Raw genomic sequence first — 56,525 nt, 5'->3', positions numbered from 1 at the left:
CCATCCAGCGGGCCGGGCGGCCGGTGACGAAGAAGACCTCGATGCCCGCCTCCTCGGCGGCGGCGAGGGCCGCGACCGTACGGTCCGACACGGACTTGTCGTCGCGCAGCAGGGTGCCGTCCAGGTCGGTCGCGATGAGCCGCGGTGCGGTGGGCACGGGGCGGATGGCCGGGGCGGGGTCCGTAGCAGAGGTCACCTGGCCATTGTTCCGTACGCAAGCGCACGGGCGTGCGAGGTGGCGCACAGATGAGAGCGCTCGGCGGTGCGCCTGGGGCACGAGGGGGCGTACGGACGCCACGCACCGGAGCTCGGCGTTCAGCCGCGGCCCCAGGCCCGACCGGCCGTAAACGGCGCCGCCGTCCGCGCCGCGCAGTCGATGTCACACCCGCTCGATCTCTCGTAGGGTCGAGCCATGCGATTGAGCACTGTGATTCTCCCGGTACGCCGCTGGCACGACGGCGGTCGCGACGAGTGGCTGCGCGCCGAGGAACTGGGGTTCCACACCGCGTACACCTATGACCATCTGTCCTGGCGGACATTCCGCGACGGCCCGTGGTTCGGGGCGGTCCCCACGCTCACGGCCGCCGCTGCCGCCACCACCCGGCTGCGTCTCGGCACCCTCGTCACCTCGCCGAACTTCCGGCACCCGGTGACCCTGGCCAAGGACCTGATCACGCTCGACGACGTGTCGAACGGCCGGATCACCCTCGGGATCGGCGCCGGCGGCAACGGGTTCGACGCCACCGCGCTGGGCCAGGAGGCGTGGACGCCGCGTCAACGGGCCGACCGGTTCGGCGAGTTCGTTCCGCTGCTCGACCGGCTGCTCACCGAGGACTCGGTGACGTACGACGGCACCTTCTACTCGGCGGTGGAGGCACGCAATCTGCCCGGCTGTGTGCAGCGGCCGAGGATCCCCTTCGCGGTGGCGGCGACCGGCCCGCGCGGGCTGCGGCTCGCGGCGAGGCACGGGCAGGCCTGGGTGACGACGGGCGACCCGAAGCTGTTCGAGTCCGGCACCCCCGAGGAGTCCGTGGAGGCGATCCGGGGACAGATCAAGAAGCTGGGCGCGGCCTGCGAGGAGACGGGACGCGATGTGGGTGAGCTGGACAAGATCCTGCTCACCGGCTTCACCCCGCAGCCCGGCCGCCCGCTGGAGTCCCTCGACGCGTTCGTGGACTTCGCGGGCCGTCACTTCGAGCTCGGCTTCACCGAGATCGTGCTGCACGCGCCGATCCCGGACTCGGACTTCGCGGCCGACCCGAAGGTCTTCGAGCAGATCGCGACGGAGGGGCTCGCTCAGCTCGGTCGTTAGCCCTTGCGGCCGCGGACGCGCGCGCTCATCCAGGGGGTGAGCGCGCCGAGCAGCACCAGTTCCTTGTAGGTCTCGTCGCCGGGCAGCGGCACGACCAGCCACCAGCCCGGCGGGAAGAAACGGCCCCTGACGTGGGCGATTCCGCCGTAGACGGAGCGCAGGAAGACGGGCACGTCGTCGCGCGGAACGTCGTCGAACACCACGCCGTCGACGGTGATCTGGGCGTCGTCCTCCGGATAGACCCGCACCGATACGGAGGGCGTCCCGCCGAGTTCGACGTACGCCTCGTGCGGCAGTGAGCCGTCCGGGTCCACCACCGCGAACACCCCGGCGGAGCTGCGGCGGGAGGTCCGGTCGGCGCCGATGTCGTCGGTGACCTCGACATCGAGGCGGTACTCGTCGGCGATCGCGCGGATCGCGGTGACCACGGACTCGGTGCTGTGCAGGTGGGGTCGGCGCATGGGACCGATCATGCCAAGCGCGCCGCTCAGGCGGGCAGCCGCAAGTACTCCGGCGGCACGGACCGCGTGAGCCAGACCCCGTTGGCGCTGATGTGGAAGACATGGCCGGCGTGGTGCATCGCCCCGGCGTCGACGCTGAGGACCACGGGACGGCCGCGCCGGGCACCGACCCTGGCGGCGGTCTCCCGGTCGGGCGAGAGGTGCACGTGGTGGCGGTCCATGGGGCGCAGCCCCTCGGCGCGGATGGCGTCCATCGTGCGGGCCACGGTGCCGTGGTAGAGGTACGCGGGCGGTTCGGCGGGCGGCAGGCCGAGGTCGACGGCCACGGTGTGGCCCTGGCTGGCGCGGATCCGGCCGCCCTCCACGGCGAAGCGCCGCTTGTCGTTGGTGGCGACCACATGGTCCAGCTCGGCACGGGTGATGGGGAAGCGGTGCCCGGCCGCGGCGTGCAGCAGTACGTCGATGTCCACCCAGCCGTTCGGGTCGAGGGCGAGACCGATCCGCTCGGGCTGGTGGCGCAGGTGCTTCGAGAGGTACTTGGACACCTTGACGGCGCGTCGGTCGTCCGGGAGCGGCCGGGCGCTCCCGGACGACCGCTTCTGCGGGATGTCTGTCATGTCGTCAGGGTGCCGGGCCGGAGGGGGCTGCGGCACCCCTGTTTTCCCGGCGGTGCGACCGGTCAGGGTGTCAGCTGCCCCGCCGCCCACCGGGCCCACTCCTCGTGCATCTCGCTGAGCCGCTTGCCGTACTCCATGGCGAGGCGGCCGTGCACCGAGAGCGGATCGTCGCCCCAGTCGATGGCCGCCTCCGCCTCCTTGAGCCCGGCGAGCTGGTGGGCCGAGCGCTCGGCCTCGCTGAGCAGATAGGTACGCGCTTCGAGCCGCGTGAGCTCGCCGAGGAAGAAGACCCGGAGCAGGGAGTCGCTGCGGCGGGCGCGGACCGGCTCGACCTCGGTGAGCCAGTGGTGCAGCTCGGCTCTGCCAGCGGCGGTGATCGCATACTCCTTGCGGCCCCGCGGCCCCTCGGCGGACACCTCGACCAGACCGCCGTCGGCGAGTTTCCCCAGTTCTCCGTATACCTGGCTCTGCGTCGCCGACCAGACGTGGGCCAGCGAGGTCTCGAACCGTTTCATCAGGTCGTAGCCGCTGGCCGGACGGTCGGCGAGCAGACCCAGGACTGCGTGGCGAAGGCTCATGACGACCACTCTACATTCCACCCTTGACACGTCAAAGGAGGAACCTCTACATTCGACATGTCGAAGTTGGAATGTGGAGCTGAGCGGAACGCTCGGAACAGAGGGGACTCCCATGAACTACCTGCGCGGATTCATCCCGTGGATCGTCTTCGCCGCCGTCGGCAGTGCGCACTGGCAGTGGGGCGCGCTCGCCGCCCTCGTCACGGGTGCCTACCTCTTCGCCATGGACCGCAAGCGCGGAGTGAGCGCCGACTCCCTGATCCTGGAGCAGTCCACGATCGCCTTCTTCGCAGTGCTGAGCGTCATAGCGTTCGCCGCTCCCGACAGCGGTCTGCGTGCCTACGGCGGCGCGCTGGCCACGGGCTGGCTGGCGCTGACCGCCTGGGCCACGCTGGCCGTCCGCAAGCCCTTCACCACCGGGATCGCCAAGCGGCAGGCGCCGCGCGAGGTGTGGACGAACCCGGTGTTCCTCCGGATCAACGTGGTGCTCACCTCCGTCTGGGCCCTCGCCTTCACCCTGACCGCGGCCGCTCTCGCCGTCATCGACGCCGAGTCGCTGAGCACGACCGCCGCGATAGCCGTGCAGGTCGCGGGCTTCGCCGTCCCGGCCGTCATCACCGCCCAGTACCCCGAGCGTGCCCGCCGCGCCGCCGTCCAGAAGGGCGCCTGACGATGACCACCACGCCCAGCACCTCCACCACACCCGACACCCCCGCCACACCCCGCGCCGCCTCCACCGGGACCGGCACGCCCATCGCGTCGAAGCCGTCCGCCCCGCACCTCGCGGGCAACTTCGCCCCCGTCGCCGAAGAGCTGACCACTCACGAGCTGACGGTGACCGGATCCATACCGCCGGAGCTGACCGGCTGGTACGTCCGCAACGGGCCCAACCCGCAGGACGCCGCCTCCGCCCACTGGTTCTTCGGGGACGGCATGGTCCATGGCGTCCGGCTCGAAGGAGGCAAGGCCCGCTCCTACCGCAACCGCTGGGTGCGCACCTCGACCTTCACCGACGGGGCCCGGGTCCACGACCGGCAGGGAAACACCGACCTGACCGCAGGGGCCGCCAACACCCACGTGGTGCGGCACGCCGGGCGCACACTGGCCCTGGTCGAGTCGTCCTTCCCTTACGAACTGGACTGCCGCCCGGGACGTGAGCTGGAGACGCTGGGGTCCTACGACTTCGACGGCCGGCTCAGCACCGCGATGACTGCGCATCCCAAGACCTGCCCGGTCACCGGTGAGCTGCACTTCTTCGGGTACGGGATGCTCGACCGGCCGTTCCTCACCTATCACCGCGTCGACGCCCAGGGCGAGTTGGCCGTCAGCCGGCCCGTGGAGGTGCCGGCGGCCACGATGATGCACGACTTCCATCTCACCGCCTCCCATGTGGTGTTCATGGACCTGCCGGCCGTCTTCGACCTGGAGACGGCGATGCGGCCGGGCGGGGGGCTCCCCTACCGCTGGGACGCGGAGTACGGGGCACGGCTCGGCGTGCTGCGCAGGGACGACCCGTACGGCGAGGTGCGCTGGCTCACGGTCGATCCCTGCTACGTCTTCCACGCGCTGAACGCGTACGACGAGCCTGGGGAGGGCGCCGGGCGCGGGCCGCGGATCGTGCTGCACGTCGTGCGGTACGAGCGGCTGGGGGCGAGCGGGCCCAGCCTGTGGAAGTGGACCCTGGACCTGGCGACGGGCACGGTGCGGGAGGACCAGCTCGACGACCAGGCGTGCGAGTTCCCTCGGATCGACGACCGGCTTGCCGGGCTCGAGTCCCGGTTCGGACATGTCACGGTGGCCCAGACGCCGTCCTCGGGGCCGATATCGGGGGCGCTGCTCCGGTACGACCTGCGGACGGGAGCCGTGGCCCGGCACGAGTTCGGGGCCGGCCGGGTCCCGGCGGAGGCGGCCTTCGCTCCGGCGGACGACCGGCCGGGCGGGCCGGGGTGGCTGCTCAGCTATGTGTATGACGCGGCCAGGGACGCCAGCGATCTCGTCATCCTGGACGCGGATGATCTTGCCGCTCCGCCCGTGGCGACCGTTCATCTTCCGCAGCGCGTGCCGTTCGGATTCCACGGCAACTGGCTTGCCGATCAGTGAGTGAGGTGACGCCAATCACCTTATTGAGGAGAGCAGTTGTGTTTGATCCACAGTGAAGTCGCGTTATCCACAGGCAAATTGACAGCGTTGTGGACAAGTAGCGCCCGACAAAAGGAGTTTGGTGAACATGGTCTATTTATGGGGCATTTGAGAGCTATTGGGCTAATCGCTGTCCCGAGTTGGGCGTGACAGGGCATCCAAGGTGCGTGCCTGGACCTCACGTTCGGCGGCGGCGGTGATGAACGCGGAGACGTTCTCCGGGCCCACCAGGGCCTGAACGGCCCGGATCGTGTCCGGGGGAAGGGGCACCGGGCCGGGGTCCGGAGCGGCGGGGGCGGCGGTCGGGGCTCCCAGGTGTTGCTGGAGGTGGCGGGTGGCGAACAGGCGCATCGCGCGGGCCAGTTCGGCATCGACCGTCTGCTGGGCCAGGGGGCGCAGACGGCGCACCAGATCGGCTGCCTCGGCGGCCTCCGTGTCCGTCGGAGGGCGGTGGCCGAGATAGCGGGCGAAGACGTGTTCCGTCGTGAAGTCGAGGAAGCGGGCCGCGATGTGTTCGACCTGTCCGCGCAGCTCGCGCAGGTGCCCCGAGATGGCGTCGAGCGGCACGCCGGCCGCGTGCAACTCGGCTGCCACCGCGAGCTCTTGGGGACTGGGGACGAGGAACTCGGCGTCGTTGTCCGGGACGCGTTCCAGGATGCCGAGTTCCACCGCCTCGGCGACGGCCCCGTCGTCGGGGTTGCCGCCGAAGGTCTCGTCGAGATCGGCGCGGGAGATCCGGGCGGCCTCCTCGTCCGTCCAGGGGCCGTTGACCTCGGCGACCAGACCGAGCACGCCGCCGAGCCCCCGCCCGGCGTCCCAGGCCTCCAGGAGTTCCTTGATGGAGGCCAGGGTGTAGCCCCGGTCCAGGAGGTCGGCGATCTGGTGCAGCCGGGCCAGATGGGTGTCGCCGTACACATTGGAACGGCCGCGCCGCTCGGGCCGGGGCAGCAGGCCCCGGTCCTGGTAGGCGCGGATGGTGCGGACCGTGGCACCGCTGGCGTGCGCCAGGTCCTCGATCCGGTACTCGGCCGGTGCCGCCGTCGGCGCCACCTGCTGAAGTGCTGACTGCCCGGACAAACCCACTCCCTCTAACCCAGGGCGGCGCGGCCCACCGCACCCGCCGCCGCGCGGGCCGCCGGCGAGGTCGCGAGGTATTCGACGGCCTTGCGCAGGGAGCCCTCCTGCGAGGGATGGTACGACCGGCGGAAGTAGCGGGGTATGGCCGAGCCCAGCTCCTTCCAGGTGGGCAGCAGGCCGCGGCGTACGGCCCGGTTGTGCTCGCGCAGCGAGTAGCGCAGCCGGCCGGCGAGCTGGGGATCGTGCCGGATCAGATAGGAGGCGCCCCACGCCCACAGCCACAGCAGCACCGGCGCGACGACGGCCATGCCCTCGACCCGGCGGGCATAGCGGGGCAGGCCCGAGCCGCCGCAGTGCTGGTACATGTCGAAGGCGACAGCCCGGTGCTCGACCTCCTCCGCGCCGTGCCAGCGCAGCAGATCCAGCATGATCGCGTCGGACTCGGCCCGGTCCAGGCCGTCGGCGTGCAGCACCCAGTTGCCCAGGACCGCCGTGAACTGCTCGATCGCGGCGATCAGCGAAAGCCGGAAGCGCAGCCACTCCTGGGTCGGTATCGGCGCCCCGAACGGCGGGGTCTCGCCGAGGAGCTTCTCGAAGAGGAAGTCGACGTGCCGGGTGTAGGGCTCGGTGTTCAGGCGCTGGTGCGCCAAGTGGTCCAGTACATGGGCGTGTTGGACGCTGTGGGTGGCCTCCTGGCCCATGAACCCCTTGACGTCCTTGAGCAGCACCGGATCGTCGACCAGCGGCAGCGCCTCCTTGAACACCTTCACGAACCAGCGCTCGCCCGCCGGAAGCAGCAGGTGCAGCACGTTGATGACATGCGTGGCGGTGGGCTCGTCCGGTATCCAGTGCAGCGGCGTCTCGTCCCAGTCGAACGAGACGCGCCGCGGGGATATCCGGTAGTGCTCCGCGCTCTTCGTGCCGTCCCGGCGCTCCGTGCTCACAGCGGCGGCTCCAATCGGGCGATCGCGCGCAGGGTCCTCGGCGCGAAACGGGACATGAGGTGGGCGCCGCGGGCCTCGGGGGTGACCGGCACCACCGCCCGGTTCTTCACCACGGCACGCAGGATCGCCGAAGCGACCTTCTCCGGCGGGAAGTTGCGGAGCCCGTACAGCCGCGAGGTCTTCTTCTGGAGGCGCTTCTCCTCCGTCGCGTCGGCCCCGGCGAAGCGCGTGGTCGAGGTGATGTTGGTGTTGACGAGACCGGGACAGATCGCCGAGACCCCGATGCCCTGGCCGGCCAGTTCGGCGCGCAGGCACTCGCTGAGCATCAGCACCGCGGCCTTCGACGTGCTGTAGGCGGGCAGTGCCCGGGAGGGCTGGTAGGCGGCCGCCGACGCGGTGTTGACGATGTGGCCGCCCTGGCCGCGCTCGGCCATCTGCTTGCCGAAGATGCGGCAGCCGTGGATGACGCCCCACAGATTGACGTCGAGGACCTTCTTCCAGTCCTCCGCCGTGGTGTCGAAGAAGGAGCCGGACAGGCCGATGCCCGCGTTGTTGACCAGGACGTCGACGACGCCGTACTCGGTGGCCACCTTCTCGGCGAGCTTCTCCATCGCCTGCTCGTCGCTGACGTCCACCACCTCGCCCCAGGCCTCGGGAGCGCCGATGAGCCGGGCCATCTCCGCGGTCCTCATGGCCCCCTCGGCGTCCCGGTCCACGGCGACGATCCGCGCCCCGGCCTCGGCGAACGCGAAGGCCGTGGCCCGGCCGATGCCGCTGGCCGCGCCCGTCACCAGGACCAGCTGGCCGCCGAACCGGTCGGCGTAGGGACCCGTGGCGACGGCCTCCTTGGCCGGGATGCCGTCCTCGTTGGCGCGCACGAACTCGCCGATCCAGGCGGCCACTTGATCGGGCCTGGTGCGCGGCACCCAGTGCTTGGCCGGGAGCGTCCGGCGGACCAACTGGGGCGCCCAGTGCTCCAGTTCGGCGTACAGCTTCGGTGAGAGGAACACGTCGTCGAGCGGCGTGATCAGCTGCACGGGCACATGGGCGTAGGCGTCGGGGCGGGGGCGGCGCAGCCGGGCGCGGACGTTGTCCCGGTAGAGCCAGGCGCCGTGCGACGCGTCCTGCGGGAGGGAGGCGGTGGGGTAGCCGCCGCCCGAGGGCACGTTCTCCAGGCGCTCCAGCATCTTGGGCCACCGCTTGCCGAGCGGCCCGCGCCAGGCCAGCTCCGGCAGGACGGGTGTGTGCAGCATGTACACGTACCAGGACTTGGCGCCCTGGCCGAAGAGCTGGGCCACCTTGCGCGGGGTCGGGCGGCTCATCCGGCTCTTGATCCAGTGGCCGAAGTGGTCGAGCGAAGGGCCCGACATGGAGGTGAAGGAGGCTATGCGGCCCTCCGTGCGCTCCACCGTCGCGAACTCCCAGCCCTGGACCGAGCCCCAGTCGTGGCCGACCAGGTGCACCGGCCGGTCCGGACTCACCGCGTCCGCGACCGCGAGGAAGTCGTCCGTCAGCTTCTCCAGCGTGAAGCCGCCGCGCAGCGGGGCCGGCGCCGTGGAGCGGCCGTGCCCGCGCACGTCGTACAGGACCACGTGGAAGCGGTCGGCAAGGCGCTCGGCGACCTCGGACCACACCTCCTTGCTGTCCGGATAGCCGTGCACCAGCAGCACGGTGGGCTGAGAGGCGTCCCCCAGCTCGGCCACGCACAGCTCCACGCCGCCGGTGCGCACCCAGCGCTCGCGGGCTCCCTCGATGTTCACGCTCGTCACGCTCACGCCGCCTTCTCCTCGGCCCAGCGCCGCACATGCGGCAGGTCGTCGTCCAGCCAGAACGCGCTCTGCTCGGGATCCTGGGAGTCGGTGACGACCAGGATCTCCTCGAACTTCGCGCCCGTACCCCGGAATCCGAGGTGCGGCTCGACCGCCCAGAGCCCCGGCTGGGGCGGGTGGTCGGAGAACTTGTACGGGGACCAGAGCGGCGACCAGCCGTCCCGGTGGCCGTGCAGCGCGTCGCCGGCCAGCCCCTTCAGCGCCTGGGTGCCGAACCCGAAGACGTTCGGCGACCAGCGGCGCTCCTTCACCCGGTCGATCTTGTGGGCGATCACGCCGAACGGATAGGCCCGGTGCCGGTTGGCATAGCCCTGGCGGACCATGAGCCGCTCCACGTCCTCGTAGATCTCGCGCAGCGGCCGCTTCTCGCGCACCTCGCGCAGGATGAGGGCGCGGTGCGCCTCCAGGTCGGCGAGCAGCCGGTTGTGCACCGGGTTGAGGCCGAGGCAGCCCGAATAGCCGATGTCCGCGGTGTAGCCCCGGTAGACCGGGGCCATGTCGAGGATGAACGGCATCCCCGCCTCCAGGCGCCGGCTGGTGGGGAAGAACTGCAGCGGTATGCGGAAGTTCGCGAACGCGGTGCGGTCGCCGAACCAGGCGAACGGCAGGTGGAACCAGTCCCGCACGCCCCGCTCGCGCAGCCAGTCCCGCTGCATCCGCGCGGCCTCCCGCTCGGTCACCCCCGGCTTGAGCTGGGCGGCCACCGCCTCCGCGCACTCGTACGCCAGGCTCTGCACTTCCCTGAACCCGCGCAGCCGCGCGTCGGGTTCAGCCTTCACTGCCGATGGCATCCGTCCACCCCTGTCGCCCTACGCGTGCGTAACTTGACACTGATGAATGTGACAATGCCCGGCGGCTGCGTCAAGGGCCCTGCGTCAGCCTGTGGACAACGGGCCGGTTGTGGACAACCGCGTCCCCCGTGACAGCGACCCCATCAGCCTCACGTACGGGTTCCCCTACGGGTCCGTACCTCTGGAGTCGGACATCGATCCAGCCGTCTGGGCTGACGATCCGTGTGTCCTGCGCCACTACCGTCGATGACGTGACTGTGATCGCGACCGAAAGCCTGAGCAAGCGGTTCCCCAGGGTGACCGCGCTTGACCGGCTCTCGTTGGACATCGGCCCCGGCGTGACCGGGCTGGTGGGCGCCAACGGAGCCGGCAAGTCCACGTTGATCAAGATCCTTCTTGGTCTCTCGCCCGCCACGGAGGGCACCGCCGCCGTGCTCGGCCTCGACGTGGCCACCAGCGGCAGCGCCATCCGCGAGCGGGTGGGCTACATGCCGGAGCACGACTGCCTGCCACCCGACGTCTCGGCCACCGAGTTCGTCGTGCACATGGCGCGCATGTCGGGCCTGCCGGCCACCGCCGCCCGTGAGCGCACCGCCGACACGCTGCGCCACGTGGGGCTCTACGAGGAGCGCTACCGGCCCATCGGCGGCTACTCGACCGGCATGAAGCAGCGGGTCAAGCTCGCCCAAGCCCTCGTCCACGACCCGCAGTTGGTGCTCCTCGACGAGCCGACCAACGGCCTCGACCCGGTCGGCCGCGACGAGATGCTCGGCCTGATCCGCCGCATCCACACCGACTTCGGCATCTCGGTCCTGGTCACCTCGCACCTGCTGGGCGAGCTGGAGCGCACCTGTGACCACGTAGTGGTCATCGACGGCGGCCAGTTGCTGCGGTCCAGCTCCACCAGCGACTTCACCCAGACCACCACCACCCTGGCCGTCGAGGTCACCGACTCCGACACCCACACCGACGGCACGGAGGCGGTGCGCAAGGCGCTCACCGCGGCGGGCCTCACCCTCCACGCCGGGGTGGAGGACGGACTGCCGGGCGCCGGCCACATCCTCCTCATCGAGGCCACCGGCGAGGACACCTACGACACGGTTCGCGACACCGTGGCCGGCCTCGGCCTCGGCCTCGTACGGATGGAACAGCGCCGTCACCACATCTCCGAGGTCTTCCAGACCCCGGAACGGGAGCCGGTCTCCGAACGCGCCGCCGCGTGGGCAGCCACCGCGGCAGGCGCCGAGCAGAAGGGAGCCGGCCGCGATGGCAACTGACAGCGCCCAGACCCAGATCCACAACATCGGCTACCGCGACTACGACGGCCCCCGGCTCGGCCGGGCCTACGCCCGCCGCTCGCTCTTCTCGCAGTCGCTGCGCGGCGCGTACGGGCTCGGCCGCAGCGCCAAGTCCAAGGTGCTGCCGATGCTCCTGTTCGCGGTGATGTGCGTGCCGGCGGCCATCATGATCGCGGTCGCCGTCGCCACCAAGGCCAGCGACCTTCCGGTGTCGTACACGCGGTACGCGATCCTGCTGCAGGCCGTCATCGGCCTCTTCATCGCGGCCCAGGCGCCCCAGACCGTCTCGCGCGACCTGCGGTTCAAGACGGTGCCGCTGTACTTCTCGCGGCCGATCGAGCGCCTCGACTACGTCCTGGCCAAGTTCGCGGCCATGGCATCGGCCCTCTTCATCATCACCGGCGCGCCGCTGGTGATCCTGTACGTCGGCTCCCTGCTCGCCAAACTCGACTTCGCGGACCAGACCAAGGGGTTCGCCCAGGGGCTGGTCTCGGTGGCACTGCTCTCGCTCCTCTTCGCCGGCCTCGGCCTGGTCATCGCCGCGCTGACGCCGCGCCGAGGCTTCGGAGTGGCTGCCGTGATCGCCGTCCTCACCGTCTCCTACGCGGCCGTCTCCGCGGTCCAGGCCATCGCCTTCAACCAGGGCTCCCCCGGCGCGGTCCCGTGGCTCGGCCTGTTCTCCCCCATCACGCTCATCGACGGCGTACAGACCGCGTTCCTCGGTGCCAGCTCCAGCTTCCCCGGCCACCACGGCCCGGGATCGGGAACCGGAGCGGTCTACCTGCTCGTCGTCCTCGCGCTCATCTACGGCTCGTACGCCGTGCTGATGCGCCGCTACCGGAAGGTCGGGCTGTGACCACCATCCACATCGACCACACCTCGCGCTGGTTCGGCAACGTGGTGGCGGTCAACGACGTCACCATGACGGTCGGCCCCGGCGTCACCGGACTGCTCGGCCCCAACGGCGCGGGCAAGTCCACCCTCATCAACATGATGGGCGGCTTCCTCGCCCCCTCCACGGGCACCGTGAAGCTCGACGGCGACCAGATCTGGCGCAACGAGTCCGTCTACAAGAAGATCGGCATCGTCCCCGAGCGCGAAGCCATGTACGACTTCCTGACGGGCCGCGAATTCGTCGTCGCCAACGCCGAGTTGCACGGGCTCGGCGCCCGTGAGGCCGGCCAGGCGCTGGCCACGGTCGAGATGGAGTACGCCCAGGACCGCAAGATCCAGACCTATAGCAAGGGCATGCGCCAGCGCGTCAAGATGGCGTCCGCCCTCGTCCACAATCCGTCGGTGCTGCTGCTCGACGAGCCGTTCAACGGCATGGACCCGCGCCAGCGCATGCAGCTGATGGACCTGCTGCGGCGGATGGGAGCCGAGGGCCGCACGGTCCTGTTCTCCTCCCACATCCTCGAAGAGGTCGAGCAGCTCGCCTCGCACATCGAGGTCATCGTCGCCGGACGGCACGCGGCCAGCGGCGACTTCCGCAAGATCCGCCGCCTCATGACGGACCGCCCGCACCGCTATCTGATCCGCTCCAGCGACGACCGCGCACTGGCCGCCGCCCTGATCGCCGACCCCTCGACCGCCGGGATCGAGGTGGACCACAAGGAGGGCGCGCTGCTCGTCCAGGCCGTCGACTTCGGCCGGTTCACCACGCTGCTCCCGCAGGTCGCCAAGGCGCACGGCATCCGCCTGCTGACGGTCTCGCCCTCCGACGAGTCCCTCGAATCCGTCTTCTCCTACCTCGTAGCGGCCTGAGCGCCTCCAGAAAGGAGCGGTGACGTTCTCATGTACAACCCGACCGTCGCCCGGCTCACCTACCGGGCCCTGCTCGGCCGCCGCCGGGCCGCCATTCTCTTCGTCCTGCCCGCCCTGCTCATCGTGATCTCCGTGGCCGTCCGCTCCCTCAGCGGGGCCGACGACCAGGTCACCGCCGATCTCCTCGGCAGTTTCGCGCTGGCCACGATGGTGCCGCTGATCGGTGTCATCGCCGGTACGGGCGCCATCGGTCCGGAGATCGACGACGGTTCCATCGTCTATCTGCTCGCCAAGCCGGTGAAGCGGTCGACGATCATCTTCACCAAGCTGATCGTCGCGATCGCCGTCACGATGGCGTTCTCCGCCATCCCGACGCTCATCGCCGGGTTCATCCTGAACGGCAACGGCCAGCAGATCGCCATCGCCTACACCGTGGCCGCGCTCGTCGCGTCCATCGCCTACGCCGCGGTCTTCCTGCTGCTCGGCACCGTCACCCGGCACGCCGTGGTCTTCGGCCTGGTCTACGCCCTGGTCTGGGAGTCGCTGTTCGGCAGCCTGGTGCCGGGTGCGCGCACCCTGAGCGTGCAGCAGTGGTCGCTCGCCCTCGCCCAGCGCATCGGCGAGAACGGAGTGATCTCCTCCGACGTGGGCCTGCCACTCGCCGTGATCCTGCTGGTGGGCGTGACCGCCGTGGCCACCTGGTACGCGGGCCAGAAGCTGCGCACCCTCAAGCTGGCCGGGGAGGAGTGACGGGGGTTTCCCCGGCCAAGAACGGTGCCCGACGACACAACTGGTCGTCGGGCACCGCCTGTTGACCGACGAGCCGGAGCCGCCCCCGGCTCAGCCGGACCGGCCTCAAACGGTCCGGTCCCGCGCCGCGAAGAGCCCCACCGCCAGGGCCGCCGCGCACACGCCGAGAACGAGGCCGATCGGGACCGTCCAGCCGCCCGTGGCCTGGTGGACCGCGCCCGCGGCGAGGGGGCCGACGGCGGCCAGCAGATAACCGACGGTCTGGGCCATGCCGGAGAGACGGGCCGCCGTCTGGGCGTCGCCCGAGCGCAGCACGATCATCGTGAGGGCCAGGCCCACCGCGCCGCCCTGCCCGACGCCGAGGACCCCCGCCCACAGCCACGCGCCGCTCACCGGGGCGATCATCAGGCCCGCGTACCCGGCCGCGACCAGCGAGGTGACCAGGACGATCAGGGGACGCTGGCTGCGCATCCGGCCGGCCAGGAGCGGTACGGCGAAGGCGCCCGCCACCTGGATCAGGTTGTTGAACGCGAAGATCACGCCCGCCGTGGAGCGGCTCATCCCGTGGTCCGTGAAGATCGTCGGCATCCAGGCGATCAGCACGTACGACCAGAGCGACTGGAGCCCCATGAAGAGGGTGACCTGCCAGGCCAGGGCCGAACGCCACACGCTCTTCCCGGCGGACCCGGAAGCGGCCGGGGTGCTCGCGACCCGCACCTCATGACCCGTACGGCCGCGGGCGATCAGGACCTGCGGCAGCCACGCGACCGCCGCGAGGACCGCGAGCAGGGACCACACCGCGAGGGAGGCCTCCCAGCTGCCGCCGAACGCCTTCTCCAGCGGCACCGATGACGCGGCCACCAGCGTCGCGCCCGCGATCATCGCGCCGGTGTAGACCGACGTCATCGACGCGGCCCGGTCCGGGAAGTCCCGCTTGATCAGGCCGGGCATCAGCACGTTGAGCAGGGCTATCGCCGTGCCGACGAGTACGCCACCGCCGTACAGCGCCACCGCCGATGGCGCCACCCGCACCAGGATGCCGACGGCCAGGAGCAGCAGGGCGAACAGCAGGACCGGCTCGCTCCCGAAGCGGCGGGCCAGCCACGGCGCCACCAGCGCGCCTAGACCGAGGAAGAGCACGGGTACCGAGGTCACCAGGCTGCTCGCCGTGGAGGACAGGCCGAACGACTGGCTGATGTCGCTCACCAGCGGCGACACACTGGCCAGCGCCGCCCGCATGTTCACCGACGCCAGCACGATCCCGATCAGCAGCACCACCGGATGCGCGAGCAGCGCCCGCCGCGCGGCGGCGCCCTGGGGCGAGGGCCGTACGTCGGCCTCGGCGTCGGGCAACAGCAGGTGATCGGTATCCGGGCGTGACAAAACAGGCACCTTTCTCGGTGTCGGACGGTGTCGGACGGTGGTGGCCGGCGGTTCTTGGCGGGCCGCCGCGCTGGCCTCGGCCGCTGGCGTTTTGGCGGTCGGCGGTCGGCCGGCGGCGGTTAGCGGCTGATGGTCAGCGGTTGGTGGTCAGATTTCAGATTTCGGCTGTGGGGCCGAACGGTCCGCCGGGGTTCGGCCGCCGGATTTCGCCCGCGCCGCCACCGCCCGGACCGCCTCCAGTGGCTTGCGGAGCAGTTCGCGCACCGCCCGCTCCGCGGCCGCCGGGTCGCCGCTCTCGATCGCCTCGACAAGGCCTTCGTGGGTGTCGAGGTCGATCGGGGGCATCTCCTGGTCGCGCAGCGAGGTGATCAGGCTTTCGTGCACCTGCACCGAGAAGAACCGGTAGACCTCGATGAACGCCGGGTTGTGGGTGGCCTGCACCACGCCCAGGTGGAACGCCATGTCGGCGTCGGCGGCGCGGTCGCCGTGTGCGCGCAGGGTCTCCAGGGCGCCCCGCAGCGCCACCATGTCGGCGGTGTCCCGGCGTTCGGCGGCGAGCCGGGCGGCCTCGGCCTCCAAAGCGACGCGGAGTTCGAGTACGTCAAGGGCGTCGGCGGCGCGGATTCCCTGGAGGACGGCGGAGGGGTCGGCCGTCGAGCGTACGAAGGTGCCGTTGCCCTGGCGGGATTCCAGCAGCCCGGCGTGCACGAGGACGCGTACCGCCTCGCGGACCGTGTTGCGGCCGACGGCCAGCTGCTCGGCGAGCTCGTGCTCGGTCGGAATGCGGTCGTCGACCGCCCACTCGCCATTGGTCAGCTGGGCCTTCAGCTGATCGACCACGGTGTCCACCAGGGACTGCCGTCCCGCCGTTCGAAGAGCCACGTCAGTCCACTCCATTCACCCGGTTGCCCAGTCATCCTACAACTGCGTCGGAACGGCTTTCCATGTGGTGCACAGGGTTCCGGGCCATCATCTAAGGATGACGACCCTGCTCCACCGTGGCGGCGAGCGCTCGCGGCCGGTCCGCTCCTGGGTGCGTTCCACGCCAGGGACGCACATCTGGCTGCTGGTCATCGCCATCACCAGCCTCGTCATCCAGCTCTCCACACAGGGCCTGGAACGCTTTCTGCTGCACCGCAACAGCAGCAACATCCATGAGCTGACCCGGCACCCCGTGCAGTCCCTGTTCACCAGCGCGTTCTGGATCGAGAACCCGTCCTCGGTCGTCCTGTACCTGGTGCTGTTCGAGGTCGTCCACGGCACGGTGGAGCGCTGGCTCGGCACGCTGCGCTGGCTGTGCACGGTCGTCGTCGGACATGTGGTGGCGACCCTGATCAGCCAGGAGTACGTCCTGTGGTCGATCCAGAACCAGCATCTGCCCAAGCGGCTCGCGCACGCCATGTCCCATGTCGTGGACATCGGGGTCAGTTACGGGCTCGCCGCGTCGGCGGGCATCCTCGTCTACCGGCTGCCCCACCCCTGGCGCTGGCTCTACCTCGTGGGGGTGCTCGGCTTCTTCGGCATCCCGCTCGCGAGCGGCGGTACGTACACCGACCTCGGCCATGTGACCGCGCTGTTCATCGGCTTCGCCTGCTGGCCGCTCACCCGAGGGGTGCCCGTCCCTAATTCGGTGGCGCCCAACGACCGTGCCGGGCACAGTAGTTGAGGCAACCGCACACGGCAGACGCGGACCCGCCGCACGGGGGATCGAGCACGGCGGGGCCGCGCGGGGCAGGCATCGGAGCAGCACCGACGGCTCCGAAGGGCCGCCCGTGCGCGGTTGCCCGGGGCGGCCGCTTCGAGCGCGCGTCAGCGCGAGGCCGCCCCTCCCACATGGGTAAGGGGCGCCCGCAATGGCGGACGCCCCTTACCCATGCCCAGCGTGCCTGTGGCCGGCCGATCAGTACCGACCCGTACCGGCCGGCACTGATCCCTACCGACGAGCGCTGACCCGTACCGGCCAGAGCTGATCCGTGCCGACCCGTACCGGTCAGCTCTGTGCGAGGAGCTGCTCCAGGACCACGGCGATCCCGTCGTCGTCGTTGGAGGCGGTGATCTCGTGGGCCACGGCCTTCAGCTCGTCGTGGGCGTTGGCCATCGCCACCCCGTGCTGGGCCCAACCGAACATCGGGATGTCGTTGGGCATGTCCCCGAACGCGATCGTGTCCGCCGCCTTGCGGCCGAGCCGGCGTGCGGCCAGCGAGAGGCCGGTCGCCTTGCTGAGGCCGAGCGGGAGCAGTTCCACGACGCCGGCGCCTGCCATGACCACGTCCACCAGGCTGCCGACGACCTGGCGGGTGATCTTCGCCAGAGCGTCGTCGTCGTACCCGGGGTGCTGGATGTAGACCTTGTTCAGGGGCGCCGACCACAGCTCGGTGAGGTCCTCGAAGGAGCGGACCGGGAGCGGGCCCTCCTGGACCTGGTAGCCGGGGCCGACCAGGACGTCGCCGTCGATGCCGTCGCGGCTCGCGGCGAGCGCGAGCGGCCCGATCTCGGCCTCGATCTTGGACAGGGCGAGCCCGGCGAGCTGGCGGTCCAGGGTGACCGAGGTCAGCAGCCGGTGTTCGCCGGCGTGGTAGACCTGCGCGCCCTGGCCGCAGACGGCGAGCCCGTCGTACCCGAGGTCGTCGAGGATGTGACGGGTCCAGGGGACCGCCCGGCCGGTCACCACGATGTGTGCGGCGCCGGCCTCGGTGGCGGCGGCCAGCGCGTCACGGGTGCGCTGCGAGACCGACCCGTCGGAGCGCAGCAGCGTCCCGTCGAGGTCGGTCGCGATCAGCTTGTACGGGAACGGGCGCCCCACGGCGGTGCTGACTTGGAGATCGGCTCCAGGCTGCATCTACTTCGGCTCCAGGACGGTGCGGCCGCCCAGGTAGGGGCGGAGCACGGCCGGGACGCGCACGGTGCCGTCGGCCTGCTGGTGGTTCTCCAGGATCGCCACGATGGTGCGCGGGACCGCGCAGAGCGTGCCGTTCAGGGTGGACAGCGGGGTGACCTTGCTCTTGCCGTCGCTGTTGTCGCGCATGCGCACCGACAGGCGGCGGGCCTGGAAGCCGTCGCAGTTCGAGGCCGAGGTCAGCTCGCGGTACTTGCCCTGGGTGGGGATCCAGGCCTCGCAGTCGAACTTGCGCGAGGCGGAGGAGCCGAGGTCACCGGTGGCGACGTCGATGACCTGGAAGGGCAGTTCGAGGGCGGTCAGCCACTGCTTCTCCCAGTCGAGGAGCCGCTTGTGCTCGTTCTCGGCGTCGTCCGGGTGGACGTAGGAGAACATCTCGACCTTGTCGAACTGGTGCACCCGGAAGATGCCCCGGGTGTCCTTGCCGTACGTTCCGGCCTCGCGGCGGAAGCACGGCGAGAAGCCGGCGTAGCGCAGCGGCAGCTTGTCCGCGTCGATGATCTCGTCCATGTGGTACGCCGCGAGCGGGACCTCGGAGGTGCCGACCAGGTAGTAGTCGTCCTTCTCCAGGTGGTACACGTTCTCGGCGGCCTGGCCGAGGAAGCCGGTGCCTTCCATGGCGCGCGGGCGGACCAGGGCCGGCGTCAGCATCGGGATGAACCCGGCCTCGGTGGCCTGGGCGATCGCGGCGTTGACGAGGGCGAGCTCCAGGAGCGCGCCGACACCGGTCAGGTAGTAGAAGCGCGAGCCGGACACCTTGGCGCCGCGCTCGACGTCGATGGCGCCGAGCGACTCGCCGAGCTCCAGGTGGTCCTTGGGCTCGAAGCCCTCGGCGCCGAAGTCGCGGATGGTGCCGTGCGTCTCCAGGACGACGAAGTCCTCTTCGCCGCCGACCGGCACGTCCGTGTGGACGATGTTGCCGAGCTGGAGGAGCAGGTGCTTGGCCCGCTCGTCGGCGTCGTTCTGCGCGGCCTCGGCGGCCTTGACGTCGCTCTTGAGCTGCTCGGCCTTCTTCAGGAGGTCGGCGCGCTCGTCCGGCGTGGCCTTGGGGATGAGCTTGCCGAGCGACTTCTGCTCGGAGCGCAGCTCGTCGAAGCGGAGGCCCGAGGACCTGCGCAGCTCGTCGGCGGAGAGCAGGGCGTCGACGAGGGCGACGTCCTCTCCACGGGCGCGCTGGGAGGCGCGAACACGGTCGGGGTCCTCACGGAGCAGGCGAAGGTCAATCACCCCTCCAGGCTACCGGTGCGCACTCCCCGCACCCCACCGGTATATCCCGTGTGCCCACGACGCGCGTGTCGCTTTGTCCGTATTGACCGAATTAGGAAACCTGGCCGTGGAATTCGCGGACCGGTCGCCGACGGGCGTCAAGAAAATCGGCGCTATTCCCCGGAAAGGGGCGCTTCCCGGACCGTCGTTGACCGACTCCCTTGCCATGCACCGGACTTGTCCACAGAAGTGCACAGCGCCGGAAACTTATCCACAGGCTGTGTGGAGCGTCTGTGGACTGCGGAAGAGATCGTTCCGAAAGCCGCATGCGCGACCCAGGATTCCCCTCCCAAACCCGTTCCACACACTCATTCGGGTGGGAATTGCTCGCTCTAAAGAGTCGATCAATGGAATTGAGGTGACAGAGGATGTCCTGGCGCCCTGTGGACTGATGTGTCGTCACTAGAGGGATTTGTCGACTGTGTCCGGTTGTGTTGTCGACTTACCCACAGGTCGAGAAGCAGGCCTGTGGATAACTTTGTGGACAATGAAAATCAGCAGGTAGGACCGGTTGTCGAGGCGTGCGGGGGCTGGGGACGACCGGCCCCGCGAGGCCCCCGCGAGGCCTCCCGAACGGGCTCGGGCGCGCCCGGCCTGAACGGCCCTACGCCCGCCCGTCCTGGCAGCGGGCCAGCCACTCCGCCGCTTCGACGAACTCCGCGTCCGAGGTGCCCGCCCGCAGCGCCCGTACGTCGTCGAGCGTCACCTCGGCCCTCGGGTACGAGCCGAGGAAGCGCACCTCGGGGCAGATCCGCCGCAGCCCCATCAGCGCCTCGCCCACCCGGCGCTCCGAGATGTGGCCCTCGGCGTCGATGGCGAAGCAGTAGTTGCCGATGCCCTGGCCGGTCGGCCGGGACTGGAGCAGCATCAGGTTGACCCCGCGCACCGAGAACTCCTGGAGCAGTTCGAGCAGGGCACCGGGGTGGTCGTCGCGCTGCCACAGGACGACCGAGGTCTTGTCGGCGCCGGTCGGGGCGGCCGGGCGGGCCGGGCGGCCGACGAGCACGAAGCGGGTCTGGGCGTTGACCGCGTCGTGGATGTCGGTGATCAGCGGTTCCAGACCGTACGTCGCCGCCGCGAACTCGCCCGCGAACGCCGCGTCGTAGCGGCCCTCCTGGACCAGTCGGGCGCCGTCCGCGTTGGAGGCGGAGGACTCCCAGAGGGCCTCGGGCAGGTTCGCCTTCAGCCAGTTGCGGACCTGGGGCTGGGCGGCCGGGTGCGCGGTGACGGTCTTGATGTCGGCAAGGCCCGTGCCCGGGCGTACGAGCAGCGCGAACTTGATGGAGAGCAGCACCTCGCGGTAGATCATCAGCGGCTCGCCCGAGACCAGCTCGTCCAGGGTGGTGGTGATGCCGCCCTCCACCGAGTTCTCGATCGGGACCAGGGCCGCGGCCGCGTCCCCGCCGCGCACCGCGTCCAGGGCGGCCGGCACGGACACCATCGGGACGAGTTCGCGGGTCGCGGCCTCGGGGAGCGTGCGCAGGGCGGCCTCGGTGAACGTGCCCTCGGGACCCAGATAGGTGTATCGCGTGGCGGACATGCACGTCACACTAATGGCCCGAAGTCACCGGCACCCACCGCTCCGTGCGAACGTCCCACCGGGCGGGCCCGCCCGCAGGACCGCCCGGCCGCGGCGGCCCGGGCTCATGACTCCAGAAGCCGCTGGCCCACGTACTCGTCGGCCCGCGGGCCGCCCGGCACCGCGAAGAGGCCGCTCGCCTCGTGCCGCAGGAACGCGGAGAGCGCGTCCCCCCGGTCGAGCTTGCGCTGCACCGGCACGAAGCCCTTGAGCGGGTCGGCCTGCCAGGCGACGAAGAGCAGTCCCGCGTCCGGGGTGCCGTCCGCTGCGATGCCGTCGTGGAAGGAGAACGCGCGCCGCAGCATGGCGGCACCGCCGTTCTGTTCGGGGGCGGCGATGCGGGCGTGGGCGTTCAGCGCGATGACCGGCTTGCCGTCCGGACCGAACTGGTCGAGCCGCATCTTCGTCGTCTCGGTACCGCCCGAAAGAGGTGCGCCGTTCGACTTCTTGCGGCCGATCACCTGCTCCTGTTCGGTCAGCGGCAGCTTCTCCCAGGGGTCCAGGAGCATCCGGATCCGGCGGACGACGGCGTACGAGCCGCCCGCCATCCACGCCGGCTGGACGGTGTCCGGTACGAAGACGCGCTGCTCGAAGTCGGCGTCGGCGGGCTTGGGGTTGTTGGTGCCGTCGAGCTGGCCCATCAGATTGCGGGCGGTCATGGGCTTCGCGGTGGCGCCCGGGGTGCGGTTGAAGCCGTTCATCTGCCAGCGCACCCTGGCCGCCGCACCGGCATCCTGCTGGATCGCGCGCAGCGCGTGGAAGGCGACCAGTGCGTCGTCGGCGCCGATCTGCACCCACAGGTCGCCGCCCGAGCGCTTCGCGTCGAGCTGGTCCGAGGAGAAGTCGGGCAGCGGGTCCAGCTGTACGGGCCGCCGGTCGGTCAGCTGCGTACGGTCGAAGAAGCTGTGGCCGAAGCCGAAGGTGACGGTCAGCGAGGACGGGCCCGCGTCCAGGGCGACGCCCGTGTCGGCGCCGCCTGCCGGCTCGCCCGCCATCAGGGCCTTGGCCGTGGCCGACCAGCGCCGCATCAGGGCGGCAGCCTCCTTGCGTCCGGCGCCGGGGGCCAGGTCGAAGGCGATCAGGTGGCCGGTGGACTGAAGCGGAGTGGTGATCCCCGCTTGATGTTTCCCGTGAAACATCACCTCCGTGGAACCGACCGACGCCAACGGGTCGGTGTCGTCCGGGCCTTCGACGGCCGCGTAGGCGGCGGCCCCGCCCGCCGCGCCGATCGCCAGACCGGCCGCGCCGACCGCGCCCACGGTGCCGAGGAGCTTGCGCCGGGAGATGTCGAGGGCGGGCTCGGCGGAGGCGGCCGGAGTCCGCGCTGTGGTCCCGGCGGTCCCGGCGTTCCCGGCGTTCTTGGTCTCGCTCATATCAGTTCAACGTCTCGCTCATGTCAGTCGACTCAGCCGATCTTGACGTTCTTGTCCACGGTGGTCTCGTCGATCTCGGAGGTGCGTACGGTCACCGAGATCTGCCAGTCGCCCGCCATCGGGATCTGTACGCCGCTCGCGCTCCAGTGTCCGGCGGTGATGCGGTCGGGCACGACGGGCAGCGGGCCCACCGACTTCGCGGCCAGCGTGAAGGCGACCTTCACCTCGGGGACGTCCTTGGGCTTGCCCGCCGGGTCCTGGAGGTAGACGTGCAGGTCGTTGGCGCCGGTGCGGCCCGGGTCGAGGGTGAGCTCGATGGTGCCCTTGCCGTTCTGGCCGCCGGTGTCGAACGGCAGCCGGATGTCGACGGGCCGGTCCGCGACGGCGACCTGGGACCCGGCTTTCGCCCGGTCCACGGCCTGCTGGGTGCGGGCGGGCTCGGTGGAGGTGAGGACCGTGGTGACGGCGAGCAGCACCACGGCGATGCCCGCCTCGGCGAGGACCGTGCGGCGCAGCCCGGTCCGCTCCGGGTCGGCATCGCGGATCCGCTTCTCGCGGGCGGTGCTCATCGCGGCCTGCTGGCGCGCGAGTTGAGCGGCCCGCTTGGCGTCCTTGCCGTCGTCCGGCACGGTGACGGGCTCGGTGACGGGCTCGGGCTCGCTCGCGCGCTGCTCGACGATGGAGGCGGCCTCGGCCTCCGGGGCGGTGTGCTCGGACAGGCGCGCGGTCCAGCGCCGCGAGACGGAGGCGGTGGCGACCAGGACGGCCACCAGGCCGACCTTGACGAGCAGCAGTTGACCGTAGGTGGTGTCGACGAGGGCCGACCAGGTGCCGACCTGCCGCCAGGACTGGTAGACGCCGGTCGCGGCGAGGACGGCCACGCTCCAGAACGCGATGCGCGAGAAGCGGAGTACGGCCGCGCGCTCGATGCCCGGGGCGCGGAAGAGGACGACGAGCAGGGTGGTGAGCCCGCCGAGCCAGGTCGCCACGGCCAGCAGGTGCAGTACGTCGACGGGCATGGCGATGCCGGGCTGAAGGCCCGTCGAGGCGTGCTCGGCGAGCGCCCAGGTCGCCGCGAGTCCGGCGGCGACCACGGTGCCGCCGATGGCCAGGCCGAAGCTGAGGTCCTTCTTCTCGGCCTCGTCATCGCGCTTGGCGTACGCGCCGAACAGGACGGAGACGAACAGCGCGGCGGCGCCGAGCAGCAGCAGCCGCGAGATGAGCGCCGCGCCCGGCTTGGTCTCCAGGACGGCCCGCAGCCCGTTGAGGTCGAAGGCGTCGGAGAGTTTCCCGGAGCCGGTGTAGGGGGTGCGCAGGAGCAGCATCGCGAGGGTGGCCGCGGTCATGGTGAGCCAGCCGCCGACGACGACGCGCTGCACCGGGCCGACCGTGGCGCCGCGCCGCCAGCAGGCGAGCACGAAGGCGGCGCCGCCGGTCAGCAGGACGAAGCCGGCGTACGCCGCGTAGCGCGCGATGCCGTAGAGGGCGCCGACGAGGCCGCCGCCCACTTCCTGGCTGGGGACGACCGCGGCGGTCGCGGAGGGGGCGCCGATGGAGAAGGTGAAGGCGCCGGAGACGGGGTGGCTGTCGGCGGAGATCGCCTGCCAGGCCACCGTGTAGGTGCCGTTGGGGATGCCGGTGCGCAGCCGGACGCCGTACTTGACGATGTCCCCGCTGCACAGGTTGACGAGTTCGGCGGTGTCGGAGCGCTTGCCCGTGGGGTCGAGGACCCGGATGGAGTTGGCGTCCAGGGCGACGCCCTCGGAGAAGGTGAGGGCGACCTGGGCGGGAGCGGTCGCGACCACCGCCCCCTCCTTCGGGTCGCTGCCGGTCAGTGCGGCATGCGCGGACGCGGGCACGGCGCCCGCGAAGAGCGCGCCGAGCAGCGCCACCATGACGAGCAGCAGCCGGATCGGGCCGCGGCTCGCGGTGGTTCGAAGGGGTGGGGCGGTGGCCGTCATGTCAGTCCCTCAAGTCCCTCTGGATGCCTCAGTGGTGCTTCGGGTTGTAGGTCGCTTCCTTCACCGGAAGGTCGACCTTGACCGGGTCGGCCTTCTCGAAGTGCAGCTCGACGGTGACCTTCTCGCCCTGCTTCGGCTTCTGCTTGAGACCCATGAACATGATGTGGCTTCCGCCGCGCTCCAGGTCCAGCTCGCCGCCTGCGGGGATGTCGAAGGACTTCACCTCCTGCATCTTCTGGTTCTTCGTCTCGTGGATCGTGATGTTGTCCGACAGGTCGCTGGTGACCTTGGTGAGCTTGTCGGCGGTCTTGCTGTCGTTCTTGACGACGAGGAAGCCGCCGGCCATGTCACTGGTCGGCACCGGCATGAACGCGTCGCTGACCTGGAGCTTCGGCTTGGCGTCGGCGCTGTCGGAACAGCCCGCGAGGGCCAGTCCCGCAGACAGGGCTATGACGGCGGCGACGGCGGGGCGGACGATGTGGGTGGTGCGGCGGTTCACGGGTTCTCCCCCTTGATGATCTTCGGCAGGTCCTTGCTGTAGTCGGCGACGGTGGCGTCCTCGCCGTACAGGACGTAGCCCTGGTCGGTCTTGGGGGAGAAGGCGATGACCTGGGCGCCGTGCATCGAGACGACCTTGCCGTCCTTGTCCTTGGTGGCCGGGTCGATGCCGATGCCGATCGAGCGGGCGCCCTTCTGGATGGTGGCGAAGTCGCCGGTCAGGCCGATGAAGGACGGGTCCTGGCCCTTGAGCCACTTGCCGAGCGAGGCGGGGGTGTCCCGGTCGGGGTCGGTCGTCACGAAGACGACCTGGAGCTTGTCCTGGTCGGCCTTGGGCAGCGCCTTCTTGGCGACGGCGATGTTGCCCATGGTGAGCGGGCAGACGTCGGGGCAGTTGGTGTAGCCGAAGTAGATGAGCGTCGGCTTGCCCTTGGTCTCGGCGCGGAAGTCGAACTTCTTGCCGTTGGTGTCGGTGAGGACGAAGTCGGGCTTGGTGAACGGCCGGTCGAGCAGCGTCGCGGCCTGGGTCTTCGCCGAGGCGGAGACATCGGCGACAGGGCTGTCCGAGCCGCTGTCGCCGCTGCCGCCGCACGCGGTCAGGGTGAGCGCCGCCGCCGCAGCCAGAGCTGCGGCGGTCAGCGCGGTCTTGGTGCGCATGGGGTGATTTTCCGGTCTTTTCCGGTCGAAGGTGTGCAGGGTGCGGATTACGCGGAGCGGCGGCGTCCGGCGAACACGCCGAAGGCCACTCCGGCGATGCCGACGACGATGCCCACGACGGCGAGCACCCGGGCGGTGGTGTCGGTGTCCGAGGACGACGAGGACGAGGCCTGGGCCTTCTGACCGGCGGCGCTCTTGTCGGCGGCGGGCGCCGCGTCGTCGTCGTCACCGCCGGCCGCGGCGGCCGTCAGCTTCAGGGTGGGGGCCGGGTTCGCGGGCTCCGCCGCGCCCTTCTTGGCCTCCTCGATCCAGCGCACGACCTCGTTGTTGTCGTACGTCTGCAGCGCCTTGAAGACGAGCTGGTCGGTGTCGGTGGGCAGCGAGCCGATGGACAGCGGGAACTTCTGGAACTGGCCGGACTCGATCGTCCCGCCGCTCCAGGTCACCTTGGTGACGGCCTCGTTGATCTGCTTGCCGTGCACGGTCAGCGGCTTGTCCAGCTTGGACTTGGTGACCTCGACGTTCCAGCCCGGCACCGGCTGCGGCATGACGGACGCCAGCGGGTGGTCGGCCGGGAAGTTGACCTCGACCTTCACCGTCTTGGCGTTGTCGCGCTCGTTGGGCACCTTGAAGTCGACGACGGCGTAACCGCCCTTGGCGGCCGCCCCCTCGGGCTGCACGGTGACGTGGGCGAAGGCCGTTCCCGAGAGCAGCAGGACGGACCCGGCGGCGAGGGAACCGACGACGGCGATACGGGTGCGCGAACGGGCAGCGTTCATGGCAGAGACACTCCAGTGAGCAGGAAGGGTGGGGACGTCCACCGCGCACGGGTGCACGGGGACCCGCGACACCACTCCTGCGGTACGTGAGGGGAGTGGGCCGCGTTCAGGCTGCGAGGGCGTACGCCGGGGGCGGGCCGCGCCTGATCACCGAGTGCTGAAGTGCCGCCCCGGGCAGGGGAAGCGGCTCGCGGAGGTCACCGGGGGAGACGCGCGGGCGCTGCCCGGCGGCCGCGAGGAGCCCGGCGCACAGGGCTGCCACGAAGGACAGCGCGCGGCGCAGGGAGCGTACGGAGGAGGCCTCGGCCGCGGCCGTGACGGACTCGGCGGCCAGGCGCACCGCCCCGAACAGGGCGACCTCGCCGCGCCGCAGCAGCCATCCGGTGGCGAGCGCCGCCAGCAGGTGGCAGAGCAGCATGGGCAGCGTCGGCAGGAGCGAGGCGGCGAGCGAGGCCGAGCCGGTACCGGCGCCCGTGGGGCCCGGCATCATCCCGGCCATGTGGGCCATGCCGGGCATCGCGGCGTGGCTCGGCGCCGTGACCCGGGCGGGGTCGAGGCCCGCGTCCGTGACGATGCGCTGCGCGTCCGCCGCGGTGAGCGGGGCCGCGCCGGCGCCGCAGATCAGCTTGGCGGCGAACCGGACCAGCGGGAGGTCCCCGGTGGATCCGGTGCCGGAGGCGGCGGCCGTGTGCTGGCCGACGCCGAAGAGCGTGTGGAGGCCGAGCTGTCCGGCCGCGAGGGCGCCCGCGATGGGCGCGAGCGAGCGCTCGCGTCCGGCGAGCGGTGCCACGACCGCGAACACCCCGAGGAAACCGGCGAGCAGCGTCCACCACGGGACGCTCGCACAGGCCGCCATGACGTGCCCCATCGCGGACAGCACGACGCAGACCGCGGCGAACACCGCGGCCCGGAGCAGCCGGAGACCGGCGCCTGCTGGGGCGTGGGGGGTAGACATGGCGGGGCCATCATCGCACTGCGCTTACCCGCTCCATACGGCAGGTCCGGAAGGTCGTCTTTGATACGGGGCGGGGGTTCCGGTACGGCGGAGGGGAGGCTTCCGGGGTGCTTTACACCGGCGCGAGGGGCGCGTACATCCGCCGAATGGGCGCCATCACGTCAAGAGGTGGCTTACCCAGGGGTAGTTGCGGCAATACTGCGCCCGTAGAGAGAAGGGCTATGTCGAGCCGCAGCCAGGAGGCTGGAGCATGAGCATCTGGTGGTCTCTCCACTTGCGGCGCGAGGCTGCGAGCGTTCCGCTCGCCCGTCGTCTTCTGCTCGGCACGATGGAGACCGCCGGGGTCGATCCCGACATCTCCTACGACCTGTCGGTCGCCCTCAGCGAGGCGTGCGCCAACGCGGTCGAGCACGGTGGGGATCCGGTGTCGGGCGGCGCGTCGGCGGACTACCGGGTCACCGCCTACCTCGACGGCGAGAAGTGCCGCATCGAGGTCGCCGACTCGGGGCCGGGCTTTCCCGTCCGTCGCGGCCGGCGCCCCGCGCTGCCGGCCAGGGCCGGCGCCCTGGCCGAACACGGCAGGGGCCTCGGCCTGATCGAGCAGCTCGCCGACCATGTGCACTTCAGAAACCGGCCGGGCCGGGGCGCGGTGGTCAGCTTCGACAAGATCCTGAAATGGCGCGAGGGCGCGCTGCTCAAGGTGTCCTGAGCGGCGCGCCCCCGGCGCGGACGAGCGGACCAGCGGTGCACCTCAGTGGTGCGCCGGCCGGCCAACAGGCAAGCGATCAGGCCTGCTTGACCTGGGCCATCCACGCCTCGACCTCGTCAGCGCGGCGCGGCAGCGCGGCGGACAGGTTCTTGTTGCCGTCCTCGGTGACCAGGATGTCGTCCTCGATCCGGACGCCGATGCCCCGGTACTCCTCGGGCACGGTCAGGTCGTCGGCCTGGAAGTAGAGACCGGGCTCGACCGTGAGGCACATGCCGGGCTCCAGGTCGCCGCCGACGTACGTCTCGGTGCGCGCGGCCGCGCAGTCGTGGACGTCCATGCCGAGCATGTGACCGGTGCCGTGCAGGGTCCAGCGGCGCTGCAGGCCGAGCTCCAGGACCTTGTCGACGTCCAGGTCGCCGAGCAGACCCCACGAGACGAGCTTCTCGGCGAGCACGCGCTGGGCGGCGTCGTGGAAGTCGCGGTAGGCGGCGCCCGGCCGGACGGCCGCGATGCCGGCCTCCTGGGCCTCGTACACCGCGTCGTAGATCTTGCGCTGGAGCGGCGAGAACGTGCCGTTGATCGGCAGGGTGCGGGTGATGTCGGCGGTGTAGAGCTCGTTGGTCTCCACGCCGGCGTCCAGGAGCAGCAGGTCGCCGGAGCGGACCTCGCCGTTGTTGCGCACCCAGTGCAGGGTGGTGGCGTGCGGTCCCGCGGCGCAGATCGAGCCGTAGCCGATGTCGTTGCCCTCGACGCGGGCGCGCAGGAAGAACGTGCCCTCGATGTAGCGCTCGCTGGTCGCCTCGGCCTTGTCGAGCACCTTGACGACGTCCTCGAAGCCGCGGGCGGTCGAGTCGCACGCCTTCTGCAGCTCCGCGATCTCGAACGCGTCCTTCACCAGGCGCGCCTCGGAGAGGTACACGCGCAGCTCTTCGTCGCGCTCGGCAGTGACCTTGTCGGTGAGCGCGGCCTCGATGGCCGCGTCGTGGCCCCGCACGTTGCGGACCGGACCGCTTGCCTCCGCGAGGGCGCCGGCCAGCTCGCGGACGTCCTTGGCGGGCAGCCCGAGCAGCTGCTCGGCCTCGGCCAGGGAGTGGCGGCGGCCGACCCACAGCTCGCCGGTGCCCGACAGCCAGAACTCGCCGTTCTCGCGGTTGGAGCGGGGCAGCAGGTAGAGCGTGGCCTCGTGGCCGTCGCCGGCGGGCTCCAGGACGAGGACGCCGTCCTCGGTCTGGTCACCGGTGAGGTACGCGTACTCGGTGGAGGCCCGGAAGCTGTACTCGGTGTCGTTCGAGCGGGTCTTGAGGTTGCCCGCGGGGATCACCAGACGCTCGCCCGGGAAGCGCCGGGAGAGCGCGGCGCGGCGGTCGGCGGTGTGGCCGGCCTGCGCGATCGGCTCCAGGCCCCGCAGCTCGGTGTCGGCCCAGCCGGACTTCATGTTCTCGGCCAGCTCGTCGGAGACGCCCGGGTACAGGCCGTTCTTCCGCTGCTGGATCGGCTTCTCGTCGGTGGTCTCTTCCGGGATCTCCGGGCTGAGCTCCTCTGACACGTCTGCTCCTTGGTACGACACTGGGCCGCCTTCCATCGTACGGGCGTACGGAAGGGGGTCCAGGGTCCTAGTGCCTCTTACCGAGGCGCTGGGCGTGTCCTAGGCGAAGCGGGCCGCGAGCATCACCACGTCCTCGGCGCCGTCCGTCTCGTCGAGGCCGTCGGGGAGCACGGTGCGCAGCACGTGGTCGAGCACGGCGTCCGGGTCGTCGCGGATCGCCCTGGGGACGCTCGCCGCGGCCGCGTGCAGCCGGGCGAAGGCGCGGTCCATGGGCTCGCCGGTGCGGTGCAGCAGCCCGTCCGTGTACAGCAGCACCGTTTCTCCGGGGTCGGGCGAGAGCTCCACGCTCGGCGCCTCCCAGCAGGCCAGCATGCCGAGCGGCGCCGAGAGCGAGGTCTCCACGAACTCGGTGCGACGGTCCCCGATGACCAGCGGCGGGGCGTGCCCGGCCCCGGCAAGGACGATCTTGCGCCGGGCGGGCTCGCAGTAGGCGAACAGGGCGGTCGCCGAGCGGGCGGGCTCGGTCAGGCGCAGCAGCAGTTCGAGGTCGGAGAGCACGGCGACCGGGTCCTCGCCCTCCATGACGGCGTACGCCCGCAGGCTCGCGCGCAGCCGTCCCATCGCGGCCACGGCGCTGGGCCCGGCGCCGGTGACGGAGCCGACCGCGAGGCCGAGCGCGCCCTCGGGCAGCGGCAGTGCGTCGTACCAGTCGCCGCCGCCGCGCGGGCCGGTGCGGTGGCGGGCGGCCAGCTGGACGCGGGCGACCCGGGGCAGCCGGCTGGGCAGCAGCTCCTCGGCGACGGTGGCCACATGGGTGCGGGCCCGCTCCAGCTCGACGAGGCGGGCCAGGTGCTCGGCCGCGTACCGGACGTAGAGCCCGGCCAGGTGCCGCTGGCGCTCGACGGGCTCCGCGCTCTCGTCGTACAGCCAGACGGCGGCGCCGAGCCGGCCCGCCGTCTCGGTGCTGAGCGGGAGCGCGTAGCTGGCGGCGTAGCCCAGGCGGGCCGCGACCTCACGGTGGCGCGGGTCGATGCCGTCCGGGTCCGCCATGAGGTCGGAGCCGCCGTCGGCGTCCGGGAGGCCGTCCAGGATGCGGCCGTACGCGGTGGCGCTGCGCGGCACGGTCTCGATGTGGCCGAGGTCGGCGTGGGCGAGCCCGAGCCCGTTGGTGACGGCCGGGCCCAGCCCGTCGGAGGGTTCGAGGACGACCAGGCCGCGGCGCGCGCCGACCAGGGCCGCGCCCGCCTTCAGGAGCTCGTCGAGGGCATCGCCGAGGACGGTCGTGCGGGCGAGGCGCTCGGTGAGTTCGTGCAGCGTGGTGAGGTCGGAGACCCAGCCGGCGAGGCGGTCCTGGAGCACCGCCCCCGGCGGGGTGGCGGGTGAGGGCAGAGGCGCATGAGTGTGCGCGGGGGGCGGAACGGCTGGATCGATTCCAGCCACTTTCGGCAGGTGAGGGGCGCTCATGGCAGCCGGCTTTCCGACTGGTCGATTCTGCGCAATAGCATCGCAAACCCCCATGTCATTCTGCGCCGCTATCAATGCATCCACATGTACACGCACAAGTGAGGGGATGTCCAGCATTGTCATAGCGGGACTATTGGTGTTGGTGGGGCGTTGAACTTGGCCAAAAAATGACCCTGGTGGCCCAGTGCTGCGGTCGACTGAAGCCGTTCAACTGTGCGTCGTTTCAACCGCGTTGGGTACGTAATCGGTGTGGTCCGGGGCAGTTGAGAGCGCCTCGGAACCTTGTGGTCGGCCTGAGCGTCTTAAGAGCCGTCCGGCCACGCCCCATCCCCGAGCGGCGGGGTTTTTGTACGCAGGACGGCAAGCGCCACGTACGCGCCACCCTTCGCCATGCTTTAAATGGTTACGGGCAGTGGCCGTCGCAACCAGTGGTGACCGCCCATGTTCGGTCCTGGCGGGCTCCCCGTACCGCATGCTCACAGAGCGAGTACGCGCAGTGAAGAGATGCACACATGGTGTGATGTGAACTCGGCGTTCAACGGAAAGGAACGAGCGCCCATGCGCGAGATCCTCGGAAGGCGACGCAGGTTCCGGCTCCGGCGCAGTGAAAGGGCTGCTCAGCTCGGCGCCGCGCTGACCTGTGCGACCCGATGGAAATGGCCCGTGCTCCCCGGCGTGGGACTGGCCGCGGACGGGCGCGGCTGTGCCTGTCCCGACCCTGAATGTGTGGTGCCAGGGGCGCACCCCTTCGACCCCGTACTGCTCGCGGCGACCACCGACGAGCGCATGATCCGCTGGTGGTGGACGAACCGGCCGGACGCGCCGGTCCTGCTCGCCACCGGCGCCGGCGCGCCCTGCGCGATCAGCCTTCCGGCCCTCGCCGGAGCCCGGGCGCTCGCCGCCCTCGACTCCATGGGCGTGCGGCTCGGCCCGGTCGTGGCGACCCCCACCCGGTGGTCGCTCCTGGTGGCTCCGTACTCGATGGAGCGCCTGGGCGAGCTGCTCTACTCCAAGGACTGGGTGCCCAGTTCGCTGCGCTTCCACAGCGAGGGCGGCTATCTGGTGCTGCCCCCGTCGCGGACCGGCAAGGGGCAGATCCGCTGGGAGCGGCCCCCGCTGGGGTCCGCCGGACTCTGGCTGCCGGATGTGGAGACGGTGGTGGACGCGCTCGTCGAGGCGAGCACCAGCGCCCCGGACGGCGGGAGCCGGCTGGCGTACTGAGAGCGGGGGGCCCCTGGAGGCGGGCGGGAGCCGGGGGCGCCCAATGAGCGAGAAGGCGGTCCGGTTCCCGGGCCGCCTTCACTCTTTCGGGTGTGAGCGGGCCCTGGTTGTACGGGAATTGGGCGTGCGCATCGCGGGGCGCCCGGTTTCCGTGGATATCTTCGGCCCACCATCAGGAATTCCAGGGCAGGCGGGTCCCCTCCATGAATCTCCAGCACCTCCGCATGGCCGGGCTCGCCGCCGTCGTGGTGGGCACCGTGCTGCTGCCGCTCGCCGCCTCCGCAGGACCCGCGGGCGGCCCCGAGAGGAAGGGCGCGGCGGATGACGCAAAAAGCCCCCTCGCGGGGGCCGTCGGACGGGCGAACAAGCCACTGGGCCGGGCCGCACTCGACGCCACCGCCCAGTGCGGGCCCGAACTGGTCTCCCCCGAAGGGGTCGAGGCGCAGACCTGCGTACTGGGCCGGGGGCGCGACACCTGGGCGCGTACCTACTACCGCAACGCCACCGGTCAGGAGCTGCGGGCGGTGCTGACGCTGATGGGCCCGGGCGGGCGGACCGTCGAGACGAACTGCCAGGTCGCGGCCGACGACCAGCCGGATTCCTGTGAGACCCCGCACGAGAGCTGGGCCGAGGGAGCCGAGGCCCGTTCGGCGATCGCGGAGTTCTCGGGAGCGGGAGAGGACTCACCGCTGCTGCTGCGTTCCGGTAGCAACTCCCCGGAACCTGCGGCTCGTTGACCGAACCCGCACATGGAAGGGCCCGGTCGCTGGCGACGGGGGATGCACCAGCGACCGGGCTCTTAGAACGGTAACAAGAGATCGGTCGTTCGCAAATTCGATCTCGGTAATTCGGACACCGATTTACCTGTGGGTACGGGGAGTTGTGACAGGAGTCACCTGTTCCCGGGCCCGAACCGCCCTTGCCGTCACTCTCAGCTGAGGGTCACTTGGCGGTTGGTGAGCCCGCCGCGCGCCCGGCGCTCCTCGGCGGTGAGGGGCTCCTCGCTCGCGAGCGCCCCGGCGAGCCGCTCGGCGAACTCGGCGGCCGGCTTCTCGCACTCCTCCGCGCCCATGTCGCTCGGCAGGTCCCACACCGGCACGGTCAGACCGTGCGCCCGGAAGGAGCCGACGAGACGGGTGCCCTCGCCGAGCGAGGACGTCCCGGCCGCGTGCAGTCGCGCCAGCGCGTCGAGCAGCTTCTCCTCGGGGTGCGGCATGACCCACCGCAGGTGGTTCTTCTCGGGGGTCTCGCACCAGTACGAGGAGTCGACCGACTTCAGCCGCACGGTCGGGATCGCGGCGGCGTTGGCGCGCTCCAGGGAGGCCGTCACCTCGGTCGCGGCGCTCTCGGCGTCCGGCACCCAGAACTCGAAGCCCGTGTGCACCTCCGGCTCGAAGGCCGCGTCGGGGTCGAGCAGGTCCTGCAGGCGTACGCCGTCGGACTCGGCGCGCTGGGCGGCGACCGGCGAGCCGGGCTCGGCGACCAGGGCGCGCTTGAGGGTGTCCGCCAGGTCGCGGCTGAGGTCGCCGGAGGGGGTGTCGTTCTGCAGGCCGAGCAGCACCGAGCCGTCCTCGCGCCGCAGCGCCGGCCACGCCATCGGCAGCACGGTGGCGAGCGTCACCGCCGGCACGCCCTCGGGCAGGCCGTCCTTCAGGGTCAGCGGGACGGTCGCGGCCGGGACCAGCTCGCGCAGCGCGACCCAGTCGCACTCGCCGGCCAGGCCCTCGAAGGGGCGCTGGACCAGCTCGGTCACGGCGTGCGAGGCGGCCCGCCCGTGACAGGCCTTGTAACGGCGGCCGGAGCCGCAGGGGCAGGGCTCACGAGCCCCGACGACCGGGATTTCCCCGTCGCTGATCTGCGGCTTGACGGCCTTCGCCTGGGGACGCTTCTTGGCCATGGTGGGGCTCACTCCCGACTGCGGTGGTGCGGTGTCGCTGGGTCGGGCGCGAGCCTAGCCGCACGGACCGGCCCCGGGTGGCCGGGCCGGTCTCCCGGCCCCGCCCCGGAGGCGGCCGACGCCCCTCCGGGCCGCCCGCGCGGCCGGCCCCCGGGCCCGCTCCGGGGTCGGAGCCGGGCGCGGCCGGGCCGGGTCCGCGGTCGGTCGTCGTCCCCGGTCGGTCCGGTCCGTCGGGGCGACCGGTCCGTCGAGGTGACGGGTCCAGACTGCCGAGGCGACGGGTCCAGACCGTCGAGGCGACGAGTCCAGACCGTCGAGGCGGTCAGTCCAGATCGTCGAAGGCGTCCGCGAACTCCAGCGCCGCTCCCGGGCCCGCAACGCGCGTAGCGAAATCGTCGTGGCGGTGCCCCGCCAAGAGGATCACCCACACGGTCACCTCGCCGGACGCGCTGTCCCGGACACCCCAGTCCTGGGCGAGGGCGCTGATGATGTTCAGCCCCCGGCCGCCGCGCGCGGTCACCGACGGTGTCGCCGGGACCGGTCTGGTCGGGCCGCCCCCGTCCGTGACCTCCAGGGTCAGCCGTCCCGCCTTGTCGATTCGCCAGGCCGCCTTGACATCGCCGTCCCCGATGTCCGCCCGCCCCAGCGGCCTGCCGTGCCGGCAGGCGTTGCTGAGCAGTTCGGACAGGATCAGTACGGCATCGTCCACGACCGGCTCGGACACCCCGCTGCCGAGCAGCTGCTCGCGCATCGTGTGCCGTGCCTTGCCCACGCCCGCAGGGCCATGGGGTACGGCCATGCTCGACGACGTGGGCACCTCCTGTGCCACCACCAACGCCACCCCCGAGACCTCCTTCGCCCCACGCCACGGTGTGGATGCCCCAATGGACTGGACCGGAAACCGGCCAACCGGCGACGGGAGACGCATTCGTCACGGTCGAACACGGAGCGAACGCGCCGGTGCACTCCTTGTAAGGACCGTTATGCGCGGCCGAGTTGGGACAGGACCTGTTTCGGGCGGTTGGTGATGATTGCCTCCACGCCGAGGCTTACGCACAGGTCCACGTCCTCGGGTTCGTTCACCGTCCAGACGTGCACGCGGTGCCCCGCGCGGTGCAGCCGCTCGATGTACGCGGGGTGGTTGCGCACGATCCGCATGCCGGGCCCCGCGATCCCGGCCCCGGCCGGCAGCCTTCCGTCACGCAGCCGCGGCGAGAGGAACTGCATCAGGTAGACCGTCGGGATGTCGGGCGCCGCCGCGGCCACCCGGTGCAGGGAGCGCGCGGAGAAGCTCATGATGCGCACCGGGGAGGTTTCACCGGCCGGCGGCGGCTCAGTGAGGCCGAACCTCTTGAGGAGGTGAAGCAGGCGCTCCTCGACCTGGCCGGCCCAGCGGGTGGGGTGCTTGGTCTCGATGGCGAGCTCGACCCGGCGCCCGGCGTCCGCGACGAGTTCGAGCAGCCGCTCCAGGGTCAGTACGGAGGTGAACTCGCGGTCCCCCCAGTCCGGGCTCTCCTCGCTGTCCTTCCAGGAGCCGAAGTCGAGCGCCGCGAGCTCGGAGAGCTCCAGGGTGGACACGGCGCCGCGTCCGTTGGAGGTGCGGTTCACGCGCCGGTCGTGGACGCAGACGAGCTGTCCGTCGGCGGTCAGGCGGACATCGCATTCCAGGGCGTCGGCCCCGTCCTCGATCGCCTTCACATACGCGGCGAGCGTGTGCTCGGGGGCGTCCTCGGAGGCTCCTCGATGGGCCACCACCTGGACGGGGGCGCGGTTGGGGCTGTGCGGGCTGTGCTGCCGTGCTTGGGTCACCGCGTCATCGTGCCACCGCTGGGTCACAGGTTCGCGCGCGAATACACAGCTCCTGCTTACAGTGGCCTGACGTGCGGTGGGAAAAGCTGAGCGGAGGCATCCGCACAGTGCGGGGTCGGATGTCCGACCCCGGGCGCACCATGGATGTCGCCGAGCCCCACGCCGGTGCCCGGCGGCGACGCCGAGCACCGCCCGCACCGAGAACGCCAAGCCCGCCGTACCGTCCCCAAGACCCAGTGGAAACCGAGGAGAGCAAGCTGTGAGCACCGAGAACGAGGGCACCGCGGTCCCGGCCGTCCCGCCTGCCCCGTCGTCTGCACCTGCTGCACCTCCCGCGCCCCCCGCCGCACCCGCTGCTTCGGACGCCGCGCCCGCCGCCCCCGGCGAGGCGGACAAGACCCTGGTCCACGGGGCCGTGCCGCACGCCGAAGGGCCGCACGCCGGAGGAGCGCACGCCGAAGGGGCGACCCCGTACCCCGGCCACGACCCGGCCACCGAGCCGATGCCCGCCACCCCGGGCGCCCCGGCCCAGCCGGCGTACGCGGCGCACGAGTCGGCGCCCCCGAGGAGCGACGGCGCGGGCTGGCCGCCGCCCCCGCCCGTGCTCCCCTCCTACGGAGGCGGCGGCGCGGGTCATGGCGGCGACCCCTGGGGTGCCCCGCAGCAGCCGGCGCCGCGCAAGCGCGCGGGCGGTCTGATCGCCGCGGTGGTCGCGGCCGCCCTGGTGGCCGGCGGCATCGGCGGCGCCATCGGCTACTTCGCCGCGGACCGGGACGACCACGGCTCGGGCTCCACCACCGTCGCCTCCTCCGACACCCCCAAGGACTTCAAGCGCGACCCGGGCACGGTCGCGGGCGTCGCCGCCGGCTCGCTGCCCAGCGTGGTGACGATCGAGGCCCAGGGCAACGACGGCGAGGGCGGCACGGGCACCGGCTTCATCTACGACAAGGAAGGCCACATCCTCACGAACAACCACGTGGTGGCCTCAGCGGCGAGCGGCGGCGGCAAGCTGACCGCGACGTTCTCCAACGGCAAGAAGTACGACGCCGAAGTGGTGGGCCGCGCCCAGGGCTACGACGTGGCGGTCGTCAAGCTGAAGAACGCCCCGGACAACCTGAAGCCGCTGTCCCTCGGCGACTCCGACAAGGTGGCGGTCGGCGACTCGACCATCGCGATCGGCGCGCCCTTCGGCCTCTCCAACACCGTCACCACCGGCATCATCAGCGCCAAGAACCGCCCGGTGGCCTCCAGCGACGGCCAGAACTCCAAGGCCTCGTACATGAGCGCCCTGCAGACCGACGCCTCCATCAACCCGGGCAACTCCGGTGGCCCGCTGATCAATTCGGCCGGCGCGGTGATCGGCATCAACTCGGCGATCCAGTCGGCGGGCACCGGCGGCATGGGCCAGTCCCAGGCGGGCTCGATCGGCCTCGGCTTCGCCATCCCGATCAACCAGGCCAAGAACGTCGCGGAGCAGCTCATCAAGACCGGCCAGCCGGTCTACCCGGTGATCGGCGCCTCGGTCGGCATCCAGCAGGGCAGCGGCGCCGCCCCGGGCGGCGGCACGGACGGCGCCCAGATCTCGCCGCAGGGCAACGGGAGCCAGCAGCCGATCACCGCGGGCGGCCCCGCGGACAAGGCCGGCCTGAAGCCGGGCGACGTGATCACCAAGTTCGGCGACATGCCCATCGACAGCGGCCCGACCCTGATCAGCGAGATCTGGACCCACAAGCCCGGCGACCAGGTCCCCCTCACCTACAAGCGCGACGGCAAGGAGACCACGGTCACGATCACCCTGGGCGAACGCAAGGGCGACAGCAACTGACCCGTTGCCGGTAGGCTGTAGCCGCTTCCGCCGCTGGTCGGCGGGGCGTGGGTGGGTTGCCCGAGCGGCCTAAGGGAACGGTCTTGAAAACCGTCGTGGCGCGAGTCACCGTGGGTTCAAATCCCACACCCACCGCCGCAGGTCAGTGAACTGGCTGATCAGAAGGGGCGTTCCGGATTCCGGGGCGCCCCTTTCGCGTGCCGTTCTGAGAGCGGCGTCGTGCGGGGCGGCAGTGATGTGCGGGGCCAGAGCATCGTGCGGGGCCAGAGCATCGTGCGGGGCCAAGGCGTCGTGCGGGGCCAGAGCGTCGTGCGGGCCCGCAGCGCCCTGCCGGGCCGGGCCTGGGTACTCCTTACCGCGCCGTGCTCATCCGTGCCGCCGAGGCGATCGTCGCGAGGGCCTCGCGTTCGGTGAGGCCGGTGTGGATCGCGGCGGACGTGAGCGCCGCGGTCAGTTCCTCGCCGATGCCGTTCTCGTACGCGCGGCAGGCCGCCCAGAACAGCCGGGTGTTGCGCTGGCCCTCATGGGCGGCCAGTACGAACTGGATCAGGCCCCGGCCCTGGTGATCCCCGTGCCGCTGCGGGTGGTGAGGGCGCGGCGCGGGCGGCGTGAGCAGGTCGAGGAGCGTGCGTGGGCAGGGGGCCGGGCCGAGGTGGGCGGTGCCCGGCGCGAGCCGGTAGACGCCCCGGCCGCTCAGCGAACCGGGGCCGACCAGATAGCCGCCCGCGCCCCGGATGTCGATGCCGGGGGCCAGCCGGCTCGCGGAGTTCGGCACGACCGTGCCCGGCGGGCCGGTCAGCCAGATGTGGCGGCCCCCGCTCGGAGTGATCACGACCACGGTCTCGGGGATGGTGAACAGGTGGCGCAGCGCGAGGTGTTGGAGCGCCGCCGTGGCGTCGGCCTCCGGCGGTTTGGTGTCGAGGTCGATCCCTATGAGGTGGTGCGGCGGCCGGCCGCAGGCGATGCCGTAGCCGGTGGCCCAGGGTGCGGCCGCGAACAGCGCGCGCACCGCGGCCGGATCGGTGGTGGCGTCGTGCACCCCGTGCCCCGGGAGCCCGCACTCGCCCCGGCACAGCGCCGACTGCGGCTCGTCCCGGTGCGGGGAGGGCAGCGCCGGAAGCTTCGTGCGGGACAGCGGGATGACGGGCAGGCCGCGCTCGGCGGCGGACAGGGCGTGGGCGAGGGCCAGGGTGGCGGCCTGCCGGTCGATGGTGGCCATGGCTCCATGTTCGTACGAATGTTCGAGAAAGGGAATCCCTTTCAGGGGTGACCAACGCGCCCCGGCGCGGTCCGCAGCCGGTTCCCGCCCAGGCGCGCAGGCGGGCCCGCGCCCGTTCCGGACCGTTCCCCGCCCCTCATCGACCCCATCTGCGCCGGGCGACAGGCAGGTGACGGCCGGATGGCGCCCCGATGCCGTCTTGGTGTCCCCCATGTGGGCAGCGGATGGCGGCCAAGGTTGGCCGAATCCCGAGACGAAACGGTTCTTCCCTTGGGAAGGCGCGGTTCCGCGGCGGAAATTCAACCCTGGCCGGCGGTTTGGGGGCGCATTGAGGGTTTATCGACATGTCCTCACGCTTGCGGGCGAAAGGTTCCTCAATGACTGGTTCGCCGGGGATTCGGTGGGCAACTCTGATCTCGCGACGTCGTCACAGCGTCCGGGGCGGTCGGCCAACTGCCTTGGAACAGGCCGTACTTGCTTCACGCAGGTACGAACTGGAACGAGCCGAACTACCCGCACTTCTGGTTCCTGGAGGAATTGACATGGCAAACATCCGTACCGCCCGCGTCCTGGCCGTCGTTGCCGCGCTGCCCCTGGCCGCCGCCCTCTTCTCGGGTGTGGCCACCGCCGACAACGGCTCCATCGCGGGCCACGGATCGAACGCCGCGGTGGCGACCGTCAGCGGCAGCGGGGTCGGCCACGACAACCGTGGGAACTCGTCGACCACCCAGCAGCAGGCCGTCGGATCCGGCGCCACCAACCAGAGCAACACCGCCCAGGTGAACGGGTCCGCCTTCACGTCGATCAACCAGGGCAACGGAAACGTCGCCGTGAACTTCTCGCGCCTGTGGTGACGCGTCTCCCCTGTGGAAGGGGCCGGTCCTTAGGGTGATCGGCGGCCCGGGTGACAGCGCTTCGGCGCGGTCGCCCGGGCCGTTTCGCGTGCGGAGCCGGGCCCCCGCCGCCCGGGGCATTGACAGCGAGGCCGTATCTGACGGACAGTCAGAAACCTGATCGGCGGACCCGGGACGTGGGACGCGCCCGGGCCCGCCGATGTGTCCGTACGCCTGCGTCCATACGCAGGTGTCCGTACGCACGTGCCCGCCCGCGCACGTGCCCGTACGCACGGAAGGCCGCCGTCGTGCACCTCGCCCCGACCGAGCGCCAGCAGCGGCTGCGCGCCGAACTGCGCACGTACTTCGCCGACTTGATGCCCGATGGCCCGCCGCTCGTCACGGACCCCGGCGGGCAGCGGGCGCTGCTGCGCCGGATCGGCGCCGACGGGCTGCTCGGGCTCGGCTGGCCCGTCGAGTACGGCGGCCGGGGGCGCGGCCCCGACGAGCAGTTCGTCTTCTTCGACGAGGCCTACCGGGCGGGCGCACCCGTCTCGATGGTCACCCTGAACACGGTCGGCCCGACCCTGATGAAGTACGGCAGCGCCGAGCAGAAGGCGTACTTCCTGCCCAGGATCCTCAGCGGCGACCTCGTCTTCGCGATCGGCTACAGCGAGCCGGAGGCCGGCACCGATCTCGCCTCGCTGCGCACCAGGGCCGTACGGGACGGGGATTCCTGGGCGGTCGACGGGCAGAAGGTCTTCACCTCCAACGCCCAGAACGCCGACTGGATCTGGCTCGCCTGCCGCACCGACACCAACGCGCCCAAACACAAGGGCATTTCGATCATCCTGGTCCCCACCGAGGCACCCGGATTCTCCTGGACCCCGATCGAGACGGTCGGCGGCCTGACCACCACGGCGACGTACTACGACGGCATCCGGGTGCCGCTGGGAAACCTGGTCGGCGAGGAGAACGCGGGCTGGGGCCTGATCACCAACCAGCTCAATCACGAGCGGGTCGCACTCGCCGCGATCGGCATGCAGGCCGAGGACTTCTACGAGGCCGCTCTCTCGTATGCGTGTACGCCCGATCCGGTGAGTTCCGAGCGCCCGGTTGACCACGAATGGGTGAAGGCCAAGCTGGCCGCCACACATGCCCGACTGGCGGTGAACCGCCTGCTCAGCTGGCGTTTGGTAGGCGATGTGGGGGCCGGAAATCTCGCGCCGGGGGACGCCAGCGGCGTGAAGTTCGCGGGAACGGAGTCCGCGGTCGAAACGTATCGAATGTGTCAGGAGATCGTGGGGGACGCGGGCCTGATCCGGGGCGGTTCGCCCGGCGCCCTCGGGGACGGGGAGCTGGAGCGGATGAACCGGGCGGCGCAGATCAATACGTTCGGGGGCGGGGTGAGCGAGGTGCAGCGGGAGATCGTCGCGACGATGCGGCTCGGGATGAAGCGGGGGAAGAGGTGAGTGGGGTGGAGGGGTCCAACGAGCGTGACTTCCTGGCCCGGTTGAAGAAGTTCGAGGGGCAGCCGGCGGCGACCGCGGGGGTCGGCAAGGACCTCGTGAACGAGGCGATGATCAGGCACTGGTGCGAGGCGATGGGCGACACCCACCCCGCGTACACGGGGCCGGCCGCGACAGCGCCGCCGACGATGCTCCAGGCGTGGACGATGGGCGGCCTGTCCGGCCACGGCGACGGTACGGGCCGCACGTCCGGCTACGACGAGCTCTTCGAGCTGCTCGACGGCACCGGGTTCACCTCGGTGGTGGCGACGGACTGCGAGCAGGAGTACGTCCGTGATCTGCGGCCGGGCGATCGCGTGACCTATGACGCGGTGATCGAGACGGTGTCGGAGCGCAAGACCACCAAGCTGGGGACCGGACACTTCGTCACCACGCGGATGGACGTCCGGGCGAACGACGAGCTCGCCGGAACGCATCGCTTCCGCATCCTCAAGTACGCCCCCGCGCAAGGCGGTTCGGCTCGCGCTACCACGCGTCCGGCGCAGGGGGAGCGGGCCGCCGCTGGGCCGGAGCCGGCGGCTGCCCGGGCGCGGCGCCCCCGGCCCGTCGTCAACCGGGACAACGCCGGGTTCTGGGCCGGAGTCGCCGAGCACCGGCTCCTCGTCCAGCGCTGCGGCGACTGCGCGGAGCTGCGTTTCCCCTGGCTGCCGGGGTGCCATGCCTGCGGTTCGGCGCGGTGGGACGCCGTCGAGGCGAGCGGCCGGGGCACCGTCTACTCCTACGTCGTGATGCACCACCCGCCCTTCCCCGCCTTCGATCCGCCGTATGCGGTGGGCCTGATCGAGCTCGCGGAGGGCGTGCGGATCGTCAGCAACGTGGTCGGAGCGGCGCCGGACGAGGTGCGCATAGGAATGCCGGTACGGCTCGAATTCCTCCGCGTGGACGACGAGTTGGAGCTTCCCGTGTTCCGGGCGGAGGCGGCCTGATGGACTTCACGCCCACCGAGGAGCAGTCGGCCGCCTCGGAGCTCGCCGCGCGGATCTTCGGCGACCTCTCGACACACGAGCGGCTCGCGGCGGCCGGTACGGGGGCGGATGCCGAGCTGTGGAAGGCGCTGTGCGGGGCCGGGCTCGTGGCGGCCGTCGAGGAGGTCGGTCTGCTCGGCCTGGTCCTCGCCCTGGAGGAGCAGGGCAGAACCACGGCCCAGGTTCCCTTCGCCGCGAGCTGCGTCTACGGGGTCCTCGCGCTCACCGCGCACGGCACGGCCGAGCAACGGGACCGGTTGCTTCCGGCCCTGCGGGACGGCGGCGCCGTGGTGACCGGCGCGTTTCCGGCCCGCCCGGGCCGCGTACGGGCAACGGGCGAGGGCGAGTTGAGCGGTGTCGTACCGCTCGTGCCGTGGCTGCGGGACGCGACGCATGTGCTGGTTCCGGACGCGGAACACGCCCTGTGGCTGGTGCGGGTCGCCGACGCGGGGGCCGAGCCGGTGGAGACGACCGCGCCCTGGTCGGCCGGCCGGCTCACGCTCGACCGCGCCCCGGCCGAGCGGGTCGGCGGCGCGGAGGCGTACGCGGACGTGCTGGCCACCGCCCGCACGGCGTTCGCCGGGCTCCAGGCCGGGGTGTGCGCGGGCTCGCTGGCCCGGGCGGTACGGCACACCACGACCCGGGAGCAGTTCGGGCGGCCGCTCTCCACCAACCAGGGCGTGCTGCTGCGGGCGGCCGACGCGCACATGGACACCGAGGCGATACGGGTCACCTCCTACGAGGCGGCCTGGCGGCGGGACGAGGGGCTGCCGTACGGGACGCACGCCCTGACGGCGGCCTGGTGGGCGTCCGAGGCGGGCACCAGGGTCGTGCACGCGGGCCAGCATCTGCACGGCGGCCTCGGCGCCGACGTGGAGCACCCCGTCCACCGCCACTTCCTCTGGGGCCGGCAGCTGGACGCGTATCTGGGCGGTGGTGCCGAACTCCTGGCAGAACTGGGTGAGTTGATCGTGGCCGAGCGAGAAGAGGGGGTGGGGGCGTGAAGGCCGGAGACGAGCTGGCGCCGTTGGAGATCCCGATCACGCGCACGCTGATCGTGGCCGGGGCGGTGGCATCCCGCGACTACCAGGACGTGCACCACGACGCGGTGCTCGCGCGGGAGAAGGGCTCGCCGGACATCTTCATGAACATCCTGACCACGAACGGTCTGGTCGGGCGGTACATCACGGACCACTTCGGTCCCGAGGCCCGGCTGAGGTCGGTGAGGATACGGCTGGGGGCACCCAACTACCCGGGCGACACCATGACGTTGACCGGCACGGTGACAGCGGTGGACGGGGAGGTCGCCGAGATACGGGTGACCGGGGCGAACGGGCTCGGCCACCACGTGACGGGCACGGTTCGGGTGGCCGTGCCGCAGCCGGCCGAGCCCGCCGAGCCGGCTGACCCCGCCGAGCCGTCCAAGGCCTCCGGCTCCTCCGGCTCCTCCGGCGTCGCCGAGGCTTCCGACGCCCCCGGGGTGGTGTCATGAGCGTGCGCGGAGTGGACTCGCTCGGTGGGCGGGCGGCGGTCGTCGGGATCGGGGCGACCGAGTTCTCCAAGGACTCGGGGCGCAGCGAGCTGAAGCTGGCGGTCGAGGCGGTGCACGCGGCGCTCGACGACGCGGGCCTCGCGCCCTCGGACGTGGACGGTCTGGTCACGTTCACGATGGACACCAACCCGGAGATCACGGTCGCGCAGGCGGCCGGCATGGGCGAGCTGTCGTTCTTCTCGCGCGTCCACTACGGGGGCGGAGCGGCCTGCGCCACCGTGCAGCAGGCCGCCCTCGCGGTCGCCACCGGGGTGGCGGAAGTGGTCGTCTGCTACCGGGCGTTCAACGAGCGCTCCGGGCGCCGGTTCGGCTCCGGGGTGCAACACCGCGAGCCGTCGGCGGAGGGGGCGGCGCTCGGCTGGTCGCTGCCGTTCGGGCTGCTCACCCCCGCGTCCTGGGTCGCCATGGCCGCCCAGCGCTATCTGCACACGTACAACCTGACACCCGAGGCGTTCGGCCATGTCGCCGTCACCGACCGCCGCCACGCCGCGACCAATCCGGCGGCCTACTTCCACGGCAAGCCGATCACCCTGGCCGACCATGCCGCGTCGCGGTGGATAGTCGAGCCGCTGCGGCTCCTGGACTGCTGCCAGGAGACCGACGGCGGCCAGGCGCTCGTGGTCACCACCGCCGAGCGGGCCAGGGACCTGCGGCAGCGCCCGGCCGTGATCACCGCGGCGGCGCAGGGCGCGGGGCGCAGACAGGAGGCGATGACCAGCTTCTACCGGGACGGGCTGGAAGGCCTCCCCGAGATGGGGGTCGTCGCACGACAGCTGTGGCGGACGTCCGGCCTCGGCCCCGCCGACATCGACGTGGCGATCCTGTACGACCACTTCACGCCATTCGTGCTGATGCAGTTGGAGGAGTTCGGCTTCTGCGGGCCCGGAGAGGCGGCCGACTTCGTGGCGGCGGACGCGCTGCCGCTGAACACTCACGGGGGCCAGTTGGGGGAGGCGTACCTGCACGGGATGAACGGCATAGCCGAGGCGGTCCGCCAGCTCCGGGGCACCTCGGTGAACCAGACGCCCGACGCCGCCCACGTCCTGGTCACGGCCGGAACGGGGGTGCCCACGTCGGGGCTCGTCCTGGGGCGGGACGGGGACGGCTGAGGGTGCGTCAGGGGAAGGCGCGTCAGCGGCGCGATCGCCGGGAGTCGCGGCGATCGGCTCCGCCGACTGGGCGCCCCTGACTGAAGGGCCATCAGCCGAGGCCGACCGCGCATGGGTTGGGCGGCCGTCCGGCGGTACGGCGCTGGGGCGGACGGCTGATCCTGCACCCGTACGGCCGAGGGGCCGGGCCGAGCGGTGGCCGGTCGGGGTGGGCGGCCGTTCACTCGGGCCATGCGCCGCCTCGAGCTGACCCGACGCCTCAAGCCGACCTGCCACCCCAAGCCCACCCGTCACCCCAAGCCCACCCGTCGCCTCATGCCGACCCGCCGCCCCGAACTGCCCCGCCGCCCCGAACCGTTCCGCAGCCTCAAGCGGGCTCTCGCCGCCTTCGCCACCGCCGTGCTCGCCCTCGTCACCCTCCTCGCCCCGCCCGCCGGCGCGGACGGGGGGTGGGACGAGCGGGAGGCGGTGTCCCAGGGGAACTTCCAGGGCACCGCCTTCGACACCTGCAACACGCCCTCGCTGGCCGCGATGCGGGCCTGGCGGGGCTCGTCGTCGTACCGGGGCGTCGGCGTCTACTACGCGGGGCGCGGCCGGCACTGTCTGAACCAGCCGAACCTGACCAAGAGCTGGGTGAGCCAGGTGCACCGGATGGGCTGGCAGGTCCTGCCGGTGTTCGTCGGCTCGCAGTCGCCGTGCGTGTACGCCGCGAACAAGAAGGGCGTGCGGATCGGCAACCAGCCCGCGAAGCAGGGCCGGTCCGAGGCCGGGGAGGCGGTGCAGCACGCCCGGGCCCTCGGGATCCTGGACGGCAGCGCGCTCTACCTCGACCTGGAGGCGTACAACGTGGGCAACGCCTCCTGCGCCAGGACCACGCTCGACTTCGTGCGAGCCTGGAACAAGGAAGTGCGGGCGCGCGGTTACGTGCCCGGGTTCTACAGCAGTGCCGATTCCGGGGTGCGGCAGATCGAGCAGGCCCGGGTCGCGGGGAAGAGCGACCTTCCGGCGGCGATCTGGTTCGCCCGCTGGCACACCGGCCCCGCCCTGTACCAGGAGGCCGCGCTGCACAAGGACGCCTGGCAGCACCGGCGCATCCACCAGTACGCGGGGGACGTCGCCGAGACGCACGGCGGATACCGTCTGTCGGTGGACCGCAACCAGGTCGACGCACCGGTCGCACGCATTGGCTGACCCGGAGCAGAGCCGGTCGCACGCATTGGCCGACCCGGGCCGGTGGCGGTCGACCGGGCGGGGGCTGAACCCTGAGGGCCGGGGATGCGTCTCCACCTTCAGGAGGTGTGGCCACCCCTACCCCTACAACCTGAGGCGGACATCGCTTCGGGACCTGGGGCCGATCCCCGGGGGTCTCGGCGCTCATAGCGTGGAGACATGACAACGCCCGTCTGCACCAGCGCCTCCCGAGTGGCGACGCCCTATCACGCGTACTCGTCGTTCTCGTCGTACGTCCGCGCCAGGGGCCCCGTGCTGCTGCGCACCGCGCGCTCGCTGACCGCGAACGCGAGCGATGCGGAGGACCTGCTGCAGACGGCCCTGACCAAGACGTATGTCGCCTGGGACCGGATCGAGGACCACCGGGCGCTCGACGGCTATGTGCGCCGCGCGCTGCTCAACACCCGCACCTCGCAGTGGCGCAAGCGCAAGGTCGACGAGTTCGCCTGCGACGAGCTGCCCGAGCCCGAGATCGTGCCGGGTCCCGACCCGGCCGATCAGCAGGTGCTGCACGACGCGATGTGGCGGGCGGTCATGAAGCTCCCCGACCGCCAGCGCGCCATGGTCGTCCTCAGGTATTACGAGGACCTGAGCGAGGCCCAGACCGCCGAGGTGCTCGGCGTCTCGGTCGGCACGGTCAAGAGCGCGGTGTCGCGCGCGCTCGGCAAGCTCCGCGAGGACCCGGAGCTGGAGCCCATACGGTGACGGGCGGTGACCGCCGGGGCGACGGAAAGCGTTCCGGGTCCGCGTATCCGCAGGTAACTTCGCGGAACCACGGCTGAAACTACTCCCGGGTAGTGACATACCGCGCGGTACGTGAGCAGAATCGGCAGACCATTGTCGCCAGAGAGCGCACCGAGCGGCGCTCACCGGGAGGACGCCGTGCTGAGCACCATGCAGGACGTACCGCTGCTGATCTCGCGGATCCTGACCCACGGGTCGACGATCCACGGCAAGTCCCAGGTCACGACCTGGACCGGCGAGGCCGAGCCGCAGCGCCGCAGCTTCGCCGAGATCGGCGCCCGGGCCGCCCAGCTGGCCCACGCCCTGCGCGAGCTCGGCGTCGAGGACGGCCAGGCTACGGGCACCCTGATGTGGAACAACGCGGAGCACGTCGAGGCGTACCTCGCGATCCCGTCCATGGGCGCCGTGCTGCACACCCTCAACCTGCGCCTTCCGGCGGAGCAGTTGATCTGGATCGTCAATCACGCCGCCGACCGGGTGGTGATCGTCAACGGATCGCTGCTGCCGCTGCTCGCCCCGCTGCTCCCCCATCTGCCGACGCTCGAACACCTCGTCGTGTCCGGCCCCGGCGACCGGACCGTGCTCGAGGACATCGACGGCGCGGGCCCGCAGGTGCACGAGTACGAGGAGCTCCTCGCCGGGCGGCCGACCACGTACGACTGGCCGCGGCTCGACGAACGCAACGCCGCCGCCATGTGTTACACCTCCGGCACCACGGGCGACCCCAAGGGCGTCGTCTACTCCCACCGTTCGATCTATCTGCACTCCATGCAGGTCAACATGGCCGAGTCGATGGGGCTCACCGACCAGGACACGACGCTGGTCGTGGTGCCGCAGTTCCATGTGAACGCCTGGGGCCTGCCGCACGCCACCTTCATGGCCGGCGTCAGCATGCTGATGCCCGACCGCTTCCTGCAGCCCGCGCCGCTCGCCGACATGATCGAGCGCGAGAAGCCGACGCACGCGGCGGCCGTCCCCACCATCTGGCAGGGCCTGCTCGCGGAGGTCACCGCCCGCCCCCGCGACCTCACGTCGATGCGCAGGGTCACGATCGGCGGCGCGGCCTGCCCGCCCTCGCTGATGGAGGCGTACGACAAGCTCGGTGTGCGGCTCTGCCACGCCTGGGGCATGACGGAGACGTCACCCCTTGGCACCATGTCCAATCCGCCCGCCGGGCTCACCGCCGAGGAGGAGTGGCCGTACCGCATCACCCAGGGCCGCTTCCCCGCCGGGGTCGAGGCGCGGCTCGCGGGCCCGGGCGGCGCGTTCCTGCCCTGGGACGGGCAGTCGGCGGGCGAGCTGGAGGTGCGGGGCCCGTGGATCGCGGGCGCGTACTTCGGCGGCGCGGGTGGCGACGACTTCCGCCCGGCGGACAAGTTCAGCCCGGACGGCTGGCTGCGCACCGGTGACGTCGGCGTCATCAGCCCGGACGGCTATCTGACGCTGACCGACCGCGCCAAGGACGTCATCAAGTCCGGCGGCGAGTGGATCTCCAGTCAGGAGCTGGAGAACGCGTTGATGGCGCACCCCGAGGTCGTCGAGGCGGCCGTCGTCGCCGTCCCGGACGACAAGTGGGGCGAACGCCCGCTCGCGACCGTGGTGTTGAAGCCGGGTGCCACCGCCGACTACGCCGCCCTGAAGGCCTTCCTCGCCGAGAAGATCGCCAAGTGGCAGCTCCCGGAGCGCTGGGCGCTGATCGAGGCGGTGCCGAAGACGAGCGTCGGCAAGTTCGACAAGAAGGTCATCCGCAGGCAGTACGCGGACGGCGAGCTGGAGGTGACGGAACTGCGCTAGCCCCGGCGTCGGCCGAAGCCCCGGCCGGTCCCCGGGCCCGACTGCCGGGTCCCCGGGCCCGACTTCCGGGTCCGGCCCCCGGCCCCCGCTAGCCGTGCAGCCAGCGGCGCAGCAGGCGGCTCATGTTCGGCATGGCCACGTACGTCATGAGCATGCTGAACAGGACCGTGAACACGGCCGTCCGCGGCACCAGCGGGAGGCCGGCCACATAAGGGCCGAGCGCCGCGTTGCCCACGAGCGAGATCGGGAAGATGGCGAGGCCCGAGCTGATCGCCATCTTCCAGCGGGGCGGCGCGGACCGGGTCTCGCCGGGCTTGGCGAACCAGGTCTCCATGCCGGTCAGTTCGCGCCGGGCGATCTCGGTGTGGTGATGGCCCGTGCAGTTCGCGAAGAAGAGGGCGCGCTCGGCGGAGCCCTGCCAGCGATCCAGGGCGGCGGAGTCGCGGAAGCGGTGGACCAGGAACCAGGGCGCCCCGGGCGCCGACGGCCGGAAGAACCCGTGCCCGAGGTGCCCGGGGAAGGCGGCCGCGGCGGCCAGGATGTCCCGCGCCCACCCCTCGAACGACTCCTCGTACCCCTCCTCGACCTGCCGGGCGATCAACAGGGTCACCTCGCCGTTGTCGGCGGGGACGGTGGCGTGTTCCTGACGTATGGCGGAGCTCGTGGGGGCCACGGGCCTCTCCTCGCGGTTCGTACGGTGTCGCGCGCCGCGTCAGCCTACGCACGCGGTCGGCGCGCGCCGTCACCACGTCGGCCGGCACCGCCACTGGGCTGCCCGCGTCGACACCCGCGTCGCGGGCGGCGTCACCGCATCGCGCGAGTCGTCACCGGGTGATGCGACCCTCGCCCTCCCCGGGAGGCTCCCGGCTCCCTCGACTTCCGGTACCCGCCGAGGGCCCCGGGCTCCCCCAACTGCCCGCAGGAATCTCCTAGTTGGTGCCGATCTTGGCCAGCAGGTCCACAATGCGGCCCTGTACCTCGCCGCTGGTGGACCGTTCCGCCAGGAACAGGACCGTCTCGCCGGACGTGAGCTTCGGGAGCTCCGCCTGGTTGATGCCGGCCGAGGTGTAGACGACCAGCGGGGTGTGGTTCAACTGCCCGTTGGCGCGCAGCCAGTCGACGATTCCGGCGCGTCGGCGGCGTACCTGCATGAGGTCCATCACGACCAGGTTCGGCCGCATCTGGGCGGCCAGGGTGACCGCCTCGGAGTCGGTGGCGGCGCGGGCGACCTGCATGCCGCGCCGCTCCAGGGTCGCGGTGAGGGCGAGCGCGATCTCCTCGTGCTCCTCGATCAGGAGCACCCGGGACGGGTGCTGCTCGCTGTCGCGCGGCGCGAGCGCCTTGAGCAGTACGGCCGGGTCGGCGCCGTACGCCGCCTCCCGCGTGGCCTGCCCGAGCCCCGCCGTGACCAGCACGGGAACCTCGGCCGCGACCGCCGCCTGGCGCAGCGACTGGAGCGCGGTACGGGTGATCGGGCCGGTCAGCGGGTCGACGAACAGCGCGGCGGGGAACGCGGCGATCTGCGCGTCGACCTCCTCGCGGGAGTGCACGACCACGGGCCGGTAGCCGCGTTCGCTCAACGCCTGCTGGGTGGAGACGTCGGGCGCGGGCCACACGAGGAGACGGCGCGGGTTGTCGAGCGGCTCGGGCGGCAGCTCGTCGTCGACCGGCTGCGGCTGCGGCCGGTTGGCCACCTCCACGGCGCCGCCGGGCCCGTCCAGCGGCTCGGGTCCCTCGGCGCCCTCGTCGGGCGCGCCGATCGCATAGGCGCGGCCCTGGCCCTCCGAGGGGGGCGAAGGCAGCACCGGGTGCGGCCGGGCGGCCGGCTCGGCGGGCCGCTCCACGCCTTCCGGAGGCGTGCCGAGCTTGCGCCGCCGCCCGGAGCCGAGCGAACCGCCGGTGGCCTGGGCCACCTGGGCCTGCGTCTGGCTGAGCGGCACGCCCTGCCCGAGCGCCCGCACGCTGAACGCCCGGCCCTGGGTGTCACCGACGGCCGGGATCCCGCCGGGCGGCGTCTCGGCGGGCAGCGGCTGCCGGGCGGGCTTGGGGGCGGCCTGGCCCTGGCTCTGGTTGGGGGGCGGTACGAGACCGGGGCCGCCCGGCCTCGGCACCGCGCGGGCCGCCCACTCGGGCTGCTCGGCGGGGTGTGCCTTGGGCGGGGTGTGATCGGCCAGGGGGTCGCTGGGGGCGGGGTTGCCCCGGGCCTGACCGTTCGCCGGGCCGGTTGCCGGACCGTTCGCCGGGCCGGTTGCCGGGCCGGTGGTCGGGACGTTCGCCGGGCCGGGCACGCTCGGGTTGATGGGCCCGGGGTCGGCGGGGTTGGGGATGGGGTTGGCGCCCGTGGGGCCGCCTGCGGCAAGGGAGTTGGGGGCTACGGGGTTGCTACTCGGAGGGCCGGAAGGGGCGGCCTCGGTGGGGCCGACGCCCACGGGGGCGGCGCCTGTGGTGCCCTCACCCATGGAGCCGGCACCCACGGGGGCTGTGCCTGTGACGCCCTCGCCCATGTGCTCGGCACCCATGGGCTTGGCACCCACAGGCCCGGCACCCATAGACCCGGCACTCGTATCGCCGGCACCCATGTGCCCCGCACCCATGGGCCGAGCACCCGTGGGCCCAACACCCATGTGGCCGACGCCCGTTGACCCGGCGTCCGTCGAATCCGCCGCCCCCATCGGAGCAGCCGCAGCCGCAGCCGCAGCGGCCGAACGGGCGGAGTGCCCGGAGTCGGGGCGGCCCGGAGCGGGTGCCTGGACGGCGCCCGGGGCCGGTGGCGCGGGATGCGGCGCGCGGTCGGCGTCGGCGGGCGGCAGCGCGAACGCGGTCCGCACCGAGCCCTCCTGGCCACTGGCGGCGCCGCCGGCGTTGCTCGCGGCCGGGGCCGAGCCCAGGGCGCGCCGCGCTCGGCGTCCGGTCGGCTCGGCGGTGTTCGCGGCCATGTTCGCGGCGGCGTTCGCGGCGGCGTTCTCGGCGGGAGCGGAGGTGGCCGGCGCATCGGCGCCCGCCGGCGCGGGCAGCGCCCGGCGGGCACGGCGCCCGGTCGCCTCCGTGGGGACGCCCTGCGGCGGCACGGTCTCGCCCAGCGCGGCCCGGCCCATGCCGGACGACTCGCGAGCGCTCTCCGCGCCGGTGACGACGGACCCGACAGACCCGCCGGGACCCACGGACCCGCCGGACCCCAGAGGCCCACCGGCCCCCTCCGCGGCGGCCTGCTCGGCAGGGCTGGGACGCCCACGGCGCCGCCCGGACCCGGAGGGCCCGCCCTCGGCGAACCCGCCGTCGGCGGCCTCGGCGCCCCCGGAGTTCTGCTGGGCCGGAATCCGGGCTCGATCACCGTCCGGGCCGGCCTCGGCCTCCCCGTCACCGGAGCCCGGACCAGCACCCGCACCAGCACCGGCGGCCGTCCCGGAAGCGGAACCCGACGCGGCCCCGGAAGCCGACCCCGACCCGGACCCGGACGGCGCGTCAACACGCGCTCTCCGGCGTCCTGTTGGGGACTTCTCCTCGTTGACCGGGCTCTCCAGGAACGCGTCCATCGACGCCCGCCGCCCGCGCCTGCGCCCGCCGCCGTCCTGCTGGGCGGGCAGCAGCGCCTCGTCGGGCTGCGGGGCCACGGGCGCCTCGACCGTTCCGGCCCCGGCGCCGAGCGGCACTTCGAGTACGTACGCCGAGCCGCTCATGCCCGGCACGGCGACGGTCTGCAGCACACCGCCGTGCGCCTTCACGATGCCGCGCACGATCGGCGCGTGGACGGGGTCGCCGCCCGCGTAGGGCCCGCGCACCTCGATGCGTACGACCTCACCGCGTACCGCCGCCGCGACGACGACGGTGGAGTCCATGTAGCCACCGGCGCCGACCGGCGCCTTGCCCGTGGCGTCCACCCCGGCGACGTCCGCGATGAGGTGTGCGAGGGCGGTGGCCAGGCGCGGCGCGTCGACCTCGGCCTCGATGGGCGGGGTGTGCACGGCGAACTGGGCGCGCCCGGGACCGATCAGCTCGACGGCGCCGTCGACACCGGCGCCGACGACCGAATCGACGAGCACCTTGGCCTTCTTGAGCTCCTCGCTGCCCGCGTCGAGCCGCTGGTAGCCGAGGACGTTGTCGACGAGCGTGGTGATGCGGGAGTACCCGGCGGCGAGGTGGTGCAGGACCTGGTTGGCCTCGGGCCACAGCTGGCCCGCGTCGTCGGCGGCGAGCGCGGAGAGCTCCTGGCGCAGCTCGTCGATCGGCCCGCGCAGCGAACCGGCGAGCACCGAGAGGAGCTGCTGGTGCCGGGCGGCGAGCGCGTCGTAGCGCTTGGTCTCGCGTTCCAGGACCTCGGCGTGCTTGGCGGCCTGCTCCTCGTAGGGGCGGCGGTCGGTGAACGTCATCACCGCGCCGACGAGCAGATCGCCGTCGCGCACCGGCGCGGTGGTCAGGTCGACCGGCACCTTGGCGCCGGACTTCGTCCAGATGACCTGCCCGCGCACCCGGTGCTTGCGCCCGGACTTGAGGGTGTCGGCGAGCGGGCTGCCCTCGTACGGGAACGGTTCGCCGTCCTCGCGCGAGTGCAGCACCAGCGGGTGCAGCTCGCGCCCGCCGAGGTCGCTGGCCCGGTAGCCGAGGATCTGCGCGGCCGCCGGGTTGACGAGGACGACCCGGCCGTCGGTGTCGGTGCCGACCACGCCCTCGGCCGCGGCGCGCAGGATCATCTCGGTCTGGCGCTGCGAACGGGCGAGCTCCGCCTCGGTGTCGACGGTGCCGGACAGGTCCCGCACGACGAGCATGAGGAGTTCGTCGCCCGAGTACGAGCCGGGTCCGCCGCCGCTTCCGTAGGAGGCGTACGCGTCCCGCCCGTCCTCCAGGTTGGCGCTGGTCACCTCGACCGGGAACTCGGTGCCGTCGGTGCGGCGCGCGACCATCCGGGTCGGCTTGGTGCGGCCCTGCTCGTCCTCGCTCTCGGGCCGGCGCATGGAGCCGGGGATGAGCTTGGAGTCGAAGGTGGGCAGCAGATCGAGAACTCCCCGCCCCACGAGCCCCGTACCGGGCGCCTCCAGCATCTCCAGCGCGACGGTGTTGGCGTTGACCACCGTGCCGTTGCAGTTGACGAGCAGGAGCCCGTCCGGAAGGGCGTCAAGTATGGCTGCGAGGCGAGCAGCGCCTCGGGATGGCCTGCTGCTCACGACGACGCTTCCTCCCTGAACCACTGCACCTTGCGGCCTGTCACTGGGAGGGAGTCTAAAGGCTGGGGATGTGCGAGCGACGGCGGATGAGGGGGAGCTCTCACCAAGGTTGTGTGACTACGCCGTATGAGTGAAGGGCGTACGGGGTGCCCTACCTGCCGCTCGGCAGCACCGGGACCAGGTTGTCCCACCGCGAGATTTCGCATCCGTTGGCACGGCTGTACGTCGCGTCGACGGGCCGCCCGGCCCAGCTGCCGGTGATGTGCGCGGTGGCGGAGCCGCCGAAGATGAACGTGCACATCTGGTCCTTGGGCACCGGCGCGAAGGGGTCCTTGCCCCAGGTCGTCACCGAGTCCAGCTTGTCGCAGGCCTGCTGTGCACGCGGGTGGCTGCCGGCCGCCGGGTGGCACTCCAGGGTGTACGTCCCCTCGACGCCCGGGGCGCCCTCGACGGTGACGGTGAGCCGGTCCTCGGTCTGCCCGCCGCCGAGCAGCGGCAGCGGAACGGGCAGGGGGCCGGCCAGGGCGGTGGGCGCGGCGGCGAGCGCGGTGAGGGAGGCGGCGGCGGTGACGGCGAAGCGACGCAGCATGAGTCTCGTGTCTCCAGGCGTTCGGACGAAGTGTTCGGCGGACTGATCGGCGGACTGTTCGGCGGACTTTCGGTCTCCCGGTGTCTTCCGAGGTCTAACGCGCGTCAACGCCCGGCGTTGCGCCGCACGAACGGCTTTGCCCTGGCGCCCACCTGCCTAGTACCGTGGGGGGCGATTGGTGACAGCCCGCAAGGCTGTGTCATCATCTGCACGCACCACTCGCACACGCGACGGTGTGCTGGAGGCGTCGCCTAGTCCGGTCTATGGCGCCGCACTGCTAATGCGGTTTGGGTCTTAAAGCCCATCGAGGGTTCAAATCCCTCCGCCTCCGCCAGCACCACCCGAAGCCCCGGCCCCACGGCCGGGGCTTCGCCCGTTCCCGGCCCCGCGCAACCCGCCATCCGGCCCAGCGTCCACCCCGCCCCCGCGCCCGCCGCGCCGCCCCCGGTTCGCTCACACAGAGACATTTCCGCAGGTCAGAGCCGGTCCGGCTAATGGATTTCGCGTCACGGCGCAGGTCATGTAATGTTGTTCTCGCAACGCCGACGGGGCAGAAAAAACCCCGGAAGCACAAGCACTCGTAGCTTAACGGATAGAGCATCTGACTACGGATCAGAAGGTTGCAGGTTCGAATCCTGCCGAGTGCACAGCAAGGCAGAGGCCCTCAGGAGAAATCCTGAGGGCCTCTGTCGTATGTCGTGGCGACGGTGACGACAGTGGTGAGCGAGGCGGTCCGGGGCCCGGATCGCACCCGGTGTTGTCAGTGGTGGGGGGTAGCTTCGAAGCGTGGCTGGGTTGTGGCGGTGTGTGGGGGTTCGGTGGGGTGAGGGTGGGGCGCGGCTTCGGTGGGAGGAGGGGCGTAGCAGTGCGTTGGAGTACGGGCGGGTCGTGGCGTTCCGGGTGGTGGGGGCGCGGAGCTGTGTGGGGGCGCGGGGGAATCCCTGTCCGGTGGGGGCGCCGGTGCCGGGGCGCGGTACGCAGGCGCGGTGTTCCGAGTGCGCTCGGCTCGACCGGGCTCATTCCGTCGCCGCCGATACGTATCTCGACGATCCGCGCACCTATCGGGTCTACCTCGCCTGGTTCGGGAGCGGGCTGCTCAAGGTGGGGATCACCGCCGAGGAGCGCGGGTCGGCCCGGTTGCTCGAACAGGGGGCCGTGGCGTTCTGCTGGCTCGGGCGCGGGCCCCTGATGGCGGCCCGGCGCTGTGAGGAGCTGCTCAGGGCGGCCCTCGGGGTGCCGGACCGGATTCCGTACGCCGAGAAGCGCGCGGTGCGGGCGCGGCTGCCCGGGGCCGAGGAGCGGGCGGCCGAGGTGGCGGGGCTGTATGCGCGGGCCGTCGCGCTGCCCGGATGGCCGGAGTCGTTGGAGCGGGTGGAGGGTCAAGTCGTCGATCACGGGCGCCAGTTCGGGCTCGATGGGTTGCCGGACGCCGCCGGCGTGGTTGCCGAGCTCGTGGACCAAGGGGTCGTCAGCGGGCGGCTGCTCGCGGCCGCCGGGCCCGATCTGCATCTGGACGCGGGGGCCGCGCGGGGTGTCCTCGTGCTGGATACGCGGCTCATGAGCGGGTGGGGGCTCGCCGCCCTCGGGCCCGACGAGCCCGCGTCCTTCACCGTTCCGGTGCGGGCGGTGCCCAAGGAGGAGGGCACGCAGGATTCGTTGTTCTGAGGGAGCGTGGGGACCACGGGGGTGGACAGGGCGGGGGCGGTCGGCCGAGGGTGAGGGCACGAGCGATCACGCCGGGCGCCGGGGTGCCCGCGATGCCGGCGCCGGGCGGGAGGAACGGTCTTGAGCGGGAGCGGGAGCGGGAGCGGTGAAGGCGGGGCGGTCCGGGCGTTTTGGGGGCGGCTCGGGGTCCCCGGGCTCGTCGACGTCCACACGCATTTCATGCCGGAGCGGGTGCTCGCCAAGGTGTGGGAGTACTTCGACTCCGCCGGGGAGCTGGTGGGCGGGGTCGAGTGGCCCATCACCTATCGGGAGGAGGAGGCCGAGCGGGTGCGGCTGCTCCGGGAGGAGTTCGGGGTGCTCGCCTTCACCTCGATGATCTACCCGCACAAGCCCGGGATGGCCGAGTGGCTCAACGGGTGGAGCGTCGGGTTCGCCGGCCGGACCCCGGGCTGTCTGCACACCTCCACGTTCTTTCCGGAGCCGGGCGTCGAGGGATATGTGCGGGACGCGCTCGACGCCGGCGCCCGGATCTTCAAGTCCCATGTACAGGTGGGGAGTTACGACCCGGCGGATCCGTTGCTCGACCCCGTCTGGGGGCTGCTCGCCGAGGCCGGGGTGCCGGTCGTCACGCACTGCGGGTCCGGGCCCGCGCCCGGGAAGTACACCGGTCCGGGGCCGGTCGGGCGGGTGCTCGCGCGCCATCCCCGGCTGCGGCTGATCGTCGCGCACATGGGGATGCCGGAGTACGCCGACTTCCTC

At 71.8% G+C, this 56,525-nt stretch carries 51 protein-coding genes and 3 tRNA genes (2 of these 54 cut by a window edge); 26 read left to right on the top strand and 28 right to left on the bottom strand.

Annotation, left to right across the window (positions count from 1 at the left end; translation table 11 throughout):
- A protein-coding gene (locus ACFYZA_RS21080; protein WP_388492112.1) for an HAD family hydrolase crosses the window boundary here: on the bottom strand, positions 1-196 show its 5' portion. 674 nt of this gene lie to the left of the window's left edge; the window shows 196 of its 870 coding nt (coding positions 1-196); it begins with the start codon at positions 194-196; its stop codon lies off the left edge, out of view.
- Positions 197-412: 216 nt separating this feature from the next.
- Between ACFYZA_RS21080 and ACFYZA_RS21075 the strand changes: the two genes are divergently transcribed.
- Positions 413-1,312 (top strand): LLM class flavin-dependent oxidoreductase, encoded by a 900-nt coding sequence (locus ACFYZA_RS21075; RefSeq protein WP_388492111.1) that lies wholly within the window; start codon positions 413-415, stop codon positions 1,310-1,312.
- Here ACFYZA_RS21075 and ACFYZA_RS21070 read toward each other — a convergent pair.
- From ACFYZA_RS21070 to ACFYZA_RS21060, 3 genes are all read right to left on the bottom strand, one after another.
- Positions 1,309-1,773 (bottom strand): hypothetical protein, encoded by a 465-nt coding sequence (locus ACFYZA_RS21070; protein WP_388492110.1) that lies wholly within the window; start codon positions 1,771-1,773, stop codon positions 1,309-1,311. The two genes, ACFYZA_RS21075 and ACFYZA_RS21070, sit on opposite strands and share 4 nt — an antisense overlap.
- Before the next feature lie 26 nt (positions 1,774-1,799).
- Positions 1,800-2,390: an RNA 2'-phosphotransferase gene (locus ACFYZA_RS21065; protein ID WP_388492108.1), complete on the bottom strand. Its 591-nt coding sequence runs from the start codon at positions 2,388-2,390 to the stop codon at positions 1,800-1,802.
- A gap of 62 nt (positions 2,391-2,452) precedes the next feature.
- Positions 2,453-2,968: a PadR family transcriptional regulator gene (locus ACFYZA_RS21060; RefSeq protein ID WP_388492106.1), complete on the bottom strand. Its 516-nt coding sequence runs from the start codon at positions 2,966-2,968 to the stop codon at positions 2,453-2,455.
- Between the two features lie 112 nt (positions 2,969-3,080).
- Here ACFYZA_RS21060 and ACFYZA_RS21055 point away from each other — a divergent pair, with 112 nt between their 5' ends.
- Both ACFYZA_RS21055 and ACFYZA_RS21050 read left to right on the top strand, forming a co-directional pair.
- A complete protein-coding gene (locus tag ACFYZA_RS21055; RefSeq protein WP_382583017.1) occupies positions 3,081-3,638 on the top strand; it encodes a hypothetical protein in 558 nt (185 codons plus the stop codon).
- Between the two features lie 2 nt (positions 3,639-3,640).
- Entirely contained in the window at positions 3,641-5,068 is a 1,428-nt protein-coding gene (locus ACFYZA_RS21050; protein ID WP_388492104.1) for a carotenoid oxygenase family protein, read from the top strand.
- Positions 5,069-5,230: 162 nt separating this feature from the next.
- Here ACFYZA_RS21050 and ACFYZA_RS21045 read toward each other — a convergent pair whose 3' ends face one another.
- From ACFYZA_RS21045 to ACFYZA_RS21030, 4 genes are read right to left on the bottom strand one after another with little or no spacing between them, the layout of a single operon-like run.
- The gene (locus ACFYZA_RS21045; RefSeq protein WP_388492103.1) at positions 5,231-6,184 is read right to left on the bottom strand and encodes a MerR family transcriptional regulator; all 954 of its coding nucleotides are present in this window, start codon (positions 6,182-6,184) and stop codon (positions 5,231-5,233) included.
- An 11-nt stretch (positions 6,185-6,195) separates the two neighbouring features.
- Complete coding sequence (locus ACFYZA_RS21040) at positions 6,196-7,128, bottom strand: metal-dependent hydrolase (RefSeq protein ID WP_388492102.1); 933 nt, start codon at positions 7,126-7,128, stop codon at positions 6,196-6,198.
- Positions 7,125-8,888, bottom strand: a complete 1,764-nt coding sequence (locus ACFYZA_RS21035; RefSeq protein WP_388492275.1) for an SDR family oxidoreductase — start codon at positions 8,886-8,888, stop codon at positions 7,125-7,127. The genes ACFYZA_RS21040 and ACFYZA_RS21035 overlap by 4 nt, the downstream gene beginning before the upstream one ends.
- Positions 8,889-8,899: 11 nt before the next feature.
- On the bottom strand, positions 8,900-9,748 hold the full coding sequence (locus ACFYZA_RS21030) for a M24 family metallopeptidase (RefSeq protein WP_382583005.1): 849 nt from the start codon (positions 9,746-9,748) through the stop codon (positions 8,900-8,902).
- 224 nt (positions 9,749-9,972) lie between these two features.
- On the opposite strand from ACFYZA_RS21030, the gene ACFYZA_RS21025 reads away from it, so the two are divergent.
- Genes ACFYZA_RS21025 through ACFYZA_RS21010 form a run of 4 tightly spaced genes read left to right on the top strand, consistent with a single transcriptional unit; the run spans position 9,973 to position 13,560 of the window.
- On the top strand, positions 9,973-11,025 hold the full coding sequence (locus ACFYZA_RS21025; RefSeq protein ID WP_388492101.1) for an ABC transporter ATP-binding protein: 1,053 nt from the start codon (positions 9,973-9,975) through the stop codon (positions 11,023-11,025).
- Positions 11,015-11,902 carry an ABC transporter permease gene (locus ACFYZA_RS21020; protein ID WP_388492100.1) on the top strand — a complete coding sequence of 296 codons (888 nt, stop codon included), beginning with the start codon at positions 11,015-11,017 and terminating at the stop codon, positions 11,900-11,902. Before ACFYZA_RS21025 ends, ACFYZA_RS21020 begins: the two co-directional genes overlap by 11 nt.
- Entirely contained in the window at positions 11,899-12,810 is a 912-nt protein-coding gene (locus tag ACFYZA_RS21015) for an ABC transporter ATP-binding protein (protein WP_382582996.1), read from the top strand. Before ACFYZA_RS21020 ends, ACFYZA_RS21015 begins: the two co-directional genes overlap by 4 nt.
- A gap of 30 nt (positions 12,811-12,840) precedes the next feature.
- On the top strand, positions 12,841-13,560 hold the full coding sequence (locus tag ACFYZA_RS21010; RefSeq protein ID WP_382582992.1) for an ABC transporter permease: 720 nt from the start codon (positions 12,841-12,843) through the stop codon (positions 13,558-13,560).
- A 105-nt stretch (positions 13,561-13,665) separates the two neighbouring features.
- Here ACFYZA_RS21010 and ACFYZA_RS21005 read toward each other — a convergent pair whose 3' ends face one another.
- Together ACFYZA_RS21005 and ACFYZA_RS21000 are read right to left on the bottom strand one after the other, a co-directional pair.
- On the bottom strand, positions 13,666-14,943 hold the full coding sequence (locus tag ACFYZA_RS21005; RefSeq protein ID WP_388492098.1) for a CynX/NimT family MFS transporter: 1,278 nt from the start codon (positions 14,941-14,943) through the stop codon (positions 13,666-13,668).
- Positions 14,944-15,090: 147 nt separating this feature from the next.
- Positions 15,091-15,825, bottom strand: a complete 735-nt coding sequence (locus ACFYZA_RS21000; RefSeq protein ID WP_388492096.1) for a FadR/GntR family transcriptional regulator — start codon at positions 15,823-15,825, stop codon at positions 15,091-15,093.
- Positions 15,826-15,922: 97 nt separating this feature from the next.
- Between ACFYZA_RS21000 and ACFYZA_RS20995 the strand changes: the two genes are divergently transcribed.
- Complete coding sequence (locus ACFYZA_RS20995; RefSeq protein ID WP_388492094.1) at positions 15,923-16,609, top strand: rhomboid-like protein; 687 nt, start codon at positions 15,923-15,925, stop codon at positions 16,607-16,609.
- A gap of 324 nt (positions 16,610-16,933) precedes the next feature.
- Here the strand turns inward: ACFYZA_RS20995 and ACFYZA_RS20990 are convergent, their stop codons facing one another.
- The 9 genes from ACFYZA_RS20990 to ACFYZA_RS20950 form a co-directional block, all read right to left on the bottom strand.
- Positions 16,934-17,782 carry an HAD family hydrolase gene (locus ACFYZA_RS20990; protein WP_382582982.1) on the bottom strand — a complete coding sequence of 283 codons (849 nt, stop codon included), beginning with the start codon at positions 17,780-17,782 and terminating at the stop codon, positions 16,934-16,936.
- Positions 17,783-19,066 carry a serine--tRNA ligase gene (serS, locus tag ACFYZA_RS20985; protein WP_382582979.1) on the bottom strand — a complete coding sequence of 428 codons (1,284 nt, stop codon included), beginning with the start codon at positions 19,064-19,066 and terminating at the stop codon, positions 17,783-17,785.
- Positions 19,067-19,709: 643 nt separating this feature from the next.
- Entirely contained in the window at positions 19,710-20,645 is a 936-nt protein-coding gene (gene pheA / locus ACFYZA_RS20980) for a prephenate dehydratase (RefSeq protein ID WP_388492093.1), read from the bottom strand.
- Between the two features lie 104 nt (positions 20,646-20,749).
- Positions 20,750-22,057, bottom strand: coding sequence for an iron uptake transporter deferrochelatase/peroxidase subunit (efeB, locus tag ACFYZA_RS20975; protein WP_388492091.1), 1,308 nt, complete (start codon positions 22,055-22,057; stop codon positions 20,750-20,752).
- A gap of 32 nt (positions 22,058-22,089) precedes the next feature.
- Positions 22,090-24,018 (bottom strand): copper resistance CopC/CopD family protein, encoded by a 1,929-nt coding sequence (locus ACFYZA_RS20970; RefSeq protein ID WP_388492089.1) that lies wholly within the window; start codon positions 24,016-24,018, stop codon positions 22,090-22,092.
- Between the two features lie 28 nt (positions 24,019-24,046).
- On the bottom strand, positions 24,047-24,517 hold the full coding sequence (locus ACFYZA_RS20965) for a copper chaperone PCu(A)C (RefSeq protein ID WP_388492088.1): 471 nt from the start codon (positions 24,515-24,517) through the stop codon (positions 24,047-24,049).
- Positions 24,514-25,173: an SCO family protein gene (locus ACFYZA_RS20960; RefSeq protein ID WP_388492086.1), complete on the bottom strand. Its 660-nt coding sequence runs from the start codon at positions 25,171-25,173 to the stop codon at positions 24,514-24,516. Before ACFYZA_RS20960 ends, ACFYZA_RS20965 begins: the two co-directional genes overlap by 4 nt.
- A gap of 47 nt (positions 25,174-25,220) precedes the next feature.
- Positions 25,221-25,952 (bottom strand): YcnI family protein, encoded by a 732-nt coding sequence (locus ACFYZA_RS20955; protein ID WP_388492085.1) that lies wholly within the window; start codon positions 25,950-25,952, stop codon positions 25,221-25,223.
- Positions 25,953-26,058: 106 nt separating this feature from the next.
- Positions 26,059-26,907: a hypothetical protein gene (locus tag ACFYZA_RS20950; protein WP_382582958.1), complete on the bottom strand. Its 849-nt coding sequence runs from the start codon at positions 26,905-26,907 to the stop codon at positions 26,059-26,061.
- A gap of 250 nt (positions 26,908-27,157) precedes the next feature.
- On the opposite strand from ACFYZA_RS20950, the gene ACFYZA_RS20945 reads away from it, so the two are divergent.
- The gene (locus ACFYZA_RS20945; protein ID WP_382582955.1) at positions 27,158-27,616 is read left to right on the top strand and encodes an ATP-binding protein; all 459 of its coding nucleotides are present in this window, start codon (positions 27,158-27,160) and stop codon (positions 27,614-27,616) included.
- 76 nt (positions 27,617-27,692) lie between these two features.
- On the opposite strand, the gene ACFYZA_RS20940 is transcribed toward ACFYZA_RS20945, so the two are convergent.
- Positions 27,693-29,162: an aminopeptidase P family protein gene (locus ACFYZA_RS20940; RefSeq protein ID WP_382582952.1), complete on the bottom strand. Its 1,470-nt coding sequence runs from the start codon at positions 29,160-29,162 to the stop codon at positions 27,693-27,695.
- Positions 29,163-29,261: 99 nt separating this feature from the next.
- Positions 29,262-30,743, bottom strand: a complete 1,482-nt coding sequence (locus ACFYZA_RS20935) for a PP2C family protein-serine/threonine phosphatase (protein ID WP_388492274.1) — start codon at positions 30,741-30,743, stop codon at positions 29,262-29,264.
- 441 nt (positions 30,744-31,184) lie between these two features.
- Here ACFYZA_RS20935 and ACFYZA_RS20930 point away from each other — a divergent pair, with 441 nt between their 5' ends.
- A complete protein-coding gene (locus tag ACFYZA_RS20930; RefSeq protein WP_382582949.1) occupies positions 31,185-31,847 on the top strand; it encodes a bifunctional DNA primase/polymerase in 663 nt (220 codons plus the stop codon).
- 203 nt (positions 31,848-32,050) lie between these two features.
- Positions 32,051-32,584, top strand: coding sequence for a hypothetical protein (locus ACFYZA_RS20925; protein WP_382582946.1), 534 nt, complete (start codon positions 32,051-32,053; stop codon positions 32,582-32,584).
- A 194-nt stretch (positions 32,585-32,778) separates the two neighbouring features.
- Here ACFYZA_RS20925 and ACFYZA_RS20920 read toward each other — a convergent pair whose 3' ends face one another.
- The 3 genes from ACFYZA_RS20920 to ACFYZA_RS20910 all read right to left on the bottom strand — a co-directional run bounded on the left by ACFYZA_RS20920 (position 32,779) and on the right by ACFYZA_RS20910 (position 35,553).
- Positions 32,779-33,744 (bottom strand): DUF5926 family protein, encoded by a 966-nt coding sequence (locus ACFYZA_RS20920; RefSeq protein ID WP_388492082.1) that lies wholly within the window; start codon positions 33,742-33,744, stop codon positions 32,779-32,781.
- A 322-nt stretch (positions 33,745-34,066) separates the two neighbouring features.
- Positions 34,067-34,672 carry an ATP-binding protein gene (locus ACFYZA_RS20915; protein WP_382582940.1) on the bottom strand — a complete coding sequence of 202 codons (606 nt, stop codon included), beginning with the start codon at positions 34,670-34,672 and terminating at the stop codon, positions 34,067-34,069.
- 53 nt (positions 34,673-34,725) lie between these two features.
- A complete protein-coding gene (locus tag ACFYZA_RS20910; protein WP_382582937.1) occupies positions 34,726-35,553 on the bottom strand; it encodes a glycerophosphodiester phosphodiesterase in 828 nt (275 codons plus the stop codon).
- 259 nt (positions 35,554-35,812) lie between these two features.
- Between ACFYZA_RS20910 and ACFYZA_RS20905 the strand changes: the two genes are divergently transcribed.
- Positions 35,813-37,378: a S1C family serine protease gene (locus ACFYZA_RS20905; protein ID WP_388492081.1), complete on the top strand. Its 1,566-nt coding sequence runs from the start codon at positions 35,813-35,815 to the stop codon at positions 37,376-37,378.
- A 50-nt stretch (positions 37,379-37,428) separates the two neighbouring features.
- Positions 37,429-37,513: transfer RNA gene (locus ACFYZA_RS20900), tRNA-Ser, on the top strand.
- A gap of 217 nt (positions 37,514-37,730) precedes the next feature.
- Here ACFYZA_RS20900 and ACFYZA_RS20895 read toward each other — a convergent pair.
- Entirely contained in the window at positions 37,731-38,597 is an 867-nt protein-coding gene (locus ACFYZA_RS20895; RefSeq protein WP_388492080.1) for a bifunctional DNA primase/polymerase, read from the bottom strand.
- Between the two features lie 542 nt (positions 38,598-39,139).
- Between ACFYZA_RS20895 and ACFYZA_RS20890 the strand changes: the two genes are divergently transcribed.
- The 9 genes from ACFYZA_RS20890 (at position 39,140) to ACFYZA_RS20850 (ending at position 48,353) form a co-directional block, all read left to right on the top strand.
- Positions 39,140-39,451, top strand: coding sequence for a hypothetical protein (locus ACFYZA_RS20890; RefSeq protein ID WP_382582928.1), 312 nt, complete (start codon positions 39,140-39,142; stop codon positions 39,449-39,451).
- Positions 39,452-39,738: 287 nt separating this feature from the next.
- A complete protein-coding gene (locus ACFYZA_RS20885) occupies positions 39,739-40,902 on the top strand; it encodes an acyl-CoA dehydrogenase family protein (protein WP_388492078.1) in 1,164 nt (387 codons plus the stop codon).
- Positions 40,903-40,907: 5 nt separating this feature from the next.
- Positions 40,908-41,885, top strand: a complete 978-nt coding sequence (locus tag ACFYZA_RS20880; RefSeq protein ID WP_388492077.1) for a bifunctional MaoC family dehydratase N-terminal/OB-fold nucleic acid binding domain-containing protein — start codon at positions 40,908-40,910, stop codon at positions 41,883-41,885.
- Positions 41,885-42,928, top strand: coding sequence for an acyl-CoA dehydrogenase family protein (locus ACFYZA_RS20875; RefSeq protein WP_388492076.1), 1,044 nt, complete (start codon positions 41,885-41,887; stop codon positions 42,926-42,928). The genes ACFYZA_RS20880 and ACFYZA_RS20875 overlap by 1 nt, the downstream gene beginning before the upstream one ends.
- Positions 42,925-43,416: a MaoC family dehydratase gene (locus ACFYZA_RS20870; RefSeq protein WP_388492074.1), complete on the top strand. Its 492-nt coding sequence runs from the start codon at positions 42,925-42,927 to the stop codon at positions 43,414-43,416. The genes ACFYZA_RS20875 and ACFYZA_RS20870 overlap by 4 nt, the downstream gene beginning before the upstream one ends.
- A complete protein-coding gene (locus ACFYZA_RS20865; RefSeq protein WP_388492073.1) occupies positions 43,413-44,585 on the top strand; it encodes a lipid-transfer protein in 1,173 nt (390 codons plus the stop codon). Before ACFYZA_RS20870 ends, ACFYZA_RS20865 begins: the two co-directional genes overlap by 4 nt.
- Before the next feature lie 231 nt (positions 44,586-44,816).
- A complete protein-coding gene (locus tag ACFYZA_RS20860) occupies positions 44,817-45,776 on the top strand; it encodes a DUF1906 domain-containing protein (protein WP_388492071.1) in 960 nt (319 codons plus the stop codon).
- A gap of 198 nt (positions 45,777-45,974) precedes the next feature.
- Entirely contained in the window at positions 45,975-46,520 is a 546-nt protein-coding gene (locus ACFYZA_RS20855; RefSeq protein ID WP_382582909.1) for a SigE family RNA polymerase sigma factor, read from the top strand.
- Between the two features lie 177 nt (positions 46,521-46,697).
- Positions 46,698-48,353 carry a long-chain fatty acid--CoA ligase gene (locus ACFYZA_RS20850; protein ID WP_382582906.1) on the top strand — a complete coding sequence of 552 codons (1,656 nt, stop codon included), beginning with the start codon at positions 46,698-46,700 and terminating at the stop codon, positions 48,351-48,353.
- 88 nt (positions 48,354-48,441) lie between these two features.
- Here the strand turns inward: ACFYZA_RS20850 and ACFYZA_RS20845 are convergent, their stop codons facing one another.
- The 3 genes from ACFYZA_RS20845 to ACFYZA_RS20835 form a co-directional block, all read right to left on the bottom strand.
- A complete protein-coding gene (locus ACFYZA_RS20845) occupies positions 48,442-49,026 on the bottom strand; it encodes an antibiotic biosynthesis monooxygenase (RefSeq protein WP_388492068.1) in 585 nt (194 codons plus the stop codon).
- Between the two features lie 256 nt (positions 49,027-49,282).
- Entirely contained in the window at positions 49,283-53,512 is a 4,230-nt protein-coding gene (locus tag ACFYZA_RS20840) for a PAS domain-containing protein (protein ID WP_388492066.1), read from the bottom strand.
- Positions 53,513-53,663: 151 nt separating this feature from the next.
- Entirely contained in the window at positions 53,664-54,101 is a 438-nt protein-coding gene (locus ACFYZA_RS20835) for an SSI family serine proteinase inhibitor (RefSeq protein ID WP_382582899.1), read from the bottom strand.
- A 240-nt stretch (positions 54,102-54,341) separates the two neighbouring features.
- Between ACFYZA_RS20835 and ACFYZA_RS20830 the strand changes: the two genes are divergently transcribed.
- The 4 genes from ACFYZA_RS20830 to ACFYZA_RS20815 all read left to right on the top strand — a co-directional run.
- Positions 54,342-54,435, top strand: a tRNA-Ser gene (locus ACFYZA_RS20830).
- Between the two features lie 240 nt (positions 54,436-54,675).
- A tRNA-Arg gene (locus ACFYZA_RS20825) sits at positions 54,676-54,748 on the top strand.
- 139 nt (positions 54,749-54,887) lie between these two features.
- Entirely contained in the window at positions 54,888-55,766 is an 879-nt protein-coding gene (locus ACFYZA_RS20820; RefSeq protein WP_382582889.1) for a DUF2797 domain-containing protein, read from the top strand.
- Positions 55,767-55,886: 120 nt separating this feature from the next.
- On the top strand, positions 55,887-56,525 hold the 5' portion of the coding sequence (locus ACFYZA_RS20815) for an amidohydrolase family protein (RefSeq protein ID WP_388492064.1). The gene runs 330 nt beyond the window's last position; 639 of the gene's 969 nt are visible here — the first part of the coding sequence; its start codon is at positions 55,887-55,889; its stop codon lies off the right edge, out of view.

Source organism: Streptomyces sp. NPDC001828 (assembly GCF_042892175.1).
Classification (GTDB): Bacteria; Actinomycetota; Actinomycetes; order Streptomycetales; family Streptomycetaceae; genus Streptomyces.
The sequence above is the reverse complement of the archived record's forward strand: the minus strand, read 5'-3'. Positions and strand labels throughout refer to the sequence as shown.

What these genes read in the sequence shown, in the direction of transcription:
- ACFYZA_RS21075 (WP_388492111.1), top strand. Translation starts at nt 413, where the DNA reads ATGCGATTGAGCACTGTGATTCTCCCGGTACGCCGCTGGCACGACGGC.
- ACFYZA_RS21070 (WP_388492110.1), bottom strand. Translation starts at nt 1,773, where the DNA reads ATGCGCCGACCCCACCTGCACAGCACCGAGTCCGTGGTCACCGCGATC.
- ACFYZA_RS21065 (WP_388492108.1), bottom strand. Translation starts at nt 2,390, where the DNA reads ATGACAGACATCCCGCAGAAGCGGTCGTCCGGGAGCGCCCGGCCGCTC.
- ACFYZA_RS21060 (WP_388492106.1), bottom strand. Translation starts at nt 2,968, where the DNA reads ATGAGCCTTCGCCACGCAGTCCTGGGTCTGCTCGCCGACCGTCCGGCC.
- ACFYZA_RS21055 (WP_382583017.1), top strand. Translation starts at nt 3,081, where the DNA reads ATGAACTACCTGCGCGGATTCATCCCGTGGATCGTCTTCGCCGCCGTC.
- ACFYZA_RS21050 (WP_388492104.1), top strand. Translation starts at nt 3,641, where the DNA reads ATGACCACCACGCCCAGCACCTCCACCACACCCGACACCCCCGCCACA.
- ACFYZA_RS21030 (WP_382583005.1), bottom strand. Translation starts at nt 9,748, where the DNA reads ATGCCATCGGCAGTGAAGGCTGAACCCGACGCGCGGCTGCGCGGGTTC.
- ACFYZA_RS21020 (WP_388492100.1), top strand. Translation starts at nt 11,015, where the DNA reads ATGGCAACTGACAGCGCCCAGACCCAGATCCACAACATCGGCTACCGC.
- ACFYZA_RS21010 (WP_382582992.1), top strand. Translation starts at nt 12,841, where the DNA reads ATGTACAACCCGACCGTCGCCCGGCTCACCTACCGGGCCCTGCTCGGC.
- ACFYZA_RS20995 (WP_388492094.1), top strand. Translation starts at nt 15,923, where the DNA reads ATGACGACCCTGCTCCACCGTGGCGGCGAGCGCTCGCGGCCGGTCCGC.
- ACFYZA_RS20990 (WP_382582982.1), bottom strand. Translation starts at nt 17,782, where the DNA reads ATGCAGCCTGGAGCCGATCTCCAAGTCAGCACCGCCGTGGGGCGCCCG.
- pheA (WP_388492093.1), bottom strand. Translation starts at nt 20,645, where the DNA reads ATGTCCGCCACGCGATACACCTATCTGGGTCCCGAGGGCACGTTCACC.
- efeB (WP_388492091.1), bottom strand. Translation starts at nt 22,057, where the DNA reads ATGAGCGAGACCAAGAACGCCGGGAACGCCGGGACCGCCGGGACCACA.
- ACFYZA_RS20970 (WP_388492089.1), bottom strand. Translation starts at nt 24,018, where the DNA reads ATGACGGCCACCGCCCCACCCCTTCGAACCACCGCGAGCCGCGGCCCG.
- ACFYZA_RS20960 (WP_388492086.1), bottom strand. Translation starts at nt 25,173, where the DNA reads ATGCGCACCAAGACCGCGCTGACCGCCGCAGCTCTGGCTGCGGCGGCG.
- ACFYZA_RS20955 (WP_388492085.1), bottom strand. Translation starts at nt 25,952, where the DNA reads ATGAACGCTGCCCGTTCGCGCACCCGTATCGCCGTCGTCGGTTCCCTC.
- ACFYZA_RS20950 (WP_382582958.1), bottom strand. Translation starts at nt 26,907, where the DNA reads ATGTCTACCCCCCACGCCCCAGCAGGCGCCGGTCTCCGGCTGCTCCGG.
- ACFYZA_RS20945 (WP_382582955.1), top strand. Translation starts at nt 27,158, where the DNA reads ATGAGCATCTGGTGGTCTCTCCACTTGCGGCGCGAGGCTGCGAGCGTT.
- ACFYZA_RS20935 (WP_388492274.1), bottom strand. Translation starts at nt 30,743, where the DNA reads ATGCTGGACATCCCCTCACTTGTGCGTGTACATGTGGATGCATTGATA.
- ACFYZA_RS20930 (WP_382582949.1), top strand. Translation starts at nt 31,185, where the DNA reads ATGCGCGAGATCCTCGGAAGGCGACGCAGGTTCCGGCTCCGGCGCAGT.
- ACFYZA_RS20925 (WP_382582946.1), top strand. Translation starts at nt 32,051, where the DNA reads ATGAATCTCCAGCACCTCCGCATGGCCGGGCTCGCCGCCGTCGTGGTG.
- ACFYZA_RS20920 (WP_388492082.1), bottom strand. Translation starts at nt 33,744, where the DNA reads ATGGCCAAGAAGCGTCCCCAGGCGAAGGCCGTCAAGCCGCAGATCAGC.
- ACFYZA_RS20915 (WP_382582940.1), bottom strand. Translation starts at nt 34,672, where the DNA reads ATGCGTCTCCCGTCGCCGGTTGGCCGGTTTCCGGTCCAGTCCATTGGG.
- ACFYZA_RS20895 (WP_388492080.1), bottom strand. Translation starts at nt 38,597, where the DNA reads ATGGCCACCATCGACCGGCAGGCCGCCACCCTGGCCCTCGCCCACGCC.
- ACFYZA_RS20890 (WP_382582928.1), top strand. Translation starts at nt 39,140, where the DNA reads ATGGCAAACATCCGTACCGCCCGCGTCCTGGCCGTCGTTGCCGCGCTG.
- ACFYZA_RS20875 (WP_388492076.1), top strand. Translation starts at nt 41,885, where the DNA reads ATGGACTTCACGCCCACCGAGGAGCAGTCGGCCGCCTCGGAGCTCGCC.
- ACFYZA_RS20865 (WP_388492073.1), top strand. Translation starts at nt 43,413, where the DNA reads ATGAGCGTGCGCGGAGTGGACTCGCTCGGTGGGCGGGCGGCGGTCGTC.
- ACFYZA_RS20860 (WP_388492071.1), top strand. Translation starts at nt 44,817, where the DNA reads ATGCGCCGCCTCGAGCTGACCCGACGCCTCAAGCCGACCTGCCACCCC.
- ACFYZA_RS20855 (WP_382582909.1), top strand. Translation starts at nt 45,975, where the DNA reads ATGACAACGCCCGTCTGCACCAGCGCCTCCCGAGTGGCGACGCCCTAT.
- ACFYZA_RS20835 (WP_382582899.1), bottom strand. Translation starts at nt 54,101, where the DNA reads ATGCTGCGTCGCTTCGCCGTCACCGCCGCCGCCTCCCTCACCGCGCTC.